This window comes from Bradyrhizobium tunisiense (genome assembly GCF_042263385.1).
GTDB lineage: Bacteria > Pseudomonadota > Alphaproteobacteria > Rhizobiales > Xanthobacteraceae > Bradyrhizobium > Bradyrhizobium tunisiense.
The window spans coordinates 165,570-220,978 of the sequence record NZ_JBHLEV010000004.1 but is presented as its reverse complement, the minus strand read 5'-3'; the positions used below and the strand labels follow the sequence as shown (position 1 = coordinate 220,978).

At 64.0% G+C, this 55,409-nt stretch carries 53 protein-coding genes (2 of these 53 cut by a window edge); 24 read left to right on the top strand and 29 right to left on the bottom strand.

Annotated features, from left to right (window positions below):
- The 3 genes from ACFDR6_RS19870 to ACFDR6_RS19860 form a co-directional block, all read right to left on the bottom strand.
- On the bottom strand, window positions 1-1,419 hold the 5' portion of the coding sequence (locus ACFDR6_RS19870) for a regulator (RefSeq protein ID WP_212081022.1). It extends 249 nt beyond the left edge of the window; the window shows 1,419 of its 1,668 coding nt (coding positions 1-1,419); the start codon lies at window positions 1,417-1,419; its stop codon lies off the left edge, out of view.
- Window positions 1,420-1,429: 10 nt separating this feature from the next.
- Window positions 1,430-2,128 (bottom strand): cysteine hydrolase family protein, encoded by a 699-nt coding sequence (locus ACFDR6_RS19865; protein WP_375859240.1) that lies wholly within the window; start codon window positions 2,126-2,128, stop codon window positions 1,430-1,432.
- A gap of 311 nt (window positions 2,129-2,439) precedes the next feature.
- On the bottom strand, window positions 2,440-3,393 hold the full coding sequence (locus ACFDR6_RS19860) for a hypothetical protein (protein ID WP_212081020.1): 954 nt from the start codon (window positions 3,391-3,393) through the stop codon (window positions 2,440-2,442).
- A 164-nt stretch (window positions 3,394-3,557) separates the two neighbouring features.
- On the opposite strand from ACFDR6_RS19860, the gene ACFDR6_RS19855 reads away from it, so the two are divergent.
- Window positions 3,558-7,034, top strand: a complete 3,477-nt coding sequence (locus ACFDR6_RS19855) for an indolepyruvate ferredoxin oxidoreductase family protein (RefSeq protein WP_375859239.1) — start codon at window positions 3,558-3,560, stop codon at window positions 7,032-7,034.
- A 141-nt stretch (window positions 7,035-7,175) separates the two neighbouring features.
- Here ACFDR6_RS19855 and ACFDR6_RS19850 read toward each other — a convergent pair whose 3' ends face one another.
- The 4 genes from ACFDR6_RS19850 to ACFDR6_RS19835 form a co-directional block, all read right to left on the bottom strand.
- Complete coding sequence (locus ACFDR6_RS19850) at window positions 7,176-8,906, bottom strand: FAD-dependent oxidoreductase (RefSeq protein WP_375859238.1); 1,731 nt, start codon at window positions 8,904-8,906, stop codon at window positions 7,176-7,178.
- A 111-nt stretch (window positions 8,907-9,017) separates the two neighbouring features.
- Window positions 9,018-10,043 carry a S1C family serine protease gene (locus ACFDR6_RS19845; protein ID WP_375859237.1) on the bottom strand — a complete coding sequence of 342 codons (1,026 nt, stop codon included), beginning with the start codon at window positions 10,041-10,043 and terminating at the stop codon, window positions 9,018-9,020.
- A 92-nt stretch (window positions 10,044-10,135) separates the two neighbouring features.
- Window positions 10,136-10,585, bottom strand: a complete 450-nt coding sequence (locus tag ACFDR6_RS19840; protein WP_317240566.1) for a hypothetical protein — start codon at window positions 10,583-10,585, stop codon at window positions 10,136-10,138.
- 7 nt (window positions 10,586-10,592) lie between these two features.
- Window positions 10,593-12,191, bottom strand: coding sequence for a GMC family oxidoreductase (locus ACFDR6_RS19835; protein WP_375859236.1), 1,599 nt, complete (start codon window positions 12,189-12,191; stop codon window positions 10,593-10,595).
- A gap of 199 nt (window positions 12,192-12,390) precedes the next feature.
- Here ACFDR6_RS19835 and ACFDR6_RS19830 point away from each other — a divergent pair, with 199 nt between their 5' ends.
- A complete protein-coding gene (locus ACFDR6_RS19830; protein WP_375859235.1) occupies window positions 12,391-13,179 on the top strand; it encodes a thermonuclease family protein in 789 nt (262 codons plus the stop codon).
- 247 nt (window positions 13,180-13,426) lie between these two features.
- On the opposite strand, the gene cyoD is transcribed toward ACFDR6_RS19830, so the two are convergent.
- From cyoD to ACFDR6_RS19810, 4 genes are read right to left on the bottom strand one after another with little or no spacing between them, the layout of a single operon-like run.
- The gene (gene cyoD / locus ACFDR6_RS19825; protein ID WP_375859234.1) at window positions 13,427-13,813 is read right to left on the bottom strand and encodes a cytochrome o ubiquinol oxidase subunit IV; all 387 of its coding nucleotides are present in this window, start codon (window positions 13,811-13,813) and stop codon (window positions 13,427-13,429) included.
- Complete coding sequence (locus ACFDR6_RS19820) at window positions 13,810-14,451, bottom strand: cytochrome (ubi)quinol oxidase subunit III (RefSeq protein ID WP_375859233.1); 642 nt, start codon at window positions 14,449-14,451, stop codon at window positions 13,810-13,812. Before ACFDR6_RS19820 ends, cyoD begins: the two co-directional genes overlap by 4 nt.
- Window positions 14,451-16,451, bottom strand: coding sequence for a cytochrome o ubiquinol oxidase subunit I (cyoB, locus tag ACFDR6_RS19815; protein WP_375859232.1), 2,001 nt, complete (start codon window positions 16,449-16,451; stop codon window positions 14,451-14,453). Before cyoB ends, ACFDR6_RS19820 begins: the two co-directional genes overlap by 1 nt.
- Complete coding sequence (locus tag ACFDR6_RS19810) at window positions 16,441-17,274, bottom strand: cytochrome ubiquinol oxidase subunit II family protein (protein ID WP_375859231.1); 834 nt, start codon at window positions 17,272-17,274, stop codon at window positions 16,441-16,443. Before ACFDR6_RS19810 ends, cyoB begins: the two co-directional genes overlap by 11 nt.
- 256 nt (window positions 17,275-17,530) lie before the next feature.
- Between ACFDR6_RS19810 and ACFDR6_RS19805 the strand changes: the two genes are divergently transcribed.
- A complete protein-coding gene (locus tag ACFDR6_RS19805) occupies window positions 17,531-18,331 on the top strand; it encodes an SDR family NAD(P)-dependent oxidoreductase (RefSeq protein ID WP_375859229.1) in 801 nt (266 codons plus the stop codon).
- A gap of 175 nt (window positions 18,332-18,506) precedes the next feature.
- Here ACFDR6_RS19805 and ACFDR6_RS19800 read toward each other — a convergent pair whose 3' ends face one another.
- Entirely contained in the window at window positions 18,507-18,866 is a 360-nt protein-coding gene (locus ACFDR6_RS19800; protein WP_375859228.1) for a hypothetical protein, read from the bottom strand.
- A gap of 87 nt (window positions 18,867-18,953) precedes the next feature.
- On the opposite strand from ACFDR6_RS19800, the gene ACFDR6_RS19795 reads away from it, so the two are divergent.
- The 4 genes from ACFDR6_RS19795 to ACFDR6_RS19780 are packed head-to-tail and all read left to right on the top strand — an operon-like array spanning window position 18,954 to window position 21,791.
- A complete protein-coding gene (locus tag ACFDR6_RS19795; protein WP_375859227.1) occupies window positions 18,954-19,952 on the top strand; it encodes an ABC transporter substrate-binding protein in 999 nt (332 codons plus the stop codon).
- A gap of 1 nt (window position 19,953) precedes the next feature.
- A complete protein-coding gene (locus ACFDR6_RS19790) occupies window positions 19,954-20,691 on the top strand; it encodes an ABC transporter permease (protein WP_317240575.1) in 738 nt (245 codons plus the stop codon).
- Window positions 20,681-21,391: an ABC transporter ATP-binding protein gene (locus ACFDR6_RS19785; protein WP_212081005.1), complete on the top strand. Its 711-nt coding sequence runs from the start codon at window positions 20,681-20,683 to the stop codon at window positions 21,389-21,391. Before ACFDR6_RS19790 ends, ACFDR6_RS19785 begins: the two co-directional genes overlap by 11 nt.
- Window positions 21,392-21,437: 46 nt before the next feature.
- Window positions 21,438-21,791, top strand: coding sequence for a hypothetical protein (locus ACFDR6_RS19780; RefSeq protein WP_212081004.1), 354 nt, complete (start codon window positions 21,438-21,440; stop codon window positions 21,789-21,791).
- A gap of 28 nt (window positions 21,792-21,819) precedes the next feature.
- Here the strand turns inward: ACFDR6_RS19780 and ACFDR6_RS19775 are convergent, their stop codons facing one another.
- From ACFDR6_RS19775 to lanM, 5 genes are all read right to left on the bottom strand, one after another.
- Window positions 21,820-22,029 carry a hypothetical protein gene (locus tag ACFDR6_RS19775; RefSeq protein ID WP_212081003.1) on the bottom strand — a complete coding sequence of 70 codons (210 nt, stop codon included), beginning with the start codon at window positions 22,027-22,029 and terminating at the stop codon, window positions 21,820-21,822.
- 186 nt (window positions 22,030-22,215) lie between these two features.
- Window positions 22,216-23,118 carry a DUF6662 family protein gene (locus tag ACFDR6_RS19770; protein WP_375859226.1) on the bottom strand — a complete coding sequence of 301 codons (903 nt, stop codon included), beginning with the start codon at window positions 23,116-23,118 and terminating at the stop codon, window positions 22,216-22,218.
- A 24-nt stretch (window positions 23,119-23,142) separates the two neighbouring features.
- Window positions 23,143-23,223 (bottom strand): pyrroloquinoline quinone precursor peptide PqqA, encoded by an 81-nt coding sequence (gene pqqA / locus ACFDR6_RS19765; protein WP_008562446.1) that lies wholly within the window; start codon window positions 23,221-23,223, stop codon window positions 23,143-23,145.
- A 238-nt stretch (window positions 23,224-23,461) separates the two neighbouring features.
- Window positions 23,462-23,797 (bottom strand): hypothetical protein, encoded by a 336-nt coding sequence (locus tag ACFDR6_RS19760; protein ID WP_375859225.1) that lies wholly within the window; start codon window positions 23,795-23,797, stop codon window positions 23,462-23,464.
- Between the two features lie 135 nt (window positions 23,798-23,932).
- Window positions 23,933-24,325 (bottom strand): lanmodulin LanM, encoded by a 393-nt coding sequence (gene lanM, locus ACFDR6_RS19755; protein WP_375859224.1) that lies wholly within the window; start codon window positions 24,323-24,325, stop codon window positions 23,933-23,935.
- 330 nt (window positions 24,326-24,655) lie between these two features.
- On the opposite strand from lanM, the gene ACFDR6_RS19750 reads away from it, so the two are divergent.
- From ACFDR6_RS19750 to ACFDR6_RS19730, 5 genes are all read left to right on the top strand, one after another.
- Entirely contained in the window at window positions 24,656-26,320 is a 1,665-nt protein-coding gene (locus ACFDR6_RS19750; RefSeq protein ID WP_212080999.1) for a methanol/ethanol family PQQ-dependent dehydrogenase, read from the top strand.
- Between the two features lie 11 nt (window positions 26,321-26,331).
- Window positions 26,332-26,688 (top strand): c-type cytochrome, encoded by a 357-nt coding sequence (locus ACFDR6_RS19745; protein ID WP_375859561.1) that lies wholly within the window; start codon window positions 26,332-26,334, stop codon window positions 26,686-26,688.
- The gene (locus ACFDR6_RS19740; protein ID WP_375859223.1) at window positions 26,685-27,614 is read left to right on the top strand and encodes a substrate-binding periplasmic protein; all 930 of its coding nucleotides are present in this window, start codon (window positions 26,685-26,687) and stop codon (window positions 27,612-27,614) included. The genes ACFDR6_RS19745 and ACFDR6_RS19740 overlap by 4 nt, the downstream gene beginning before the upstream one ends.
- A gap of 162 nt (window positions 27,615-27,776) precedes the next feature.
- Window positions 27,777-28,778: a Bug family tripartite tricarboxylate transporter substrate binding protein gene (locus ACFDR6_RS19735; RefSeq protein ID WP_375859222.1), complete on the top strand. Its 1,002-nt coding sequence runs from the start codon at window positions 27,777-27,779 to the stop codon at window positions 28,776-28,778.
- A 127-nt stretch (window positions 28,779-28,905) separates the two neighbouring features.
- The gene (locus ACFDR6_RS19730; RefSeq protein ID WP_212080996.1) at window positions 28,906-29,331 is read left to right on the top strand and encodes a hypothetical protein; all 426 of its coding nucleotides are present in this window, start codon (window positions 28,906-28,908) and stop codon (window positions 29,329-29,331) included.
- A 61-nt stretch (window positions 29,332-29,392) separates the two neighbouring features.
- Here ACFDR6_RS19730 and ACFDR6_RS19725 read toward each other — a convergent pair whose 3' ends face one another.
- Entirely contained in the window at window positions 29,393-30,361 is a 969-nt protein-coding gene (locus ACFDR6_RS19725; RefSeq protein WP_212080995.1) for a helix-turn-helix domain-containing protein, read from the bottom strand.
- Window positions 30,362-30,875: 514 nt separating this feature from the next.
- Between ACFDR6_RS19725 and xoxF5 the strand changes: the two genes are divergently transcribed.
- The 7 genes from xoxF5 (at window position 30,876) to ACFDR6_RS19690 (ending at window position 38,768) form a co-directional block, all read left to right on the top strand.
- Entirely contained in the window at window positions 30,876-32,684 is a 1,809-nt protein-coding gene (gene xoxF5, locus ACFDR6_RS19720) for a lanthanide-dependent methanol dehydrogenase XoxF5 (protein ID WP_212080994.1), read from the top strand.
- Between the two features lie 71 nt (window positions 32,685-32,755).
- Window positions 32,756-33,286 carry a c-type cytochrome, methanol metabolism-related gene (locus ACFDR6_RS19715; RefSeq protein ID WP_249153027.1) on the top strand — a complete coding sequence of 177 codons (531 nt, stop codon included), beginning with the start codon at window positions 32,756-32,758 and terminating at the stop codon, window positions 33,284-33,286.
- Window positions 33,287-33,346: 60 nt separating this feature from the next.
- The gene (locus ACFDR6_RS19710; protein WP_317240584.1) at window positions 33,347-34,456 is read left to right on the top strand and encodes an S-(hydroxymethyl)glutathione dehydrogenase/class III alcohol dehydrogenase; all 1,110 of its coding nucleotides are present in this window, start codon (window positions 33,347-33,349) and stop codon (window positions 34,454-34,456) included.
- Window positions 34,457-34,489: 33 nt separating this feature from the next.
- Entirely contained in the window at window positions 34,490-35,053 is a 564-nt protein-coding gene (gene gfa / locus ACFDR6_RS19705; RefSeq protein ID WP_212080992.1) for an S-(hydroxymethyl)glutathione synthase, read from the top strand.
- Between the two features lie 633 nt (window positions 35,054-35,686).
- Complete coding sequence (locus ACFDR6_RS19700) at window positions 35,687-36,139, top strand: (2Fe-2S)-binding protein (RefSeq protein ID WP_060737855.1); 453 nt, start codon at window positions 35,687-35,689, stop codon at window positions 36,137-36,139.
- 1 nt (window position 36,140) lies between these two features.
- Window positions 36,141-38,453, top strand: coding sequence for a xanthine dehydrogenase family protein molybdopterin-binding subunit (locus ACFDR6_RS19695; RefSeq protein WP_375859221.1), 2,313 nt, complete (start codon window positions 36,141-36,143; stop codon window positions 38,451-38,453).
- 54 nt (window positions 38,454-38,507) lie between these two features.
- Complete coding sequence (locus tag ACFDR6_RS19690) at window positions 38,508-38,768, top strand: hypothetical protein (protein WP_212080990.1); 261 nt, start codon at window positions 38,508-38,510, stop codon at window positions 38,766-38,768.
- Window positions 38,769-38,875: 107 nt separating this feature from the next.
- On the opposite strand, the gene ACFDR6_RS19685 is transcribed toward ACFDR6_RS19690, so the two are convergent.
- From ACFDR6_RS19685 to ACFDR6_RS19670, 4 genes are all read right to left on the bottom strand, one after another.
- A complete protein-coding gene (locus ACFDR6_RS19685) occupies window positions 38,876-40,600 on the bottom strand; it encodes a methanol/ethanol family PQQ-dependent dehydrogenase (RefSeq protein WP_212080989.1) in 1,725 nt (574 codons plus the stop codon).
- 130 nt (window positions 40,601-40,730) lie between these two features.
- Entirely contained in the window at window positions 40,731-41,384 is a 654-nt protein-coding gene (locus tag ACFDR6_RS19680; RefSeq protein ID WP_375859220.1) for a QcrA and Rieske domain-containing protein, read from the bottom strand.
- 218 nt (window positions 41,385-41,602) lie between these two features.
- On the bottom strand, window positions 41,603-42,004 hold the full coding sequence (locus ACFDR6_RS19675) for a group III truncated hemoglobin (protein ID WP_375859560.1): 402 nt from the start codon (window positions 42,002-42,004) through the stop codon (window positions 41,603-41,605).
- Window positions 42,005-42,237: 233 nt separating this feature from the next.
- Window positions 42,238-43,089 (bottom strand): 3-hydroxybutyryl-CoA dehydrogenase, encoded by an 852-nt coding sequence (locus ACFDR6_RS19670; protein ID WP_375859219.1) that lies wholly within the window; start codon window positions 43,087-43,089, stop codon window positions 42,238-42,240.
- Between the two features lie 315 nt (window positions 43,090-43,404).
- On the opposite strand from ACFDR6_RS19670, the gene ACFDR6_RS19665 reads away from it, so the two are divergent.
- Window positions 43,405-44,103, top strand: coding sequence for an ABC transporter permease (locus tag ACFDR6_RS19665; protein ID WP_212080985.1), 699 nt, complete (start codon window positions 43,405-43,407; stop codon window positions 44,101-44,103).
- On the opposite strand, the gene ACFDR6_RS19660 is transcribed toward ACFDR6_RS19665, so the two are convergent.
- Window positions 44,077-44,886 (bottom strand): ABC transporter substrate-binding protein, encoded by an 810-nt coding sequence (locus ACFDR6_RS19660; protein ID WP_375859218.1) that lies wholly within the window; start codon window positions 44,884-44,886, stop codon window positions 44,077-44,079. The two genes, ACFDR6_RS19665 and ACFDR6_RS19660, sit on opposite strands and share 27 nt — an antisense overlap.
- A gap of 162 nt (window positions 44,887-45,048) precedes the next feature.
- Here ACFDR6_RS19660 and ACFDR6_RS19655 point away from each other — a divergent pair, with 162 nt between their 5' ends.
- The 4 genes from ACFDR6_RS19655 (at window position 45,049) to ACFDR6_RS19640 (ending at window position 48,496) form a co-directional block, all read left to right on the top strand.
- Entirely contained in the window at window positions 45,049-45,339 is a 291-nt protein-coding gene (locus ACFDR6_RS19655; RefSeq protein ID WP_317240590.1) for a hypothetical protein, read from the top strand.
- 352 nt (window positions 45,340-45,691) lie between these two features.
- Window positions 45,692-46,897, top strand: a complete 1,206-nt coding sequence (locus tag ACFDR6_RS19650) for a hypothetical protein (protein ID WP_375859217.1) — start codon at window positions 45,692-45,694, stop codon at window positions 46,895-46,897.
- Between the two features lie 182 nt (window positions 46,898-47,079).
- Entirely contained in the window at window positions 47,080-47,964 is an 885-nt protein-coding gene (gene blaBJP / locus ACFDR6_RS19645) for a BJP family subclass B3 metallo-beta-lactamase (protein ID WP_375859216.1), read from the top strand.
- Between the two features lie 283 nt (window positions 47,965-48,247).
- Window positions 48,248-48,496: a hypothetical protein gene (locus tag ACFDR6_RS19640; RefSeq protein WP_375859575.1), complete on the top strand. Its 249-nt coding sequence runs from the start codon at window positions 48,248-48,250 to the stop codon at window positions 48,494-48,496.
- A gap of 2 nt (window positions 48,497-48,498) precedes the next feature.
- On the opposite strand, the gene ACFDR6_RS19635 is transcribed toward ACFDR6_RS19640, so the two are convergent.
- The 6 genes in view from ACFDR6_RS19635 to ACFDR6_RS19610 are tightly spaced (at most 23 nt apart) and all read right to left on the bottom strand, a layout consistent with a single transcriptional unit that may run on beyond the window.
- On the bottom strand, window positions 48,499-49,218 hold the full coding sequence (locus ACFDR6_RS19635) for an ABC transporter ATP-binding protein (protein ID WP_212080979.1): 720 nt from the start codon (window positions 49,216-49,218) through the stop codon (window positions 48,499-48,501).
- Window positions 49,211-49,966: an ABC transporter ATP-binding protein gene (locus ACFDR6_RS19630; RefSeq protein ID WP_375859215.1), complete on the bottom strand. Its 756-nt coding sequence runs from the start codon at window positions 49,964-49,966 to the stop codon at window positions 49,211-49,213. Before ACFDR6_RS19630 ends, ACFDR6_RS19635 begins: the two co-directional genes overlap by 8 nt.
- A complete protein-coding gene (locus ACFDR6_RS19625; protein ID WP_212080977.1) occupies window positions 49,963-50,961 on the bottom strand; it encodes a branched-chain amino acid ABC transporter permease in 999 nt (332 codons plus the stop codon). The genes ACFDR6_RS19630 and ACFDR6_RS19625 overlap by 4 nt, the downstream gene beginning before the upstream one ends.
- A complete protein-coding gene (locus tag ACFDR6_RS19620; RefSeq protein WP_161966383.1) occupies window positions 50,958-51,833 on the bottom strand; it encodes a branched-chain amino acid ABC transporter permease in 876 nt (291 codons plus the stop codon). Before ACFDR6_RS19620 ends, ACFDR6_RS19625 begins: the two co-directional genes overlap by 4 nt.
- A 10-nt stretch (window positions 51,834-51,843) precedes the next feature.
- Window positions 51,844-53,085, bottom strand: coding sequence for an ABC transporter substrate-binding protein (locus ACFDR6_RS19615; RefSeq protein ID WP_375859214.1), 1,242 nt, complete (start codon window positions 53,083-53,085; stop codon window positions 51,844-51,846).
- Between the two features lie 23 nt (window positions 53,086-53,108).
- Window positions 53,109-55,409: the 3' portion of a xanthine dehydrogenase family protein molybdopterin-binding subunit gene (locus ACFDR6_RS19610; RefSeq protein WP_375859213.1), read on the bottom strand. Its footprint extends 75 nt past the window's final position; only the last 2,301 of its 2,376 coding nucleotides appear in the window; the start codon falls outside the window, past its right edge; its stop codon occupies window positions 53,109-53,111.

Genomic DNA, 55,409 nt, shown 5'->3' with positions numbered 1-55,409 from the left:
TCCCAGGATGAGGCCACCGAGGATGGAGCCGCCGCCCATCACCTCCAACCCGTGGTAGAACACACCCTGCTGCGGCAGCGCCGCGATCGCGGCGGCCTTGACCGCGTCCGCCTTGTCGGCAGCGAGCCCTCCGACAGTTGTCGCCGCCATCATGGTCGAGCCCAGCATGGTGTCGATCTGCAGCTTGGCCCAGGCGGCGAGATGCGGCGTCAGCGCCAGCACAACCGCGGGCGCGTGCTTGACCGGCGTGGTCTGGAACGCCTGCGCGCCGATCAGCATGCCGATATAGAGCAGGATCGGCGAAATCGCGACGACAGGCACCAGCGCCAGCAGCACCGAGATGATGCCGAACCAGGACAGCAGGACGACCATGACCCCGGTCGCGGCCGAATAGCCGATCCGACCGCCCATGGCCTTCCAGCCGGGATGGCCGATATAAACCGCGTTGATGAAGGGATTGCCCATCAGGCAGCCGATCAGGCTAACGACACCGTCGGCCGTGAGCACCCGCGTGGTCGGATATTCGTCGCCGGCGGCTTCCGCGCTCTCGACATTGTCCATGGCCTCGACGAGGTCGTAGATGCCGAACGGAATGGCGGTGACGAGAATGATGCCGAGGAATTCGAAGCCGGAGAAGACGTAGCCCAAGGCGGGAATCGGCACCGAGAAGCCGAAGTTTGCGAAGGCGTCACCAACGCCCTTGATGCTCAGCCCGCCGAGACCGAGGCCGAACAGGTTCGAGCCCCAGGCGATGACCATGCCGACGGCGATCGCAACGAGGCCGGCCGGAATGCCGCGCCAATACTTCACGCCACCGAACCAGCTCACCAGGATAATGGCGAAGCAGACGAGACCGATCTGCGGCGTCATGTACATCTCCAGCGCCGGCCGCATCGAGATGAAGGTGACGGAGACGCCGGCGAGCGTGCCGAGCAGCGCCGCCCGCGGCGTGATCTTGCGGATGAACGGCGCGATGAAGCCGCCGATCATGAGAATGAAGCTCTGGAAGAACACCCAGACCAAGCCGGCCGACCAACCCTTGAGGGGGTCACCGGTCTTGATCGTGATCGGCAGCATGATCACGAAGGTGACGATGAACATGTGCGGCACGCTGACGCCTGACGGCAACGCGCAAACGTCGCTGCGGCCGGTCTTCTGCGCCAGACGATAGGCGAGGTACGCATAGTAGAAGGTGGAGAGACACATCATCAGCCCAAGCGCGGGCAGGATGCGACCGAACACAAGGCTGTCCGGCATCTTCAAGACGAAGCGCAGCAAGCCCGTGAGCACCAGCATGTTGACGAGAATGTTGGTGCCGAAGCCGAAAAACGCATTCCAGTCGCCCGAGGTCCATAGTGCCGGCTTGAACCCGGACCGATCGATTTCAGATTTGCCGGCCATCCCCGTCAATGCGCTCATGATACTGCCCCTATGTTGTCGAAATCCTCATTGCTTCCAACACTGCGGCGGAGTCCGTAACCCAGCCGAAGATGCCGCCCTGGGCCTTGATCATCTTCAGGCCCATCTCGTGAAACTCGGGAAAGTAGGACGCGCAACCGTCCGACATGACGACGCAGCGATAGCCGCGGTCGTTGGCCTCGCGCACCGTGGTGTTGACGCACACTTCGGTGGTGACGCCGCACACCAGCAGGTTCTCGATGCCGTATTTCTCCAGCACGTCAGTTAGCTCGGTGGCGTAGAACGCGCCCTTGCCGGGCTTGTCGATCACGATTTCGCTGTCGAGCGGATAGAGCTCGGGAATGATGTCGTGACCGGCCTCGCCGCGAATGAGAATGCGGCCCATCGGGCCGGGATCGCCGATACGCAAGGACGGCGCGCCGCGCTCGACTTTCGCCGACGGCGCATCGGAGAGATCGGGCAGATGGCCCTCGCGGGTGTGGATCACCAGCATGCCGGTGTCGCGCGCCGCCTGCAGCACGGCACCGATCGGCTTCACCGCGCGCGCAAGCTGGCTGACATCGTTGCCGAGAGTCTCGCCGAACCCCCCGGGCTCCATGAAGTCGCGCTGCATGTCGATGATCAGGAGCGCGGTGGCGGGCCAGTCGAGCGTGATCGGCTCAGGCTCGGCGCTGATGACACCCAATGTCGGCTTGCTCGAACTCAGCATGACGCCCGCCCCTCGCGAGAACTGCGCCGGGAGTTCTGCAAGCGGCGTGCCATTGTGTACAATTGCGGTGGAGCGTGGGCGGCGAGAGAATTCGCTGCATGCTCAGAAACTTACGCCGGCGACCGATACCTGCTTATTCCCTGTGCGACGGCTTTGCGACGTGCATCTGCTCAAAGGATGAGCGGCAATCCGCGGTCATTCCGGGGCGACGCTTGAGCGTCGAACCCGGAAATCCATCCGGCCGCAGAACGTGAGGCGAAATGGATTCCGGCCTCGCGCTACGCGCCCCGAAATGACCGCAGAGTGTGATGCTACCGCCCCGCCCCATACAGCTGCCGATACTCGTTCTCATACGGCGCGTAGGAATCCTTCAGCGTCGCCATGTTCAGCAGCATGGTCGCCACCAACGCGCCCGCCTTGTCGAACACGCGCGTCCTGGCCCAGGCGCTTTCGGTACGGCGGCTGCCGGAGAGCGCGACCACCTCGCGCTCGACCTCGTAGTCCTCGTCGACGAAGAGCGGCCCCTTCACCAGCCTGATTTCCTGATCGGCGAACAGGCCGACGGCCGGTCCCTTGGCCGGCAGCGGATCGTCCTTGGAGCGGTACTGGAACAGCACGCTCAGCATCTCCATCGGAATGATTGGCTTGCGCCACGGATTGTCGGCGCCGGAATAATATGGCGAGCCCTCGGTGATCACGGCGAGCTTCTGCCGGAGGGTGAATGGATAGAGATCGCCCATGTTCTGGTCGAAGGCCATGCGGACCGACTGCCGCCTTCCGGTGTGGGCCACCTTCACGTCGCGCAGGATCACGGGATCGGTGAGCGGCTTGAGCTCGGCAAGACGCGTCTCGAGCGCGGTCGCTGCGTGCGGCTCTCCGACCGAGGCGGTGCCGCGCAGCACCTCGGTGCCGTCGCGCTTGAGCATTTGGACCTGGCACTGGCTTGTGCCGGGTAGCGGCTTCGACAGGATCGCCTGCACCTCCTCGCCTTCGTAGCAGACGCTGCGGTAATGCGCGGAGAGACACCCCGTCTCGAACCAGTCGCGTCCCCAGAGCCGTTCGCCGAGCGGCGCGAACTGGCTGAAATGGGTCGGCCCCTCGATGGTGCCACCCTTGAAGCCAAGCTTCTGCGCGGTGGCGTCGTCATGGATGGAGGCGTGCGCGTCGTAGGTTTGCGCCTGAAGCATCTGGCGCGGCCCACGCCACGGCCCGATCAGGGCCTCGGCCGTCTCCGTGATCTCGGTGTCGAATGCGTTTGCCATCATGGTTCTCTCCACAGGCAGCCATGACTAGCAGGACCGCCACGGATGCGGCCAGCGATATTGACTTCGCTGGCGCATGCTTTTGACTGTCACAATTCGCGTCGCGCAGCCGCAATCCCTCCCGCAGCGCAAACCCCACGCTCGAACGTAAACCGAGGACTTCCGAAATGACGCTGTTGCAGGTCGAGCTGGACGATAAATACCGGCTCGAATCGAAGCGGATATTCCTGTCCGGCACCCAGGCCCTGGTCCGCCTGCCCATGTTGCAGCGCGAACGAGACCGGCTTCAGGGGCTCAACACCGGCGGCTTCATCTCGGGCTATCGCGGTTCCCCGCTTGGCATGTACGACCACGCGCTGTGGCGCGCGAAGTCGCACCTTCAGCAGCACGACATCGCCTTCGTCCCCGGACTGAACGAGGACCTTGCGGCGACCGCCGTCTGGGGCAGCCAGCAGGTCGGCCTGTTTCCCGGAGCCAAGGTCGATGGCGTGTTCGGCATCTGGTACGGCAAGGGGCCCGGCGTCGACCGTTCGGTCGATGCGCTCAAGCATGCCAATGCGGCCGGCACCTCCCTCAATGGCGGCGTGCTGGCGCTGGCCGGCGACGATCATGGCTGCCAGTCCTCGACGCTGGCTCATCAGAGCGAGCAGGTGTTCGCGGCGGCGCTGATTCCCGTGATCAATCCGGCGACGCTGCAGGACTATCTCGATCTCGGCCTCTACGGCTTCGCCCTATCACGTTTCTCCGGCTGCTGGGTCGGCTTCAAGGCGATCAGCGAGACCGTGGAAAGCTCGGCCTCGATCGACAGCGACCCAGAGCGTATCAAGATCGTGCTGCCCGACGATTTCGAGATGCCGCCCGGCGGCCTCAACATCCGCTGGCCGGATCCGCCGCTGGACGCGGAGAGGCGCCTGTTCGGCCCGAAGATGGCCGCAGTGCAGGCCTTCGCCCGCGCCAACCAGCTCGACCGCATCGTACTCGATTCAAAGCCGGCGAGGCTCGGCATCGTCGCAACCGGCAAGGCCTATCTCGACCTCCGCCAGGCGATCGCCGACTTAGGCATCACCGACAAGGACGCGCAGGATCTGGGCCTTCGCATCTACAAGATCGCGATGACCTGGCCGCTGGAGGAGAGCGGTGCGAAACGTTTCGCCGAAGGTCTTCAGGACGTGCTGGTGGTCGAGGAGAAGCGCGGCTTCATCGAAGACCAGTTGATGCGCATCCTCTACAATATCGATGCGTCAAGGCGCCCGACCGTCACCGGCAAGCGTGACGAGCGCGGCGCGCCGCTGCTGCCGAGCGAGGGGGAGCTGACGCCGACGATCGTTGCCTCCGCCCTCGTCGCACGACTGCGCAAGCTCGGTCATCACAGCCCGGTACTTGAGCAGCGGCTGGCGCGGCTCGAGGCTTTCGACAATCCCGTCACCACCAGCGCGCCGATCAAGCTCGCGCGCACGCCGTTCTTCTGCTCGGGCTGTCCGCACAACACGTCGACGCGCGTGCCGGAGGGCAGCCGCGCCATGGCCGGCATCGGCTGCCACGGCATGGCCCTGAGCATGCCCACCCGCCGCACCGATCTGATCTCGCATATGGGCGCCGAGGGCGCGAACTGGATCGGCCAGTCTCCCTTCACGACCGAGACCCACATCTTCCAGAATCTCGGCGACGGGACTTATACTCATTCCGGTCTCCTGGCACTGCGCGCCGCCTCCGCCGCCGGCATCAACATCACCTACAAGATCCTCTACAACGATGCCGTCGCGATGACCGGCGGCCAGCCGGCCGAAGGCGCCTTCAACGTCGCGCAGATCGCACATCAGGTCTGGGCCGAGGGCGTCAAGCGGCTCGCGATCGTCTCGGACGATCCGAGCAAATACCCCAAAGGCAACTACTTCCCGCAAGGCGCGACCATCCATCATCGCCGCGAACTCGATGCCGTGCAGCGCGAGCTGCGCGATATCAAGGGTCTCACGGCCATCATCTACGACCAGACCTGCGCCGCGGAAAAGCGCCGCCGCCGCAAGCGCGGGCTCTATCCCGATCCCGCCAAGCGCGCCTTCATCAACGAACTGGTCTGCGAAGGCTGCGGCGATTGCTCGCAGGCCTCCAATTGCGTCTCGGTGCAGCCGCTGGAGACCGAGTTCGGCCGCAAGCGCCAGATCGACCAGTCGAACTGCAACAAGGACTTTTCCTGCGTCGAGGGCTTCTGCCCGAGCTTCGTCACCGTGCATGGCGGCACGCTCAAACGCATGAAGACCTCAGGGGTCGATTCCGGCCAGCTATTCGCCGACCTGCCGCTGCCGCCGGCACGCGAGCTGGACGGCCCCTACAACATTCTCGTCACCGGCATCGGCGGTACCGGCGTCATCACCATCGGCGCGCTGCTCGGCATGGCCGCCCATGTCGACGGCCGCGGCTGCTCGGCGCTCGACTTCACCGGCCTGTCGCAGAAGAACGGCGCAGTGATGAGCCACGTCCGCATCGCGCCGAAGCCCGAGGACATCTCCGCGGTCCGCATCACCACCGGCGGCGCCGACGTCATCCTCGGCTGCGACATGATCGTCTCGGCCGGCCCCTCCGCACTCAGCCGCGCCGAGCGCGGCGTGACGAAGGCCTACGTCAACGCCGATTTGCAGCCGACCGCGAGCTTCGTGCAGAATCCCGATCTCGACTTCGAGATGGGCACGATGCAGACCGTGCTGCGCGACGCGGTCGGCAACCAGAACCTCGACATCATCGATGCGACGGGCATTGCTTCAGCGCTGATGGGCGATTCCATCGCGACCAATCCCTTCATGCTCGGCTTCGCCTTCCAGAAGGGCGCGATCCCGCTGTCGCTGGACGCCCTGCTCCGCGCCATCGAGATCAACGGCGCCGCGATCGAGATGAACAAGCTCGCCTTCACCTGGGGCCGTCTCGCCGCCCACGACATGTCGCGCGTGCGCAGCGTGCTCCAATTCAAGAGCCGGGCATCGGCACCGACGAAGTCGCTCGACGATATCATCGCGACCCGCGCCGAATTCCTGTCCGGCTATCAGGACAAGGCCTACGCCGACCGCTACCTCGCGGCCGTTGCCAAGGTGCGCAAGGCCGAGACATCGGCCTCGCCCGCGTCCACGGAGCTGACCGAGGCTATCGCGAAAAACCTGTTCAAGCTGATGTCCTACAAGGACGAATACGAGGTCGCCCGGCTTTATACCGAGGGCAGCTTTGCCAAGAAGGTGTCAGAAAAGTTCGACGGGGACTTCACGCTGAAGTACCATCTCGCTCCGCCGATCTTCGCGAAACGCGACAAGGCGACCGGACGTCTCCGGAAGCAGGAGTTCGGCGGCTGGATGATCCACGCCTTCCGCGTGCTGGCCCGGCTAAAATTTCTGCGTGGCGGCGCGTTCGATCCGTTCGGCCGCACAGAGGAGCGCCGGACCGAGCGCAAGCTGGTCGGCGACTATCTTGGGATGATCGACCAGCGGATCGTAGGGCTGCAAGCGGCGCAGATTCCGCTGCTGACGCGGCTGGCCCGCGTGCCCGAGACGATCCGCGGCTTCGGCCACGTCAAGGAAGCCAACATCAACCTGGCGGCGGCTGAGAAGGCGCGGCTGGAGGCCGAACTGGAGAACAGCCGCTTTGCGGCGGCGGCGGAATAGCAATTGAGATGAGAGCTCCCTCCACGCGTCATTGCGAGGAGCCCTTGCGACGAAGCAATCCAGAGTCCCTCCGCGGAGGCAGCCTGGATTGCTTCGCTGCGCTCGCAATGACGGAGATTGTGGATACGGCGGAGAAATCGCCTAAGCAGACGCCTTCGCGGCACTCGACGACGCTGCCACCGCCGCCCCCTCCGCCAGATGCCGGCCTGCGATATACCCGAACGTCAGCGCCGGACCGAGCATGATCCCCGGTCCCGGACAGTTTCCGTTCATGATCGAGCCCATGTCGTTGCCGCAGGCATAGAGGCCGGCAACCGGCGTGCCGTCCTCGCGCAGCACGCGGGCCAGCGCATCGACCTTCATGCCGATCGCGGTGCCGAGGTCCGCCGGATGGATACGCATCGCGAAGAACGGCGCGCGGGTGATCGGCGCGACGCAGGGGTTGGGCTTGTGCCTGATATCGCCGAGGTGGCGCTGGTAGACGGTGCTGCCGCGGCCGAATTCGCCGTCGCGGCCCTCCTTTGCATCGGCGTTGTAGCTCGCGATCGTCGCCGTGAGAGTGGACGGCTTGACGCCGATCCTGGTTGCGAGCTCTACGATATCAGGAGCCTCGATCAACTCGCCGCTCGCCACAAAACGCCGATAGCGGCGCGTGAACGGCTTGATGCGACCGAGGCCGTAAGCCCACAGGAACGCGCGGTCGCAGATCAGGTAGAACGGCAGGGTCGGCTCGCGATTGCCATCACGGAGCATGGCGAGAACGAATTCGTGGTACGACAGCGCCTCGTTGACGAAACGCCGGCCCGCGGCATTGACCGCGATCACGCCGGGCTTGGCGCGGTCGGTCGCCATATGCGGGTACACGCCGCGGCTGCCGTCGGCGCGGAGGAACAGCGAGGCCGGCGCCCAATAGGCCGGGCTGGTCGCGTCCGCGTTGAGGGCGGCGCCGACTGTGGCCGCAAGCCGAAGTCCGTCGCCCCTCGCTGATGAGTTCGTCGCCGAAACAAATCCGGCTGCCGCCGGGAAGAAACGCTTGCGCAACACGGCGTCGTGCGAGAAGCCGCCGGTCGCGAGAACCACCCCGCGACGCGCTGCAATCGGGCGGTCGCGGGAGCCATGACAGATCACCACCCCCGCGACACGATCGCCCTGCATCGACAGGTCTTCCACGTCGGCGCCGAAGAGAATCTCAACCCGCCGCGCCAGCAGCGACGCGTACAGCCGCCCAGCAAGCGCATTGCCGAGATGCAGCGTCGTGCCGCGCTGGCTGCGCAGCCGCTGCAACGCATATTCGGAAACCAGCCGTGCCGCGCGCAGGGTCGGACGCAGCGATCTTCCAGCCTTCCGCAGGTGTGGAATGTCGATCGGGTTGACCATCATCCCGCCCAACAATGTGAACTCCGGCAGCGGTGGCCGCAATCGCGCAAAAGCCTTGCCGAGCCGCGCACCATCGAACGCGATCGGCTCAAGCACGCGGCCGCCCGCGGTCGCTCCCAGCCGTTCCGGATAATAGTCCGGACAGGCCTTCACCGGCTGGAGCCGCAATTCGGTGTTGGCTTCGAGCCAGGCGACCGCCTCCGGCCCGCGCGTGAGGAAGGCGGCGCGCAGGCCGGCATTGGCGGGCTCTGGCACCGTGCTCGACAAATATTGAACGGCATCAGCGACGCTGTCGGAGAGCCCTGCCTCCTTCATCTTGGCATTGGCGGGGATCCAGACCATCCCGCCGGACCAGGCGGTGGTGCCGCCGACGAACGCGGTCTTCTCGATCACCAGCACGCGCAGGCCTTCGGCAGCGGCCACGGCCGCCGCCGTCATGCCACCGGCACCGGCGCCGATGACAATGACGTCGTAGGTCTCATGCGCCGGCATCATGCGGCAAGGCTCGACAGGCGAGGCATGACACCGTCATACCCTGCCGCGACCGTGGAACGCTCTATTTTTTGCACATGATCTTAACGGAAAACCGTTTCGGACTTTTCCGGATCATGTGCTGCGTCGCGGCTTGCGCTCGATCGGGTCGATCTCGATCGCCCGCAGTCGGCCGAGCCGCAGCACGTCCATGGCAAGCCGCCGGCCGATCCGGTCGCGTTCGAGCACACGGATCAGATCGTCGACGCCGTTGATCTCGACGCCGTCGAGCCTGATCACGACGTCGCCGGGCAACAGGCCGGCATTGGCCGCCGGACCGTCCGGCTCGATCTGCGCGAGCAGCGCGCCCATCTTGTTGTCGATGCCGGCCAGCACGGCATGCCGTCGCGGGATCGGTGCGGTCTGCCCGGCGACGCCGATATAGGCGCGGCGAACATAGCCGTGGCGGATGATCTCCGACAGCACGAATTGCGCGGTGTTGCTGGCGACTGCGAAGCAGATGCCTTGGGCGCCGTTGATGATGGCCGTGTTGATGCCGATCACCTCGGCATTCGAGGACAGCAGCGGGCCGCCGGAATTACCAGGGTTGAGCGCGGCATCGGTCTGGATCACGTCCTCGATGGTGCGACCACTGACCGAGCGGATCGAACGTCCGAGCGCCGAGACCACGCCAGCCGTGACGGTCGATTCGAAGCCGAGCGGGTTGCCGATCGCGATCACGAGCTGGCCGCGCCGCAAGGTCTTGGAGTTGCCGAGCGCGGCATAGGGCAAATGGCGCACGCCGTCAGCGCGCAGCAGCGCAAGATCGGTGTCAGGATCAACGCCGAGCACCTGCGCCTCGCCCACGTGGCCCTCGACGTCCCGCAGCCGGATCTCCCTGGAAGAGCCGACCACATGGCTGTTGGTGAGAACGAGTCCGTCCGGCGAGATCACGATGCCGGAGCCGAGCCCGCCGCGCTCGCGTCTATCAGGCACTTTCGGCCCGGTCTCCACCCGCACGACAGCAGGTCCGACGCGGTCGGTCACGTCGATCACGGCATTGGAATAGGCGTCCAGCAAGACCCGATCATCGGCCGGCACAGACGCTGTCGTTCGCGATGACGAAGCGTCATCGACGATATCTGAGGTGAAATCCAGCATGGCAAAAGTCCTTGGAGGCTCACACAGATGGTGGCCTGCTCCCTGCCGCGCAAGGTGCGCATCTTGCGCGCAGGGCTGGACTGCCCAGATGGCTAGGGCGCCCGCCTCAGCGAGCCGCCTCTTGCCTTGACCGGGTCGAGCAGGGACCAGTCTCCATCCGGGAGCACATGGCCCTTGGGGAACGGCGCGCGCAGCTCGATCCCGAGCGAACCCAGCACGCGGTCGTCGCGGTAGTAGCATTGCAGCACGACGCGCACGAGCGTCACCGCGGCGGCACCGCCACTCTTGCGGAACTCCTGGGCCACCGCATCGCGTCTCGTGGCATCGAGCTCGGCCAGCGGCGCGCCGGCGAGCCGCGCCAGATGATCCAGCGCCGCCGCCACCAATTTGGTGTCGCGGCCGAGCGTTGCGAGCATGTCGGCCTGGATCGCGGGATCGTCGGCTCCGGGCACCTTGTACTCGTCGCTGGCCGGAACGATCAACGCGGCTATGGTGCGCAGATCGTCGCGCTGCCTGCCTGTCAGTTGGTTGTCTGCGGACATCACAGCCTCAATCGAACAAATTGGCGAGGCGCTGCTTCATCTGATCGGCGATGTAGAGCGCGAGGGCCTGGATGGTCGAGGTCGGGTTGACCCCGCCCGAGGTGACAAAGATGCTGCCATCGACGATGAACAGATTCTTCACGTCGTGCGTGCGGCCCCATTCGTTGACGACGGAGCGTTCGGGGTCGGCGCCCATCCGCGCGGTGCCGAGCAGATGCCAGCCGCCCCAGGGGATCGGCGAGTTGACGCAGATGTCGGTCGCACCTGCGGTCTCGAGAATCTCTCGGCCGCGCGCGAGCGCATAATCCATCATCCTTTGACTGTTCTCGCTGATCGTGTAGTCGATCTTCGGCGCGGGAATGCCGTGGCTGTCCTTCAGCACCGGATCGAGCGTGACGCGATTGTGCTCCTCCGGCAGGTCCTCGCAGATCGCGGAGAATCCCAAGCGATGACCGTTGAGCTTGCGGAAGACGCGGTGATGATCTTCGCCCCATGGCAGAATGCCCTTCTGCTCGCTGACGACGGCCTCGAACACCGGCCCGGCCCCGCGCACGAACTGGACGCCGAAGCCCCGGACGAAGCCGCGCGAGAGATCCGTGTCATACCATTCCTTGCTCCACAGGCAGGTCGGCGGCGCGCGGTTGCTGTCGGTCGGCTCCTTCACATAGCCGTAGATCTGCGCATAAGGGTGGAACATCAGGTTCTTGCCGACGAGTCCGGACGAATTTGCCAGCCCGTTCGGAAAGCGGCCTGAGGCCGAGTTCAAGAGCAGCCGCGGCGTGCCGACGCCGTTGCAGGCGATGATGACGACATGCGCGGGCTGGAACTGCTCGACGCCGTCCTTGTCGTAATAGACCACGCCCGAAGCCATGCCGTTCTCGTCGGTGGTGATCTCGCGCACCCGGCAATGTGTGCGCAGCTCGACGCCCGCGCGGATCGCATGCGGCCAATAGGTAATGTCAGTGGACGACTTTGCCCCTTGCGCGCAGGCCGGCGTGCAATGGCCGAGATTGATACAGCGCGCGCGGCCCTCATAGTCCATCGTCGCGACCGTGGTGTCGGACGGCCACCAGTGCCAGCCGAGCTTGTTCATGGCCTTGCCGATGATGGCGCCGGACAGTCCGAGCGGCTGCTGCGGCATCGGCGGATGCGTCAGCGGCGAGAGCGGATCGCCTGACAGGCCGGATGTGCCCATCATGCGGTCGTTCTCTTCGAAAAACGGGGTCAGCGCGTCATAGTCGATCGGCCAGTCGTCGGCGACGCCGTCGAGCGTCTTCACCTTGAAGTCGGAGGGATGCAGCCGCGGCCAGTGCGCGGTGCACATCACCGTGGAGCCGCCGACCGCATTGTAGTTGACGACCTTGATCGGCGAATTGTCGTCGTTAACGGGATAGTCCTCGGGCCGGCCACGCACGTTGGGGCTGGACGACCATTCGCCGTAGAATTTCGCCTCCCAGTCGCGGCCCGTGCTGGGATATTCCGCCGGGTTCATCCAGCCGCCCTGCTCCAGGCAGAGGATGTGCATCTTGGTCTCGGCCAGCGACCACGCTACCGCAGCGCCCGAAGCGCCGGCGCCGATGATCAGGACGTCCACGGGGTCTTTCATCGAAACCTTTTCCTCCCGCCCTCGCCGCTTTCCGGGCGATTCGGCCTGCAGGGTTCGCAAGGCCTGCGAACGATAGGATCAGAGCGGGCGGGGAGTAAAGCCGCGAGGCCGGAATGTCGCACTTCGCGGGGTGCAGACCATTGGTATCGCCACGTCCGAATGCTAGGAACAGGCGCCGAGCCATCCATAGCGAGACCGTATGTCCTTCCGAAATGTCTTTGCCGCAGCCCGCGCTTTTGCGCTCGTTGGGTTTTTCGTCTTGTCCGGATTCCTGGCCTCCTCCGAGCCGGCTTCCGCGCTGACTGGGGCCGCGACGGCCCGCGACGGCAACTCCATCCAGCTTGGCGACGCCACCTATCGGCTCGACGGCGTCGACGCGCCCGAGCTGGATCAGGTCTGTATCGACGATCACGCCGATCCCTGGACCTGCGGCATCGAGGCCCGCGACCAGTTGACCAAGCTGATCGGCAAGCGGACGGTGCGCTGTGACGATGTCGGGCCGGAGAAGAGTTTTGGCAAGCGGCACCGGGCGATCTGCACGGCCGAGGGCGACAAATCGACTTTGAACGAACAGCTGATCAAGCTCGGCTTTGCCGTCGCGCGGGAGCCGATCAAGGCGAACGTCAAGCCGGTTGCGGCCGAAGCCAAGACAGCCGCCGTCGGGATCTGGAAGGGTTGCTTTGTTGCGCCGCAAGACTTCCGCGCCGGCAAGAAGGACGGCGCGCTGCTGGGCGCTGCCTGCCGCCAAGACCGAGACAAGGAAATCCGCGCCGTGCTGTTCCCTGAGGAACTGACGATGCCGCCGAGCTGCAGCATCAAGGGCAAGCTTGCGGTGCGCGCGCGCGTCACCGGCAATATCGGCATCTATCACCTGCGGGGCTGCCCGAGCTACCCGGCGACGACCAAGCCGGACCGCTGGTTCTGCTCCGAGGACGACGCCCAGGCAGCCGGCTTTCGCAAGGCCTACAACTGCCGCCGGCCAAAGTGAGAAAATCGTTCACGCATCCGTGAGTGGTAGTCCGGGTCCGTATTGATCCGGAATTGAACTTCATCGGGAGTTGCCGCATTTGTATGCGTACGCAAGCGCTTGCGCATGCGTTCCTTGGCAGCAATCCGGCTCCGGCCCGATTGCCTTGCTTGGGCGTTTCCTCCCTAGACTTGGGCCGCTTGTCATCACAAGCGGCTCTTCTTTTTTGTGCGTCGCTCCAGAACCGAGCCCGTCATGCCCGGGCGCGTCAGTGCAGCCGCATGATGTGGTCCATCGGCGCCATGTTGGCATTCAGATTAGCCATGATCCAGACGCTGCCTCCGATCACGAGGAAAACGACGAAAAGGCCGAAGGCGAGCGCCAGCACGTTGTTGGTGTTGTCGGGGCCGGTGGTGATGTGCAGAAAGAACACCAAATGCACCCCCATCTGCGCGATCGCGAGCACGATCAGCGCGACGGGGATGGAGGGTTGCCAGACGAGATCCGTACCCGCGATGAAGAACGACGTCGCTGTGAGCAGCAACGCCAGGACGAGGCCGACGACATAGCCGAGGATGCGGGTGCCGATGCTGTGCTGCTCTTCCTCGCCTGGCGCGAGGTCATGGTCGGTGCGCACGTGGGTCTGATCGCTCATACGCCACTCCCAAGCAAGTAAACGACGGAGAACACCGCCACCCAGATGATGTCGAGCGCGTGCCAGAACAGCGCAAAGCACAGCATCCGGCGCAGGATGTCGGCTCGAAAGCCCTTTGCGAAGACCTGGGCCATCATGGTGAGCAGCCACAGCACACCGGCGGAAACGTGCAGACCGTGGCAGCCAACCAGCGAGAAGAACGCAGTCAGGAACGCGCTGCGCGACGGGCCGTAGCCGCGCCCGATGAGATCGGCGAACTCGCGGAATTCGAGGACGAGAAAGATCAACCCGAGCACACAGGTCGCGGTCATGCTGAGATAGAACCAGAACCGGTTGCGCACATCGGCGGCGATGCTGGCCATGCCGCAGGTGAAGCTCGACAAGAGCAGGCAGACGGTCTCGATCGCGACGTATCTCGGCTCGAATATCTCCGAACCCTTCGGGCCGCCCGCGGTCTGGTCGACCAGCACCGCGTAGGTTGCGAAGAAACAGGAGAACATCACGATGTCGGAGAGCAGGAAAATCCAGAAGCCGTAAGCGGTCACGATCCGCTTCGGCGCCGGTCCGGGATGCTCGATGACAACGCCGATGTGATGGGGATCGGCATGCGCGTGGCCGGCCGTCGCGGTCATCGCCATCAGACTGCTCCCGCCATGCTGTGGAGGTCACGCCGCTGCTCGATATTGACTCGGTCTATCGCCGCGACCTCCGCTGCCGGAATGACGTACTCGTCATGATCCCGCCAGGCGAACACGACGAAGGTCGCCCACGCTCCCAAGCCGCCGAGGATCACCATCCACCAGATGTGCCAGATCAACGCAAAGCCCATGATGGTGGCGAAGAAAGCACAGACGAAGCCGGTCGGGGAATTCCGGGGCATCTCGATGTCCTGATACTCCGGCCGGTCAGCATCGAGCGATTGCTCTTTGGCAAGGGCCTTCATCTCCCAATAGGCATCCTCGCCTCGCACGTCGGGATTGAACGCGAAATTGAACACCGGCGGCGGCGATGAGGTCGCCCATTCCAGCGAGCGCCCGTCCCAGGGATCGCCGGTACGATCGCGCAAGGCCTCGCGGTTGCGGATGCTGACGACGAGCTGCACGACCTGACAGATCACGCCGATTGTCAGCACGGCCACGCCGACCGCCGCAACGATCATCCAGGGCCGCCACGCCGCGACGTCGTAATGCTGCATCCGCCGCGTCATGCCGAGCAAGCCGACGACGTAGAGCGGCATGAAGGTGATGAAAAAGCCGACGAAGGTGAACCAGAATCCGGCCTTTCCCCAGCGTTCGTCGAGGCGGAAACCGAATGCTTTCGGAAACCAGTATTCGAGGCCCGCGAAGACGCCGAACAGCACGCCGCCGATGATGACGTTGTGGAAATGCGCCACCAGGAACATGCTGTTGTGGAGGATGAAGTCGGCCGGCGGCACCGCGAGCAGCACCCCCGTCAATCCGCCGATGATGAACGTCACCATGAACCCGATCGCCCACAGCATCGGCGTCGCAAAGCGGATGCGGCCGCCATACATCGTGAACAGCCAATTGTAGATCTTCACGCCTGTCGGCACTGCGATGATCATGCTGGCGATGCCGAAGATGGCGTTGACGTTTGGCCCCGCCCCCATCGTGAAGAAGTGATGCAGCCAGACCATGAAGGAGATGACGCAGATCGCCATGGTGGCGAGCACCATCGAGCGATAGCCGAACAGCGCCTTGCCGGAGAAGGTCGAGACCACCTCGGAGAAGATACCGAAGGCGGGCAGCACCAGGATGTAGACCTCCGGATGCCCCCAGGCCCAGATCAGGTTCATGAACATCATGACGTTGCCGCCGGCCTCGTTGGTGAAGAAATGGAAGCCGAGGTAGCGGTCGAGCAAGAGCATCGCCAACGTGGCGGTGAGGATCGGAAAGGCCGCGACGATGAGAAGGTTCGAGGCCAGCGTGGTCCAGCAGAACATCGGCATGCGCAGATAATTCATGCCTCTGGTGCGCAGCTTCAGCACCGTCGTGACCAGATTGATGCCAGCCACCAGCGTCCCGACGCCGGAGATTTGAAGCGACCAGGCGTAATAGTCGACGCCGACGCCGGGCGAGTAGGACAGTCCCGACAGCGGCGGAAAGGCGAGCCAGCCGGTGCGGGCGAACTCGCCGACCACGAGCGAGATATTGACCAGCAGCGCGCCCGTCGCCGTCAGCCAGAAGCCGACCGAATTCAGCGTCGGGAACGCGACGTCGCGCACGCCGAGCTGCAGCGGCACGATCAGGTTCATCAGTCCGATCACGAACGGCATCGCCACGAAGAAGATCATGATGGTGCCGTGCGCCGAGAAGATCTGGTTGTAGTGCTCGGGCGGCAGATAGCCCTGCGACTGGTAGGCGACGGCCTGCTGGATCCGCATCATGATGGCGTCGCTGCCGCCGCGCAGCAGCATCACGGAGGCCAGCAGCACATACATGACGCCGATGCGCTTGTGATCGACGCTGGTGATCCATTCGTTCCAGAGATAGGGCAGATGCCCCTTCACCACGACCCAGGCCAGCACGCCCAGGATTGCGACCAGCACCACCGCGCCTGCGATGAGCGGTATCGGTTGATCGAATGGAATGGCCGACCAGTCGAGCTTACCGAGCATCGTGGCCTCCGCTGTGCGGACGGCCGGCATCGGAGATCAACTCCGGCCCGGGCCCCGGTGGAATGTGCTGCGTCGCGATCAGGTCGAACAGGCGCGGGTCTTCGAGACGATAAGTCGGCCTGCCCTTCTCGATGCCCTGCTGCATCAATTTCTTGTAGCTGTCCTCATTCAGCACGGCGTCAGACTTCGCCGTGGCTGCGACCCAATCGGGGAACGCGAGCGGCGAGATCACGTTGACGTCGAACATCATGTCCGGAAAACCGTCGCCCGAGAAATGCGCCGACAATCCCTGCAGCTTGCCTTCGTTGTCGGCGCGCAGGTTCAGCCTCGTCACCATGCCGTTCATAGTGTAGATCATGCTGCCGAGCTGCGGGATGAAGAACGTGTTCATCACGCTCGATGACGTCAGCTGGAAATTCAGCTCGGCACCGGCCGGCACCGTCAGCGAGTTGACGGTGGCGATGCGCTGATCCGGATAGATGAACAGCCATTTCCAGTCGAGCGAGACAGCCTGGATACGCACCGGGCTGCCGGTGCCCGGCACGGGCGCGGCGGGATCGAGCTGGTGCGAGCCGATCCAGGCGACGCCGCCGAGCAGGATGACGGTGAGCGCCGGAATAGCCCACACCACCATCTCGATACGGCCGGAATAGACGAAGTCGGGCTGGTAGCGCGCCCTTGTATTGGAAGCGCGAAACCAGAACGCAAAGGCCAATATCGCGAAAATGGTCGGCACCACGATCACGAGCATGATGAAGACGGAGTCGACCAGGATGGTGCTGTTGGCCGCAGCTACGGGTCCTTGCGGATCGAGCAGATTCATCGGCAAGCTACTGGCGGTTGGGAAGCCCCGGGACACAGCCTAGCGCGGGAAAGGCTCCGCAACAAACGCGGCGACTTCGGAACGGTTCCTGAACCACTGGGGCCGGAGACGCAGGGCGGACCGGCTGCATTATGCAATTCCACGTGATGTCAATGACATGGACGCAGGAGCGGCGCCCTTCTCGCCGCTGGGGGCCGTTGCTAGTCTGCACGAAATCAACGGGATGAACATGACAAGAGCCGGGGAGTGAAATGAGATGCGCTTGAAGGACAAGGTTGGGATCGTCGTCGGAGCTGGCCAGAGCCCCGGCGAAGGGATGGGCAACGGCCGCGCCACCGCGCTGACCTTCGCGCGCGAAGGCGCGAGGGTCTTGTGCGTCGATCATCATCTGGAGTCGGCAGAGGAAACGGTTGCGATGATCACCGCAAAGCAAGGAACGGCCGCGACCTTCAAAGCCGATGTGACCAAAACGGCCGACATCAAGGCAATGGTGGCGGACGCGCAGTCGCGCTGGGGCCGCATCGACGTGCTGCACAACAATGTCGGCGTCAGCCTGTCCGGCGGCGATGCGGAGCTGCTTCAACTGACCGAAGAGGCGTTCGACCGCGTGGTCGCCATCAATCTCAAGAGCTGCATTCTCGCGGCAAAAGAAGTTGTCCCGATCATGCGGACGCAGCGCAGTGGCGCCATCATCAACATCTCCTCGATGGCCGCGATTACGACCTATCCTTACGTCGCTTACAAGGCGACGAAATCGGCGATGATTGCGTTTACCGAACAGCTCGCCTACCAGAACGCCGAATACGGCATCCGGGCCAACGTCATCCTGCCCGGCCTGATGAACACGCCGATGGCGGTCGATACCCGTGCCCGCGAATGGTCCAAGACCCGCGCCGAGGTCGAAGCCGAACGAGACAGCAAGGTGCCGCTGCGCAAGAAAATGGGTACCGGATGGGATGTCGCCAATGCCGCACTATTCCTGGCGTCGGACGAAGCGGGCTTCATCACCGGCGTGACGCTGCCGGTGGACGGCGGGGCGAGCGTGAGGCGGGGGTAGGCCGAGACGAACTCAGTGCCCCTTCCCGTCTCCCCTTGTGGAAGAAGGTGGCGTGCGCCGAATGAGGGGTCTGGCTCCGCGCGTCCCGGTGCGCATGAAGACGGGAGAGGGACCCTGCCCCCAGTCTGCAAATCAACCGGTGGCGGTGCCCTCTCCCACAAGGGACGGTCGCAGACTAGAAGCACCTCACCTCAGCCTCCGCCTGCGCCCGCCTCAAATCATTCACCGCCGTGTTCGCCTGCTCCGAGGTACGGAACTGAACGCCAAGATTGCCGCGGACCTGGGACATGCTGAGCGCGGTCTCCGCGGTAACATAGCGCTCATAGGGGACGATTGAGGCCACCACGTCGATCGAGCAGGAACATTGCTCGATCGACTGCCGGCTCTCGCCATTGGCCTTCATGCAGCCATAAACGTACTCCGCGCGCGCCGACGTGGGATAATCATTGGCTTGCTCGGCCCGCGCCACGCACACCGTCGCGGCCAGCACCGTCAATGCGGCGACAATCGGTCGTAGCTGTCCGGCCAGTTTCATGCGCATCCTCCCGCTGGTTGCGAGCAAAGCTATGCTATGCGTATTGTCCTGAAAAGAACTCTGTCAGAGGAAACGGCTCACAAGGTGATGAGAGCACTCGGTGTGACAAGGGCACTTGGTCGAACATTGGCGCTCGCAACGGCGCTGGCGCTGACGCTGGCCGCACCCGGGCGCGCCGCGGATACCATTCGCCTTGCGGTGCAGAAAACCGGAACATTCTCCTGGGAGCTGGCTGCGATCCGCGCGAACGGTCTCGACAAGGAGGCGGACCTCTCGCTGGAAGTCTCCGAGCTCGCGAGCACCGAGGCCGGCAAGATCGCCATGCGCGCAGGCAGCGCCGACATCATCCTGTCGGACTGGCTGTGGGTGTCGCGTGAGCGGGCGCTCGGCGCCAAGCTCACCTTCTATCCCTATTCCAGCGCGCTCGGCGCGGTGATGGTCCCGGCCTCGTCGCCGATCAAGTCGCTCGCTGACCTGAAGGGGCGCAAGCTCGCGGTTGCCGGCGGAGCCATCGACAAGAGCTGGCTGCTGCTCCAGGCGCGCATGAAGCAGGACGGCATCGACCTGAAGACGGAGGCAACTATCGCCTATGGCGCTCCGCCCTTGATCGCCGCCAAATCCCTCGACGGCGAGATGGATGCAAGCCTCAATTTCTGGAATTTCTGCGCCCAGCTCGAAGCCAAAGGTTTTAAGCGCCTCGCCGGCATCGAGGACATCTTGCCGAAGCTTGGAGCCAAGGGCGCTGTCTCGGCGGTCGGCTATGTCTTTGACGAGAGCTGGGCCGCGAGCCATCGCGAAGCGGTGGCGCGCTTCATCGCCATGACCCGCAAGGCCAAGCAGCTGCTGGTGAGCTCGGATGCGGCCTGGGACAAGATCGCGCCACTGACCGGCACGAGCGATGCCACCCTGCTCAAGACCTATCGCGACCGCTATCGCGAGGGCATTCCGCGCCGGAGCATCGAGGACGAAGAAAAGGATGCGCGCGTGCTCTACCGCGTGCTGGCCGAGATCGGCGGCCGCGACCTCGTCGGCCCCGCCGCCGAACTCGATCCCGGCACCTTCTATCACGCCGTGCCCGGAGACTGAGGTGCTGCGTCTTCTGTCGTTCGCCCTGTTCCTCGTGACCTGGTGGATTGCCGCACTGTTCGTCGGCGGCGCAAAGCTGCCCTCCCCGCCGGCCGTGCTCGAGGTGATGATCGCGGAAGCCTCATCGGGCGCGCTGTTCCTGCATCTCGGCGCTACGCTGGCGCGGGTCACGCTCGCCTTCGTGCTGGCGATGTCGCTAGGCAGCGCGATCGGCTACCTGATGGGACGGGTCAGGCTCGCGGACCGGCTCGGCGATCCCTGGCTGATCCTGCTGCTCAATCTGCCTGCGCTGGTCGTGATCGTGCTGGCCTATATCTGGGCCGGACTGACCGAGACCGCCGCGATCGCGGCGATCGCCATCAACAAGCTGCCGACGGCGGTCGTCACCTTGCGCGAGGGCACCCGTGCGCTCGACCGCTCGCTCGACGAGATGGCGAGCGTGTTCGCGATGCCGCGTTGGCGCGCATTCCGCCATGTCGTGCTGCCGCAGCTTGCGCCCTATATCGCCGCCGCGGCCCGCTCCGGACTGTCGCTGGTGTGGAAGATCGTACTGGTCGCCGAGCTGCTTGGGCGTCCGAACGGCGTCGGCTTCGAGATCGGCGTCGCCTTTCAGCTGTTCGACACGCCGCGGCTGCTCGCTTATTCGCTGACATTCGCCGCGGTCGTGCTCGTGATCGAAACCTTGCTGGTGCAGCCATTCGAAGCCCGCGCAACACGGTGGCGGCCCCGTGCGGCTTGAGGTCGAAATTACCGGCAAGACGTTCAAAAGTGCCGCCGGCGGGATGCACGAGGTGCTTGCACCGCTCAAATTCGTGCTTAACCCTGGCGAGGTCGGCGTGCTCATTGGCCCCTCTGGCTGCGGCAAGAGCACGATGCTGCGTATCATCCTCGGGCTCGATGGCGATTTCAGGGGCCATGTCGCCCGTCCACCGCAGGCGCGGATCGGAATGGTGTTCCAGGAGCCGCGACTGTTGCCGTGGCGCTCGGTCGAGCAGAATGTGCGGCTGGCGGCGCCCGACGTGACCGAGGCAAAGCTGTCGGAGCTTTTCCGGATTCTCGAGCTGGACGCGCATCGCAGCCACTTTCCCGGCGAGTTGTCGCTTGGTCTTGCCCGGCGCGTCGCGCTCGCCCGCGCCTTTGCAGTCGAGCCCGATCTGCTGGTGCTCGACGAGCCCCTCGCCTCGCTCGACGACGCGCTCGCCGGCCGCTTGCGCGACGAGATCGCAACGCTGGTGGCGAGCCGCCCGGTGATGACGCTGCTCGTCACCCACAGTCTCGACGATGCGATCCGGCTCGGCGACCGCCTGTTCTTCTTGTCGCCGCGCCCCGCGCGCATCGTGCAGGAAGTCCCGATTGCCATTCCGCGCGCGATGCGCAGTGAGGCCGAACTCGGCAGGATCAGGGCGGAGCTCCCAACCTTGCAGCTTGAATCGAAATGAAAACTCGTGGTCAACTGAAGCAAACGTTGTCGAGGGAGGTTCACCAATGCGGCTTAGGCTGATTGCGATCGGCATCCTCTTGGTCGCAGTGCCGGGTGCGGCGCTGGCGCAAGCCAAGGGCAAGGGCATCAGGCTCTGGAACCTGACGACGGAAACGATCTCCGGCTTCCAGCTCTCACCCGCCGGCAAGACGGACTGGGGCCCGAACCTGTGTTTGAACGACAAGGACAAGGAGGTCGACCACGACGAGCGGCTGCGCATTACCGGCGTCGAGCCGGGCCGCTACGACGCCAAGGTCAGCTATCCCAGCGCGCGGCAGTGCGTCGTTCGCAACATCGAAATCAGGGCGGACGCAGTGTTCTCGATCGCCGACAAGGACCTGAAGGACTGTACCAAATAGGTCAAACGCTCGAACAGGCCGTTGCGCCTTACGCCTTGTCGTTCGGGCGGGGGTATTCGCAGCGCCACCGCACCGCCTGCCACTTCGGGTGTTCTTCGACCCATTGCGCGATATAAGGCGGCGCGGCCATGGCGCATTGCTGCGGCGACCCACTATAGTTGAACATCAGATGCTGCTCCTCGCAGGTCGCGGGCGAGAGCACCGCACACACGGTCACCACCAGGTCAATCGGGTTCATGCCGGGATCCTCTCGCAAGGGCGAACAAGTTTAGCACGAAAGGTTACGTTCCACGGAGGGGGAAGTTTCAAGTCTGGTTGAGTGATAACAGGCGGGGAACTGAACGTGGATGCCTGGCCCTCCGCCGCGGCGAAAGCGGTTTCAGCCGTGCAGGCGGGATAGGCCCGGGCATGACGATTTCCCGAGCTAAAAATTCACCCCGAACACCATCCGGGCCTGGTGGCGCTCGAAATTGACGAGGTCGAGATTTGCGGATGACCCGGCCGGACGACCCCAGGCCTGCATGCTCCAGCTCAGGGTAAGCCGTGAGCGCTCCGATAGCTGGAAATAGGCGGTCGGGCCGACGAATAGCGCCTGGCCGGAAAACTCCGCGAGGCCGATGCCTTCATATTGCCGGAAGTAGCGCACCTCCCCGCCGAGCAGCACATTGGGCCGCAGGCGCACCAGGCCGGCAAACGCCGCCCCGATCGTCGAGCTCTTCTCGGACACTCCCGCCATCTCGAAGCGCGCCCATTCCGGCTGATAGATCAGGTTGAGGGCGCCGATGGCGAAGTTCGGGATGAGCTCGCGGTCGATGGCGAGGGTGAATTCGGTGCCGTACATCCGCCCTTTAGCACCGCTGGTCTCGTCGATGCGGTCACCATGGAGCTCGGCGGCGATGGTGAGACCGAACGGCGCGCGCTCGCGGTCGAGCAGGCGATAACGCAGGTCGAGCGAACCGCCCTGGAAGTTGAGCTGGCGGCGGTCGTCGATATCGGGGACGCCGGTGATGTCGTGGAAGCTGGCGGTGCCGCCGACCTCGACGCGAAAGTTCGGCAGCGGCACGACTTCGATCTCGAACTCGTGCTCGAGGGCGCGATATGTGCCGCCCTTGCCGAGGCGGCCGGTCGTCTGGGTCTGGAATTCGCGTTCGCCGGGATTGCCGACATCGGTGCCGATCATGAAGCCGAAGATGTGCTCGGTATCGAAGCCTTCCTGGGCGCTGACGCATACGGGTAAAAGCGCGACCGTACAGGCAGCAATAGTGCAGACGCTGTTGGCTCTCGCGCGCATTCCTGACACTACCACGGCTCCGACGGCGTTTGCCATCGAAGCCGCGGCAGGTCGTCAGTCTTACTTGCGCGAAGCGCAGGCGTACATGTTGATTTCCATGCCGACCGGCACTTCCACGATCTTCGGAGCTTTCCAAGCCATTCGGGGTCTCCCAAGGTATTGAGCGCGACATCGCGCGGCGCAAAACCTAGGGCTGCGTCAATTGCAGTTCAAGCCTCGATTCGGCTGTCGAGCGCGTCTGTGTCGATTCTTCGCGACGGTATTTCTCTCTGGGACAAAGCCAGTTCCCTCTTGGTCAAACAGACCTGCAGGACGCTTGCCGAGTCACTGCCTTGTGCGACGCACCGCGCATCGAATCGACACCGACGACACTGCGCAGTCAGCAGCCTTTGTCGGCCATCGCGGCGTCCGGCTTCGCACCGTCGGCCCGCTGAGCCGCCGTCGGCTGGCTCTGCATCTGCCGCTGCGCATCCTCGGATGATGCCGGCGTTTCACCGCTCGCGCGATTCATCGTGCTGGTCGGCGGATGCTGGCTGCTGTCGCCCGCCGAGCTGGACGAGTGCGACTGCGCCGAGCCTACGGTGACCGGACCAGAACCGGCATCCTTGTCGGTGCTGGCGCTGCCCGTGTTGCACGGGCCCGCGATGGCAGCGCCGGCGCTCAACACCAGGATCGCGCAGGCGGCAAGAACGGAACGTTTCGTGTTCATCTGCATCTCCTCTTCTCCCGCCGCGCCGCCCCGGCGCCTGGCAGGACATTGCGAAGAGAACAGGCCGAGCTGCCCGATGTTCCGAGTTTCGGAGCGGAAATGCTCGCAAGAGCCACCCGCCCCCCCTCTGTTCCGTTGCACTCACTGCAACAATCGCAGCAGCGTTCGGCCCGGGCGCGAGTTCATCTCCTTCCCATCCAGCGTTCCATCCTTGTCCGGATTGGCTGCATTGAAGCGCTGCTCGACCACCGACAGATATTCGTCGAGCGTCAGCGTCCCATCGCGGTCGGGATCGGCGGCGGCGAGTTGTTTCGCCGTCAACCGTCCGCGCAATTCGCGCGCGTCAAGCGTGCCGTCGCGATCGGGATCGAGCTTTGCGAACAATGCGGCACCCGCCTTCTTCACCTCGGCAAGATCGAGCGTGCCGTCATTGTCGGTATCGAACAACTTGACCGCGTTGCCGGAGGCCGACCAAGCCGGACCGGACAACAATGCAATCGTGAGCGCAAGCGCAATCGAGTGGCGCAAAATCATCAAGTCCTCCCAGACAAAGCCCCCGGTGCGAGCCGGAGCAGCAACGAGATAAATCCCCAAGCGGCTCCCGGTTCAAGTCCGAAATGCAACTTGCGCGCGCCGCAACTCGCGGAATCGGAACGCTCGCCCTGACCAGTTCGAACCGGAGGTGCTTCGTGGTGCGGAATTTCCCAGCGTCTCCGCGCAAGCGGAGCCGGTTTCCGTGAGGTGACCGACATTCGCATCCAACGATATCGGCACGACACCTTCGACTTTCGTATTGACGCGTTTTGGTTTCCGACGGAGATTTGCTTCCGCAGCGTCAAAAGGCGCGCATATTGGGAGGAACGGATGAAACGCTTTGCGATGGCCGCGAGCCTCGTCATGCTTGCATCGACTTGTGCAAGCGCACAGACCACCGAGCAACTGGTCAAAGGCGCGACCGATACATCGAACGTTCTCAATTACGGGATGGGTTACCATCTGCAGCGCTTCTCGACGCTGAACCAGATCAACAAGGACAGCGTCAAGAACCTTGTCCCGATCTGGAATTACTCTTTCAACGACGATCGCAGCGAGGAATCCCAGCCCATAGTCTATCAGGGCGTGATCTATGTGACCTCGCACAATGCGACCATGGCGGTGGACGCCAAGACCGGCAAGCAGATCTGGAAGAGCAAGATCGAATATCCCGCCGAGACGCCCCGAATCGTCTGCTGCGGCATCATCAATCGCGGCGTCGCAATCCACGAGGGCAAATTGTTTCGCACGACGCTCGATGCCAACGTGGTTGCGATTGACGCAAAGACAGGCAAGGAGCTGTGGCGTCAGAAGGCCGCCGACATCAAGGAAGGCTATTCGATGACGGTGGCCCCGCTGGTCGCCGACGGCGTCGTCATCACCGGTGTCTCCGGCGCCGAGTTCGGCACCAGGGGCTTCATCGACGGCTGGGATCCGGCGACAGGCAAGCACCTGTGGCGCACCCATTCGATCCCGTCACCGGAAGAGCCCGGCGGCGACACCTGGAAGGGCGACACCTGGAAGCTCGGCGGCGGCTCGACCTGGATCACTGGCTCTTATGACCCCGAGCTGAACACCGTGTATTGGGGCATCGGCAATCCCGGCCCGTTCAATTCAGCGGTGCGCCCGGGCGACAATCTCTACACCTGCTCCGTGCTGGCGATGGACCCCAAGACCGGCAAGATCAAATGGCACTACCAGTTCTCGCCGAACAATCCGTTCGATTACGACGCGGTCGCCGAGATGGTACTCGCGGATGTGAACGTCGAGGGCAAGCCGACCAAGACGCTGATGAATGCCAACCGCAACGGCTTCTTCTACGTGCTCGACCGCACCAACGGCAAGCTGCTGGCGGCCAACCCTTACGTGAAGGTGAATTGGGCGACCGGCGTCGACATGAAGACGGGCCGTCCGATCGAGACCGACGTCGCCAAGGAGGCGCGCGAGGGCAAGAAGGTGACGGTCTATCCCTCGATCCTCGGCGGCAAGAACTGGGAGCCGATGTCGTTCAATCCGCAGACCGGCCTCGCTTACGCCAACACGCTCAACTTCGGCGGCAAATACAAGGCCGAGCCCGTAACCTTCAAGCAGGGTGAATGGTATCTCGGCATGGACCTGACCGATCCGTGGGAGTTCGGGGACGGACCGCGCGGTCACCTCAAGGCCATCGACCCGATGACGGGCAAGTCGAAGTGGGAAGCGCCGAGCGACATTCCACGCTTCTCAGGCGTGCTGTCGACCGCGGGCGGCGTTGTGTTCTCGGGCGCCCTGACCGGGGAGTTCGAGGCCTTCGACGCCGACACCGGCAAGAAGCTCTGGCAGTTCCAGACCGGGTCCGGCATCGAGGGGCAGCCGGTGACCTGGCAGCAGGACGGCGTGCAGTATGTCGCGGTGACCAGCGGTTATGGCGGCGTCTACTCGCTGTTCTCCGGCGACGAGCGGCTTGCCAAGGTGCCGCCCGGCGGGTCGCTTTGGGTCTTTGCGGTCAAGCAGTAATCCCCGGCATGATGCTGAGAGAAATTTTTGACAGGACGGCGGCGACCTTCGCCGCCGCCCTGGTGCTGACGGTCGCGCTTGCGGCGATCGTTCGTGCCGCCGACGAGCCAACCGGCAATCCCATGCAGGCGCAGATCGACCACGGCAAGTCGACCTATGCCGAGAAATGCTCGCACTGCCACGGGCCGAACCTGATGAACTCCGGCACCATCACGCCGGATCTGCGCGCCATCCCCGACGACAGGACGCGCTTCGTCACCACGGTAAAGAACGGCAAGAACAACAAGATGCCGCCCTGGGGCGACATCCTCAGCGACGATCAGATCGGGGATCTCTGGGCCTTCATCTCGAGCCGGAGAAAGCCATGAGGGGCCGGCATATCGCATGGAGCCTCTCGGCTGTTCTGTCGACGATGGCATCGGTCGCTCTTGCGGCCGACGATCCCCTGAAAATCTGCCTCGACGAGGACCGGCCGCCGCTCTCGATGCATCAGCGCGGCAAACCGGCTGCCGGCTTCGACGTGCTGCTGGCTCAGGCGATCGCGGAGCGGCTCGGACGGCCGCTGACGATCCAGTGGTTCGAGAGCAAGCTGGACGAGGATGCGAGCCCACAGCTCGAAGCCAACGCTCTGCTCTCCGATGGGCGCTGCTCGCTCGTCGGCGGCTATGCGCTGACCCAGGATTCGCTCGTCGTCCCAGGAATGAAGACGGCGCGCTTGCCGGGTTTCACCGGGGCCAAACGCGACGATCGCCGGCGCCGCGTCACGCTCGGCGTGCTCGCGCCGAGCCAGCCTTACGTCTATTCGCCCATGACGGTGGTGCTCGGGCCGAAGGCAAGCGGCCGCAAGATCGGCGACATCGGCGATCTCGCCGGGCTCCGTCTGGTCGTCGAAAGCGGCTCGCTCGGCGACGCGATCCTGATGACCTACGAGAAGGGGCGGCTGATCGACAGCATCACCCATCTCGTCCCCGGCCGCGACGATCTCTTGGGCACGCTCCAGCGCGGCGACCATGACGCGACACTGATTGATCTCGCGCGCTTCGACGCTCATCGCGCCGCGCACCCCGACAGTACGCTGAAGGCGTCCGGCTATTACTATCCGATCGGCGCCAATCGCGGCTATGTCGGACTTGCCGGCGATGGCGCGCTGATCGACGCCGTCAACAAGGCGCTGAGCACGCTCGCGGCCGAGGGCAGGATCGCCGAACTCGGCAGGCAGGCCGGCCTCACCTACCTGCCACCGCGCGAGCCCGCGATTCTGGGCGACGTCTGGACGAAGATCATTCAGCGGTGAGGCTGGTTCCGGACGCGCAGCAAACACTATGGATTCGGGTCCGGTGCTGCGCACGCATCCCGTGAATGAGGGATGATGCAGCGAATGCGCCAATCTGTCTCGCCTGAGGCCCGTGGCAGCACCAGCCTGGTGCAGTACCCTGCCCAAAACCGGGAGAGAATCATGTCCACAAAAATCGATCGCCGCCACTTCATCGCCGCCGGAGCCGGCGCATTCGCAATGCCTTTCATCTCGCGCAGCGTCTCTGCGCAAGCTACATCACAAGGCACATGGCCGGCGCGGCAGATTCGCATGATTTGCAGCTATCCCGCCGGCGGGCAGACCGACCTGCTCGCGCGCGCCTACGGCGAATTCATCTCCAAGCAGGTCGGCAAGCCTGTGGTCGTCGAGAACAAGCCGGGCGCCTCCGGCGCGATCGGCACGGCGGAGGTCGCCCGCGCCGAGCCCGACGGCCATACCATCCTGTGCTCAATCTCGACCACCTACATCATGAACCGGGTGGTGATGAAGAATCCCGGCTACGAGATGGACAAGGACTTGACGCTCGTCAGCGTCATTCCGGGCGCCGGCCTGTTGCTGGTGGCGAACCCGAAGACCGGGGTCAAGACGCTGGAGGATTTTGTCGCATTCGCCCGCAAGAGCGGCAGGGTGAACTTCGGCACCTATAGCGCGGGCTCGGCCCCGCACATGACGATCAACGAACTCAACAAGCAGTACGGCCTCAACATCGAGCCGGTCCATTACCGCGGCGAGGCTCCGATGTGGACGGGGATGCTCGAGGGCACGCTCGATGCCGCGATGGGAAGCTACACCGCAGCACAGTCGGTCCTGCAAAGCGACCGCGGCACCGTGTTCGCGGTACATTCGAAGAAGGTCGACGCGATCCCTGCCATCAAGACCCTCCCGGAGCAGGGCGCCACCTCGAAATTCTTCACCGTGAGCGGCTTTTCGGGCTGGGCCTTGCCCAAGGCAACGCCGCAGCCGATCGTCGACCGCCTGGCGGAGCTCTGCGTCGCGGCCAACAACGATCCGAAAGTGAAGGAGGTTCTCACGACCTTCGTGCTCGAGCCCGCGATCGGCTTCAAAGAGACCAACGAACTGTATCAGCGCGAACTGCCGATCTGGATCGAGAGCGCAAAGTCGCTCGGCCTCGAGCCGGCCTGAGGCTCGAGGCGAAGCGTAATGCGCCGCGCCGGCGCGCTTCGGCCGCGACTTCCGACCAAAAGCCTAGTGTCGGAAGCGCAATTTCCCGCTATGATTGCACACCTCTGCGGACAGGAAGGCCGATCGCATGACACCGGATGCAGTCGCCGTCGCCGTTATGATCATCCTGCTGTTTCCGATGAGCTATTTCACGCTGGCCTCGCCCGCTTTCCTGCTGGTGAGGCTCGATATCCAGCCCGTCGCCCAGTTGCTGCGCGGAATGTTCAACGCCCATTTTCTGGTGATGCGCGTCGCCGGCATCATTGGAACCGTGGCCCTCCTCCTCGACGGCCGCCTGCTTGCCGCGCTGGGAGTTGGCATGATCGCTGCCGTGGCGATCTGGGGACGCCGCTGGTTCATGCAAAGAGTGGACGACCAGCTCAGCGCAAGGGAGGCCGGGGATGCCGATGCGCCGCGTCGGTTGCGCCGGCTGCATTGGAGCGGAATGCTGGGGAACGCGGTGGCGCTCGTCGCCCTCGTGGCCGGCATTCCCTATGTCGCCTCGTCCGCGTGAAACATCGCCGTCCGCGCGACCGGTCCGACGGTCTTCGCGTGGAGCGTTCGCTGGAAAGCGGCTAGTGTTCGCCCGAACTCGCCGTGCCCTGCTGCGCCTTGTGGATCGAGGACGGCACCACGCCAAAGTATTTCCTGAACACCCGGCTGAAATGCGATGAGCTGGAGAAGCCCCAGGAGAACGCGACGTCGGTGATGGTCTTGCCGGCGTGAGCCTCGAGTTCCTGGCGGCAGTTCTGCAAGCGCGCTTGCCAGATGTAGTCGCTCACCGTGGTGCCACGCTCCGAGAACAGCATGTGCAGATAGCGCTTGGAGCAGCCGAGCTCGGCGGAGATCTGGTCGATGCACAGATCCGGGTCGCGCAGATGCTCGCGGATGAAGAATTGCGCGCGCACATACATCGCTTCGGGGCCGACCCGGTCGAACATCGTGTCCGCTTCGCGCAACGGCAGCAGTAGCAGGTCGATCAGCGAATCAGCGACGCCGACCGCGCTGTTCGCCGACAGCTTGGCCGCCTCGTCGAACGTGGCATGGACGAACTCGTGTGCGATCCGCCCCGTGCCCGTCTTCGACGTCAGCTTGCAGGCGGGCATCCGCTGCGACGGGAATCCGCGGTCGCGCAGCAGCGCCTTCGGCACAATCACCACGTCGTGACGCGTGAAGGCAGGGCTGATGATCGAATGCGGGCAGGAGACGTCATAGGCGATGATATCGCCGGGATTGATTTCGATGTGGCGGCCTTCCTGCTCGAAATAGGACACGCCATAGGTCTGGAAGTGGATCTTGATGTAGGGGTGTTCATTGGCCTTGGCGCGTGCCAGCGTGTGCGCGATGCGATGCTGGCTCACCTCGATCTGGCAGAGCTTCAGGCGCGAGACGCTCGTGTAGTCGATGCGGCCTTCGAGCGAGGACGCCTCCAGCGGGTCGACGTCGAAATGCCCACACAGGCTCGTCAGCCCGTCGATCCAGCTCTGGATCTGGCGCTTCGGCGTCATACCGGTCGTCGAGAGCGTGTGAATGGTGTCGGACATTAATCCAGCCACTGGTTTGATCCGGAGATTCGACGCGAATCGCGACCAGCGCTGCCGGAGCCCTCAGCCATGATTGCGTGACGTTTACCTCGAATTTGAGCGGTCTATTGGCACGAGCGCCATCGTTCCATTGCCACCCTAGAAACGTAATCCTCCGCCTTAGTTGCAGCGCCGTCAAGGGGAACCTGATCGCTGGAAGCGGCCTGGATGCCGCGCGGAAGCCGCTGAATTCGCTACTGCAAAATCAAAATCTTTCCCTCCGTGCGCTGTCGAGCAAACCGGCTTCTCTCTTGGGCAAGTTTCCCGATGGCGAAGTCGTTAGGGATTGCGGCAGGAACAACAAGAACGGGCCGCTCCTGCACGTGGACCCGTGGCTCTCATCAGGAGGAGGAAACAGCACAGCATCGTTTCTGGTCCCAATCGTGACCGCCCTGCACGAGCAGACGCCGGACGAGAAGCCCGGCGATTGAGCATTGCTTCGGAAACAATAAACGAGACCAACGGAGGAATAACTATGCGCAAGGTGCTACTGGCGACCTTTCTTGGCTCAGCGGCGGCTCTCGCCGTCGGGAGCGCCTCAGCCAATGACGAGCTGATCAAGATGTCGCAGAACCCGAAAGACTGGGTAATGCCGGCGGGCGACTACGCCAACACCCGCTATTCCAAGCTCAACCAGATCACCGCACAGAATGTAGGCAAGCTCCAGGTTGCCTGGACCTTCTCCACCGGCGTGCTGCGCGGCCACGAAGGCGGTCCGCTGATCATCGGCAACATCATGTACGTCCATACGCCGTTCCCGAACAAGGTCTACGCTCTTGACCTTTCGCAGGAGAACAAAATCATCTGGAAGTACGAGCCGAAGCAGGATCCGAACGTCATTCCGGTGATGTGCTGCGACACCGTTAACCGTGGCCTGGCCTACGGCGACGGCAAGATCTTCCTGCATCAGGCCGACACCACCCTCGTCGCGCTCGATGCCAAGACTGGTCAGGTTGCATGGTCCGCCAAGAACGGCGATCCCGGCAAAGGCGAGACCGGCACATCGGCAGCGTTGGTCGTAAAGGACAAGGTGCTGGTCGGCATCTCCGGCGGCGAGTTCGGCGTTCAGGCCCACATGACCGCCTACGACATCAAGACCGGCAAGCAGGTCTGGCGCGGATACTCGGGAGGCCCGGATGACCAGATCCTGGTCGACCCCGAGAAGACCACTGCGCTCGGTAAGCCCATCGGCAAGGACTCGAGCCTCAAGACTTGGCAAGGCGATCAGTGGAAGATCGGCGGCGGCGCCACCTGGGGCTGGATCTCCTACGATCCCGAGCTGAACCTGGTCTATTACGGATCGGGCAATCCCTCGACCTGGAATCCCAAGCAGCGTCCTGGCGACAACAAATGGTCAATGACGATCTTCGCGCGCAATCCGGACACCGGAATGGCCAAGTGGGTCTACCAGATGACGCCTCATGACGAATGGGACTATGACGGCGTCAACGAAATGATCCTCTCGGATCAGTCGATCAACGGCCAGCCGCGCAAGCTGCTGACGCATTTCGACCGAAACGGCCTCGCCTACACCATGGACCGCGCGACGGGCGAACTGCTGGTCGCCGAAAAGTACGATCCGAAGGTGAACTGGACCTCCGGCGTCGACATGGACAAGAACTCCCCGACCTACGGCCGTCCGAAGGTGGTCACCCAGTACTCGACGGAAGCTGGCGGAGAGGACAAGAACACGAAGGGCATCTGCCCGGCCGCGCTCGGCACCAAGGACGAGCAGCCGGCGGCCTACTCGCCGGACACGCAGCTGTTCTACGTTCCGACCAACCACGTCTGCATGGACTACGAGCCGTTCAAGGTGAGCTACACCGCGGGCCAGCCCTATGTGGGTGCGACGCTCTCGATGTATCCGCCGCAGGGTGAAACCCACATGGGCAACTTCATCGCCTGGGACGGCAAGACCGGCAAGATCGTCTGGTCGAACAAGGAGCAGTTCTCGGTCTGGTCGGGTGCGCTCGCTACCGCCGGTGGCGTGGTGTTCTACGGCACGCTCGAAGGCTACCTGAAGGCGGTCGACGCCAAGACCGGCAAGGAGCTCTACAAGTTCAAGACTCCCTCCGGCATCATCGGCAACGTCACGACCTATGAGAACGGCGGCAAGCAGTATGTCGCAGTGCTCTCCGGCGTCGGCGGCTGGGCCGGCATCGGTCTGGCGGCGGGTCTGACCGATCCGACCGCAGGTCTCGGCGCAGTCGGTGGCTATGCGGCTCTCAGCAACTACACGGCACTCGGCGGTACGCTGACCGTGTTCTCGCTGCCGAACAACTAGGCCCCATCAGCATCGCTCCGGCGCGTGGATTAACTCCACGCGCCGGCTCGTCCCCCCGGGCTCCTTCGAGGATGAATCTCTTGCGTAAAATCTGCTCTGTCATTGCTGCGACGATTCTGGTTGCGTCCGGAGGATTTGCGGTCGCGGACGGTCCGGGCGACCCGACCGCCGTGAAGAAGGAAGACGACGGAAAGTGGCTCGATAAGGAAGGAACACCGACCTACAAGATTTCGGCCGACGGCACCGTGGACTGGTTCACCTATTCCGGATATCGCCGCTATCACTCCGACTGCCATGTCTGCCATGGCCCCGACGGCATGGGCTCGACCTACGCGCCGGCGCTCAAGGATTCCGTCAAGTCGATGAGCTACGGCGACTTCATCGGCGTAATCGCCTCCGGTCGCAAGAACATCTCGACCGCGCAGGAGAACGTCATGCCGGCCTTCGGCGACAACCCGAACGTCGCCTGCTACATGGACGATCTCTACGTCTATCTGCGCGCCCGCTCCACCGAAGCTTGGGGCCGGCAGCGTCCCGCCAAGAAGGAAGACAAGACACCGGAGTACACCAAGGCGGAAGACGCCTGCATGGGCAATAAGTGAACGTTGCCGGGATTGCCGAGACGACGTCCTGGCGTCCTATGAGAATTTGAGGAGCTTACGATGAAGACACGTGCCGCCGTTGCTTTCGAAGCCAAGAAGCCGCTCGAGATCGTCGAGGTCGACCTGGAAGGACCGAAGGCCGGCGAAGTCCTGGTCGAGATCAAGGCAACGGGCATCTGCCATACCGACGCCTATACGCTCGACGGGTTCGATAGCGAAGGAATCTTCCCGTCGATCCTGGGACATGAGGGTGCAGGCATTATCCGCGAGATCGGTCCCGGCGTGAGCTCGGTGAAGCCGGGCGACCACGTCATCCCGCTCTACACGCCGGAATGCCGGCAGTGCAAAAGCTGCCTCAGCCAGAAGACCAATCTCTGCACCGCGATCCGCGCGACGCAAGGCAAGGGCGTGATGCCCGACGGCACCAGCCGCTTTTCCTACAAGGGCAAGCCGGTCTACCACTACATGGGCTGCTCGACCTTCTCGAACTTCACCGTGCTGCCGGAGATCGCGGTCGCCAAGATCCGCGAGGACGCCCCCTTCGACAAGAGCTGCTACATCGGCTGTGGCGTCACCACGGGCGTCGGCGCCGTCGTCAACACCGCGAAGGTCACGCCGGGCTCCAACGTGGTCGTGTTCGGCCTCGGCGGCATCGGCCTCAACGTAATCCAGGGCGCCAAGATGGCCGGCGCCGACAAGATCATCGGCGTCGACATCAACGACGCCAAGGAGGATTGGGGCCGCAGGTTCGGCATGACCGAATTCGTCAACCCCAAGAAGGTCACCGGCGACATCGTCCAGCATCTCGTCGGCCTCACCGACGGCGGTGCCGACTACACTTTCGATTGCACGGGCAACACGACGGTGATGCGCCAGGCGCTGGAAGCCTGCCATCGCGGCTGGGGCACCTCGATCATCATCGGCGTTGCCGAGTCTGGCAAGGAGATCGCCACCCGCCCGTTCCAGCTCGTCACCGGGCGCAACTGGCGCGGCACCGCCTTTGGCGGCGCGCGCGGCCGCACCGACGTGCCGAAGATCGTCGACTGGTACATGAACGGAAAGATCCAGATCGATCCGATGATCACCCACGTGCTCAAGCTCGAGGAGATCAACAAGGGCTTTGACCTCATGCACGAGGGCAAATCCATCCGTTCAGTCGTCGTGTTCTAGCTCGAAAGCGTCACCCCCAAGGAGGATCGACCCATGACTGTTGCACTCCATCCCTCGATCGACAATGGCCTCAAACAGGGCAGCGGCAGCTTCGCCGGCGGCACGCTGGTCTGCAAATGCAAGGACCACCAAGTCAAGGTCGGCATCAAGGGCGACGTCGCGCATAACCACGCCTGCGGCTGCACCAAGTGCTGGAAGCCGCAGGGCGCGACGTTCTCCGTCGTCGCCGTGGTGCCGCGCCAGAACGTCACGGTGCTCGAGAACGGCGACAAGCTCCAGGTTGTCGATGCCTCCGCGGTGATCCAGCGCCACGCGTGCAAGGCATGCGGAACGCACATGTATGGCCGCATCGAGAACACGGGCCATCCGTTCTACGGCCTCGACTTCATCCATCCCGAGCTGTTCCAGGAACAGGGCTCGCAGGCGCCACAATTCGCCGCCTTCGTCTCCTCGGTGATCGAAGCCGGCGTGAAGCCGGAGCAGATGACGGGCATCCGGTCGCGGCTGAAGGAAATCGGGCTCGAGCCCTATGATTGCCTGTCACCAGCGCTGATGGATGCGATCGCGACCCACGTCGCCAAAGCCAAAGCCGCCTGAGCAAGGCCGCCTGACGTTCGCCGACCCCGTCCGATCGCCGGCCTCGACCAGCGCCAGCGAACCGGACGGGCCCCGGCCCCCGGGGGCGATTGCAGCGATGCCGCCGCCTCCGCAACTTGCGCGTATACGAGGGTGACGAGCTCCCTCAGTCCTGGTCTTCTGAATGACTGCGCAGCGCCGCCACCTTCCGTCTTGAAGACCCGGCCCTGCGTTTCTCCCTCCCTCGACTGAGGCATCCTGCTTCGTCCGCGCAATCTTCTGGCGGACGAAGCTTTTTTCGTCCCCCTGGCTGCGAACGCGCGCGGTCGAGCGGCGCGATCACGCGCCCTGCTTTTGACAAATCATCGATGCAATCTTTTCCCGCTGAGAACACCCGGCTGTGAACGCCGGGACGGCGCGATCTCTGTTACGATCGGGTCGTCACGATGCCGCGCGAAATACAATCAATTAAGAACAAAAACGGGAGGTATCGAACACACATCTGAACATCGAGATTCGCGTTCCTGCCTCGTGCCGGGATCTGCCCGTGCCGGATCGTGGGCCGGAATGTGACGAGACGACGCAACTGGCATTGCGCCGACTGGCGTCGGCCAGTTCTACATTTGGCATACTTATGAAGAGTGAGGGATGATCATGATCAAGGTGAAGATCAACGGCCAGGAACAGAGCTGGGACGGCGACCCGGATCTCCCGCTACTCTGGTTCCTGCGCGACGAGGCCGGGTTGACCGGCACCAAATACGGCTGCGGCCAGGCCCTGTGCGGCGCCTGCACCGTCATCGTCGACAAGCAGGCGGTGCGCGCCTGCATCACGTCGGTCAACGACGTCGCCGGGCGTGAGGTCACCACGATCGAAGGGCTGCATCCGACCGGCGATCATCCGGTGCAGAAAGCCTGGCGGCAGGTCAACGTGCCGCAATGCGGCTTCTGCCAGGCCGGCCAGATCATGCAGGCGGCAGCCCTCCTGATGGACAACCCGAAACCTTCGCACGACCAGATCCGCGAAGGGATGGCCGGCAACATCTGCCGTTGCGGCTGCTACCAGCGCATCGAGAACGCCGTCCATCTCGCATCGACGGGAGTGTGACATGAACTTCATCGACAATCCCAGCAAGCTTCGCGGCTTCGAAAAGAACATCAGGGTCGAGAAGGTCTCGCGCCGCAGCATCCTGAAGGGTCTCGGCATTACCGGCGGCTTCGTGCTCGCCGCACCGGTGATGTCGCGCCAGGCGCTTGCCTATGAGACCGGTGCGGGAAAGATGCCGCACGGCGTCGTGGTCGATCCGCGCGTATTCGTTTCGGTCGCCCCGGACGGCATCGTGACCATCGTCGGGCATCGTTCGGAAATGGGCACCGGCGTGCGCACCAGCCTGCCGCTGATCGTGGCTGAGGAGATGGAGGCCGACTGGTCCAAGGTCAAGGTTCAGCAGGCCCACGGCGACGAGGTGAAGTTCGGCAATCAGGACACCGACGGCTCGCGCAGCACGCGGCACTATCTGATCCCGATGCGGCAGATCGGCGCCTCTGCCCGCACCATGCTGGAGCAGGCGGCTGCGAAGCGCTGGGGCGTACCGGCGACCGAGGTCAAGGCCGTCAATCACGAGGTCGTCCACAGCGCCAGCGGGCGTAAGCTCGGCTTCGGCGAGCTGGCTGCCGACGCAGCCAAGGAATCGGTGCCCAGCATCGAGGGCCTCAAGCTGAAGGACCCCAAGAACTTCCGCTATCTCGGCAAGGGCCAGATCGGCATCGTCGATCTCCACGACATCACCACCGGCAAGGCGCATTACGGCGCCGACGTGCGGCTGCCCGGCATGAAATATGCCGTGATCGCCCGCCCGCCTGTAACCGGCGGCAAGCTGGTCAAGTTCGAGCCGGAGGCGGCACTGAAAGTGCCCGGCGTCGAGAAGGTGATGCAGGTGCGCGGCTGGCCGTGGCCGTCCAAGTTCCAGCCGCTCGGCGGCGTCGCCGTGATCGCGCGCAACACCGGCGCGGCGATCAAGGGCCGCGATGCGCTGAAGCTGACTTGGGACGACGGTCCCAACGGCAAATACGACTCGGTCGCCTATCGCAAGGAGCTCGAGGAGGCCTCGCGCAAGCCCGGCCTCGTCCTGCGCAAGGAGGGCGATGCGGACGCCGCCTTGAAGAGCGCCGACAAGGTGATCGTCGGCGAATACTATCTTCCCCATCTCGCCCACGTCGCCATGGAGCCGCCGGTCGCAGTCGCCGACGTCAAGGGCGACAAGGCGGAGATCTGGGCGCCGGTGCAGAGTCCGGGCGGCACCCGCGAGGACGTCGCCAAGACGCTCGGCATTCCGGAGGCCAACGTGACGGTCAACGTCACGCTGCTGGGTGGCGGATTCGGGCGCAAGTCGAAATGCGACTTTGCGATCGAGGCCGCGCTGCTCTCGAAAGAGCTCGGAGCACCGGTGAAGGTGCAGTGGACGCGCGAGGACGACCTCCATAACGGCTTCCTGCATACGGTCTCGGTCGAGCGGATCGAGGCAGGTCTGGACAAGAGCGGCAAGGTGATCGCCTGGCGCCATCGCAGCGTGGCCCCCAGCATCGCCTCGACGTTCGCTGCCGGGACCGTACACCAGGCGCCCTTCGAGATCGGCATGGGCCTTGTCGACATGCCGTTCGAGATCGCCAACATCTCCTGCGAGAATCCGGAAGCTGCGGCGTTCACCCGCATCGGCTGGTTCCGCTCGGTCTCGAACATCCCGCGCGCCTTCGCGGTGCAATCGATGGTCAGCGAGATCGCGCAGGCGACCGGCCGCGACCAGAAGGAGACACTCCTCGCCCTGATTGGCAGCCCGCGCATCGTCAAGCCCGAGGTGAAGGATCTCTGGAACTACGGTGAGCCCCAGGACAGCTACCCGATCGATACCGCGCGTCTGCGCAAGGTGGTCGAGTTGGTGGCCGAGAAGGGTGAGTGGGGCCGGAAGGTGCCGAAGGGCCACGGCCTCGGCATCGCCGTGCACCGCAGCTTCGTCAGCTACATCGCGACCATCGTCGAGGTCGCGGTCGACGACAAGGGCAAGTTGACGGTGCCGCGGGTCGACACGGCGATCGATTGCGGTACCTATGTCAACCCCGAGCGGATCGCCTCGCAGATCGAGGGCGCCGCGATCATGGGGCTGAGCCTCGCCAAATACGGCGAGATCACCTTCAAGGACGGCAAGGTCCAACAGAAGAACTTCGACGACTTCCAGGTCGTCAGGATGGACGACTCTCCCGTGGTGACCAACGTCTACATCGTGCCGGCCGCGGCAGACACGCCGCCCAGCGGCGTCGGTGAGCCCGGCGTGCCGCCATTCGCACCGGCGCTGATCAACGCGATCTTCGCCGCGACGGGAAAACGTATCCGCTCGCTTCCGATCGGCAAGCAACTGGAGGCGTGAGACGGAACAGAAGCGGCCTCGCGCCGTTTCCATCGATCTTACAGGAGCAGATCGATGATCAACATCTCCAGGGCGCTCGCAGTCTCGTTGCTGTCGGGCGCCTTTCTTCTGACGGCCTCCGGCGCATTCGCGCAGAGCAATACGACGCCGCCGACCACGGCGACGCGCCCCACCGCGCCGGACCAGAACTCGCTTCCCAATGCCAGCGCCCCGCCCGCCTCGACCACCCAGACCACCGGGCAGCACAATCCGGATCCCAAGATTCGTGAGATGAACCAGAAGGAAAAGGACAAGGTCGAGCGCTCCGGGAAATAGGCTTGGCGCCTGCACGGCAAGGGCACATGCAGAAAAGCGGCGGACGTTACCGTCCGCCGCATTCGCCACCCCCCTGCTGCTCCGCCTCTTTCGATCCGCCCGCGGAGCTATTTCTTCAGCGCGAATACCCAGACGACGCCGCCCTGCGGCACGTTGGCCTCGATACCGATATTGTTGGTCACGAGTGCATCCTGGATGCGCTGTGCGTCCACGCCCCAACCCGACTGGATCGCGATGTACTGCGTGCCGTCGATCTCATAGGACACCGGCATGCCAACGATGCCGGAGTTGGTCTTCTGTTCCCACAGAAGCTCGCCGGTCTTGGCGTGGAAGGCTCGGAAGTAGCGGTCGTTGGTGCCGCCGACGAAGACGAGATCGCCCGCCGTCGCCGTGACCGATCCGAACAGCTGCGACTTGGGGAAGTTGTGCTGCCAGACCTTCTTGCCCGTGACGGGGTCCCAGGCCTGGAGCTCGCCGAAATGATCCGCGCCCGGCCTCGTCGTCAGGCCGATGTCTTCCGGCTTGGTGCCAAGCCAGAGCTCGCCCGGCTTGAGCGGAAGCTTCTCGCCGGTGAACCCGCCGCAAAAGTTCTCATTGGCCGGCACGTAGACGAGGCCGGTCCTCTGGCTGTAGGCGGCCGACGGCCAGTCCTTGCCGCCCCACAGCGACGGACAGAACTCGACGCGCTTGCCTATCACCGGCTTGTGCGCGGGATCGACGATCGGCTTGCCGCTCTCGTCGATGCCCTTCCAGACGTCGGTGTAGACGAACGGCCAGCCGGCGACATAGTTGATCTTGGTCGGCGTCCGCTCGAGCACCCAGAAGATCGCGTCGCGTCCCGGATGGACTAGGCTCTTGATGTTGCGACCGTTGCGTTGCAGATCAATCAGCATCGGCGCATCGACCTCGTCCCAATCCCAGGAATCGTTCTGGTGGTATTGGAAATAGGTCTTGATCTTGCCGCTGTCGGGATCGAGCGCGAGCACCGATGCAGTATAGAGATTGTCGCCGGGATGGGTTTCGCCGGGCCATGGCGCCGCGTTGCCGATGCCCCAATAGATCGTCTTGGTCTCTTTGTCGTAATTGCCGGTCATCCAGGCCGACCCGCCGCCGTTCTTCCAGTCGTCGCCCTGCCAGGTATCGTGACCGGGTTCGCCTTCGCCGGGGATGGTGTAGGTCCGCCAAAGCTCTTTGCCGCTCTTTGCATCATAAGCCACGATATAGCCGCGTACGCCGAACTCACCGCCGGAGCCACCGACGATGACCTTGCCATCGACGATCAACGGCATCAGGGTCAAGTACTGACCCTTCCTGTAGTCCTGCACCTTGGTGTCCCACACCACTTTGCCGGTCTTGGCATCGAGCGCGACCACGTGGTCGTCCGTGGTGGCGAGGTAAAGCTTGTCCTCCCACAGGCCGACGCCCCGATTGGTCGGATGCAGCTGGAACAGATCGTCAGGGAGCTGCCGCTTGTAGCGCCAGTATTCGTCGCCGGTCTTCGCGTTCAGCGCGATCACCTGTCCCATCGGAGTCGTCACGAACATCGCGCCATTGTTGACGATCGGTGGCGCCTGATGGCCTTCGACCACACCGGTGGAAAAAGTCCAGACCGGCGTGAGGTTCTTCACGTTCGAGGTGTTGATCTGGTCGAGCGGGCTGTAGCCCTGCCCGTCATAGGTACGCCGATAGAGCATCCAGTTGTTTGGCTCCGGATTTTCCAGGCGCTGCGCCGTGACCGGAGAATAATTTTCGATCGGGCCGCACACGGCGGCAGTCGAGGCAAGACACGTAAAGGCGACGAAGCCGGACAGTAACCATTGCTTCCTGGTCATGGACGTTCCCCTTTTTCATCCGTTCGAATTCTTGTCGTGAATTCTTGTTTTGAATTCTTGTCGCTCGTCCCGTCGTCCGCCCATCGGCGGATGCGGCCTTTCCTGACGCGGGCATGGCCCGCACCGCCCGTCATCCTGGTTGCGCGCCACCTACCTTTCCGATGAAGTTGCCGGCGACGCTGAGCGAACCGTCAGCGAGCGCCAGCGGCAGCGCTGCGAGCCGTCGCGGCGCCGGTCCGAACACGACCTGCGCGCCGGCGCGAGGGTCGAATTCGGAGTTGTGGCACATGCACTTGAACACCTCCTTGTCGCCGACATCGCTCTTCACCCAAGCGGTGACAGGACAGCCGGCATGAGCGCAGATCGCCGAATAAGCGATGATGCCGTCGACGGCGCGCGCGCGGGTTTTCTCGTCGAGGTCGGCGGGATCGAGCCTGATGATCAGGATCTCGTTGAGCCGGGAGGCACTGCGCACCACCTGTGTCTTGGGATCCTTCGGCCAGGCATGCACCGGCGGTCCGCCAGCAGGCAGGTCGGCCGCGGTGATGAGCTTTCCTTCCTTGTCGCCTTCAGAGAAGACGAGCACATCGCCTTTCTGGGGCCGTTCGTCGGAGCCAGGCGGCTCCTCATTCGCGCGCGCATGCGTGGAACAACCTAGGCAGGCGGTGGTGGCGATTGCACCGAGCAGGACCGTTCGCCGCGTCTGCTCGAGGCAAGCGCCGGCTTCGGGTTCCGTGATGCTCTCGGATGATGAGGAATGAGTCGTGAGTGATGAGCGAGACATGCCACAAGCAGGCGCTGGAACTCTGCCGAAAAAAAGGCGAGGAGTTGGCGCCGCAGCGCATCAATATGGCTTTGCTCGCTTTGATTGAACAACGATGAACGCATTCAAACGTGTTTTCACAGTTTCAACGTTACGCCGCGCGACCGGCATGATAATTTTGCAGATCAGACCGATAACGCCGGAATTGGTGCAGCGCGCTCTTCGCCGCGCTGCGCAAATTATATCCGCATAGCTTGCGGGGCCGTCCGTCGCGTCAGGACCTGAGCACGTGACGCGGCGGCGATAGAACCGGCTACGGTTGCCGATGCCATTTCAAAACTGTCGGCGATGCGACGTGCCTTGTCGATGAACAGCGCAGCCGCCGGCGGTGGGCAGACCTCGCGCGCGGTCTGCTCGAACAGATCGAGCCAGCGGTCGAAATGATCGCTCACCAGGCTCAGCGGCAGATGTGCCCGCATCGGCGAGCCGTGATAACGGCCGCTCATCAGCACGACCGAGGACCAGAAATCCCTGAGCTTGGCCAGATGCTCGTCCCAGTCCTGTACGACCCCAAACACCGGCCCCAGCCGCGCATCTTCGCGCACGCGCCCGTAGAAGCGAGTGACGAGTTCCCCGATCATTTCCTCGGTGATCCCGGTTCGCTCGATCGCATCCTGGGTCAGCACGTTCCGCCGTGCGGCCGCCGCCTCGCGCTCGGCCTTCAATCGATCCGACATGTCCTTCGTTATCCGTTCCGTTGTTTCCGCGGGCCGCCCATTCGACATTGTCGGGCCAATCGCGCGCGGCATCTTTGTCGCAGCGCAAAGTGCGGAATCCGGCGGCGGACGCCAAAGGCCCGCCGCCGACGCCCTGGTCAGGCGCTATAGGTGTAGAAGCCCTGCCCGGTCTTGCGACCGAGATGGCCGGCATCGACCATCTCCTTCAGCAGTGGCGCTGGCCGATATTTTGGGTCGTTGAAGCCCTTGTAGAAGACCTCCATCACCGAAAGCATGGTGTCGAGCCCGACCAGGTCGGCCAGAGCCAGCGGCCCGATCGGATGGTTGCAGCCGAGCTTCATGCCGGCGTCGATTTCTTCCGCCGTCGCGATCCCCTCCTGAAGCGCGAAGATCGCCTCGTTGATCATCGGGCACAGGATGCGGTTGACGGCAAAGCCCGGGCTATTCTTCGCGGTGATCGCCACCTTGCCGATCCGCTGGGCGAAATCGAGCGCCTTGGCGTGAGTGTCGTCCGAGGTCTGCAAGCCGCGGATGAGCTCCAGGAGAGCCATGACCGGCACCGGGTTGAAGAAGTGCATGCCGATGAAGCGGTCGGGACGGTCGGTCGCAGCGGCAAGCTTGGTGATCGAGATCGACGAGGTGTTGGTCGCCACCAGCGTGCGCGGCGACAAGGTGGCGCAGAGATCCTTCAGGATCTTGACCTTAAGCTCCTCGTTTTCGGTCGCGGCCTCGATCACCAGGTCGCAACCCGACAGCTTCGCCCGGTCGGTGGTGCCGGTGATGCGCTTGAGCGTCGCTTCGCGATCGGCCGCCGACATCTTCTCCTTCTTGACCAGGCGCTCGAGGCTGCCGCCGACGGTCGAAATCCCGCGATTCACGGCCGCATCGGAAATGTCGACCATCACGACCGAGAGCCCGGCTGCCGCGCAGATTTGCGCGATGCCGTTCCCCATGGTCCCTGCCCCGATGATGCCAACGGTCTGGATCATTGCCTCTTATCCTTCATCCTTGCGGCCCGCGCCGGCACGACACGGCCTGTTGTTCCTGCACCAGGGTCTAGCACCGCCAGCGGGCTGCTGCGACCTGATCCAGCCCCTTCCTTAAAGCATCCATAGCTGGAATAAAGCCGCCAGACGGGCTCCAAACGACGCCCTCAGACGCTCCAGAGGCCGGTTTTGAGACCTCGGCGCCCTCCGCCGTCCAGTCCTGATTTCCGCCCGCCACCCCGGGTCTTGATTTTGGCAGCCGCAACGTCGAGAACGTACATCGCGCGAGGCTCGCGGAAGGAAGTTGCCTGAGGCCGGATGAACGACTTTGCACGCTCCATCGGCTCCGCCCTCTCTCTGATCGCCGAGGCCGACGCCGAGCTGCTCGGCATCGTCGCATTGTCGGTGCGGGTCAGCCTGACCGCCAGCATCGCCGCGCTCCTGATCGGCGCACCGTTCGGAGCCCTGCTTGCGATCACCCGTTTCCGGGGACGTCAGGTTGTCATCATCCTCACCAATGCGCTGCTCGGCCTTCCGCCGGTCGTAGTGGGGCTCGCGCTCTATCTCCTGCTGTCGCGGTCCGGCCCGTTCGGGATGGCCGGACTGTTGTTCACGCCGGCCGCGATGGTGATCGCGCAGACCCTGCTGGCGACGCCGATCGTGGTGGCGCTGGTGCACCGGCCCGCGAGCCTGCTGTGGGCCGAGTATGGCGATCTGGCCCGGATCGACGGCCTCTCGGCCTTTCGCAGCATGGCGCTTCTTTTCGCGCTCGGCCGGACCTCGCTGCTGACGGCGTTTCTCGCGGCGTTCGGGCGCGCTATCGCCGAAGTCGGCGCCATCATCATCGTCGGCGGCAACGTCCGCGGCTTCACGCGCACGATGACGACGGCGATCGCGCTGGAGACCAGCAAGGGCGATCTGCCGCTGGCGCTGGGGCTCGGGCTGATCCTGCTCGCGCTCAGCGTGGCGGTGTCGACCATCGCCTTCCTGCTAGTGGGACGCGTTGGGGAAAAATAGCTGCTCGCCGCCGACCTTGTACCCGGCGATCGCCTCCTGCCCTTTCGACGAGACGAGCCAGTCGATGAAGGCCTGTCCGTCCTTCACCTTCACGGTCGGATGCGTGGCGGGGTTCACCAGCATGACGCCGTACTGGTTGAACAGCCGCTTGTCCCCTTCGGTCAGGACGGCGAGTTCGCCGCGGTTCTTGAACGACAGCCAGGTGCCGCGGTCCGACAGAAGATAGGCGTTCGACGACGAGGCCATGTTCAGCGCCGGACCCATGCCCTGGCCGATCTCCCGATACCAATCGTTCTTTACCGCGCCGAGGTCGACGCCCGCTTCCTTCCAAAGCCGGAGCTCGGCGGCATGCGTGCCGGACTTGTCGCCGCGCGAGATGAACAGCGCCCCCGCCGCCGCGATCTTGCGCAGCGCGTCCGCAACGTCCTTGCCGCCGGCGATCTTTGCGGGATCACTCTTCGGGCCGACGATGACGAAGTCGTTGTACATGACGTCGAAGCGCTTCACGCCCTGCCCTTCCGACATGAACTTGTCTTCGGCGGACCTGTCATGGACAAACACCACGTCGGCATCGCCGCGCCGCCCGATATCCAGCGCCTGGCCGGTGCCAACGGCGACGACCTTAACACCAATGCCCTCGGCCTTCGTGAACAGCGGCAGCAGATGGCCGAACAGGCCTGATTGCTCCGTCGACGTGGTCGAGGCGACCGTGATGGTGCGATCCTGCGCGAAGGCGATGGTGGACCAGAGCAGAACCGCTCCCAGGGTGACAATCTTCCTCATGCGTCGTTCCTCAACCAACAATGACGATCCTGAATAGCCCCTGTCGATGAAATCGGGAACCCCCGACGTCAGTCCGCATAGAGTTGAACGGGTGACTACAAAGCGGCAGGAACGTCGTTGGCGCAGGCGGATTGTCTGGGAATGTAAGTCAAGGAGAATCCAATGAAGAAGATCATCTTGGCATCCACATGCATCATGGCGCTTGCAACCGGTGGCGCCGTCGCTCAGACACAACCCGCGCCGAGCGCCTCAGGCCAAAGCGATGTCGGTCCCTCATCGCGAGGTCCCGCCACCAAGGGCATGACGACCGGACGTTCGTCGAACATGCAGAACGAGGCCAGCGACGGCAAGGGGGCGCAGCAACCATCGGCCGGCGGCACCAACACCAACAACATGGGCAGCCCGGCCGGCGGCGGCAGCGCCGGCTCCGGCTCGGGCTCGGGCGGGCGATAAGTCTGCAGCTCGGCCAGGGGCTCGCTGCACACGTTCTCCGAGGCTCGCGAATCAGGCGCCGCATGCGGTGCTGCGAGTCTCGGATCGCGTTAGTAGAGTGGAGCACGCGCACGAGCGCGCTTGCAGTTGCAAGGTATCTTCCAAGATCCTGAACCCGAGCCAGCGTATCCATCACGGCACGGCCGCACTGCGTCGCGGTCACACGCACATGTGCGGATGTTCTGCAATTGATCTCACCTACATTGACAGAGATGTGACGACCGGGGCAGTTTTTCATATTGCTGGCGAATCAGCGATTGCCTCACGCCGAGTACCTCTTGGACAACTCCTAGTGCTTTCGAGACTGATATCGTTGCTGCGCCGCATCCCCGCGGTGAAATGGGCATTCACCCGGCTTCGGCCCGTGCCGCATGGCGGCAGCATTGACGTCAACCCGCTCACCGCAGACATCTCGTCCGTCATCGCCGAAGGCATCGCGGCCGAGAACATCACGAAAGCCGCTCCGGCTCAAATCACCGATATCAGCGCAGTTTCGGCGCGCGACGACGTCGAGATCGCGTGCGCGACTCGGTCCGCCGAAGATGACGTCGCCATCTCTGTCATGGCGGAGAGCCCGCCGGCAGCGCCAGCCGATGCCGGCGGCAGCGACGATTCTTCGCGGGAGACGCCATCGGAGATCGAACCGGTCATCGTGGAGCGGGCTTCGGTCTCGACCATCCAGATCGAAATCGCGACAGCCGAAGAATCCGTCGCCAGCGATGACCCGGCTGTTGAAATCTCGACGAACGTCGAGGCCGTCGATGCGGACCCGGCCGCCGTCGGCGTCGTCAGCGAACCGACCGACGCTGGGTTCGTTGTCGCGGAGGAGGCATCGCCGTCGTCCGTCGGTGTCGAGAGCGCTCCGGATGCCGCCCGCGCTCTCGCCGTCAACGATGATCGTTCCCCTGCCGTCATGGTGGATATTGAGGCGACCGTAGAGGAGCCGTGTGTCACGCTTGTCGGCAGCGAGGGGCTGGCAGAGCCATTCCCTGAGGCTCGTTTCCACAGCGATCCTTTCCCCGGCGCCATGGCGGCAACCGAGCCGGGTGCTGCGGACGTTGCTGCGCCCGTCACAGCGGTGGCCGCGGCGCAGAGTTCCCCCGACACGGCCGGCGTCGCCACCGACATCGAGCCGGCTCTCGTGTCTCCCCCTGCCGAGAGCCGCAGCACGCCGAAAGGTCGCGCAAGGACCGCGGAACCCGCCGATCGCACCGCGCTGATCCGGCAGCGCTGGGTGGAAACCGGGATCAGGATGTGGAATCCGCGGCTGCACGGCACCGGCGAAGCCACGCTGAACATTCAGGGAAGCGTCGGACTGCTTCCACCCGCTCCCGGCGAGACGATGCCGCGCTACGACAAGCTGGAATTCAAGATGCTCGGCGGACAGATCGTCTGCGAGGGCGTTATCCTCGAGGCGCCCGGGCAGGCGAGCCGGCACAGTTTCACGCGGCTCGCAGAGCCCTCGAAAATCGAGCGCGGCCGCGAACCAGCGCAGGAACGCCAGGCCGCTCTCGCCTGATCCCTTTCTCCCGCGATCAACCTAAAGCGGCTTTCTGTCGACACGCTCTTGTTCCCGCGCGGCACGTAAATTTTCCTCATACGAAGCCGTTGCCCGTGACGCCGGCTGCAACGTAACCTGCGCGCGGTCGAGCCGCGACATCCGCCCGATCAGAACGACAAGAACACTATGGGAGGAAAACCATGAGAACATTCACGGCCGCGCTGTGCGCACTGGCATTGTTCGCGACGGGCGCGCAAGCACAGACCCTCAAGGCTTTCCTGGCGTCGGTCATGCAGAAGTGGACAGCACCTTTCGAGCCGTTCCAGCTCATCGGCAACATCTACTATGTCGGCACCGAAGGCATTGCCGTCTATGTCATCAAGACATCGCAGGGCCTGATCCTGATAGATACGGCAATGCCCCAGTCAACCGGCATGATCAAGGACAACATCGCCAAGCTCGGCTTCAAGGTTGCCGACATCAAGATGGTCCTCAACTCGCACGCGCATCTCGATCACACCGGCGGTTTTGCAGAGATCAAGAAGGAGACCGGTGCGCAGCTCGTGGCCGGCGAGCGCGACAAGCCTCTGCTCGAAGGCGGCTACTATCCCGGCGAAGAGAAGAACGAGGATCTCACCTTTCCCCCGGTGAAGGTCGACCGCACGGTGAAGGAAGGCGACAAGGTCACGCTCGGCGACGCTACCCTCACCGCACATGCGACGCCCGGCCATTCGCCCGGCTGCACGAGCTGGGAGATGACCGTTGGGGACGGCGACCAGAACCACCAGGTGCTGTTCTTCTGCAGCGGCACGGTGGCCCTGAACAGGCTGGTCGGCCAGCCGACCTATCCGGGCATCGTCGACGACTACCGGGCGACCTACGTCAAGGCCAAGGCGATGAAGATCGACGTGCTGCTCGGGCCACACCCGGAGGTCTATGGCATGCAGGCCAAGCGGGCGCAGATGAAGGACGGCGCGCCGAATCCATTCGTCAAACCGGGCGAGCTTGCGACCTATGTGACCGGCCTGTCGGAAGAATTCGACAAGCAACTCGCCAAGCAGACCGCTGCGCTGGAAAAGAAGTAGCGGCGATCGGATTCGGCCTGGCACCTTTCCCGGACCAGGGGAGGTGCGGCAGGTCGTCAGCCCGACGCGCGTGGTTAGCAAAGCGTCGCGCGGCTTTGCAGAACTTTGCAGCCGAAGCGCTGCATTTGCGGCCCCTATCCTTAACGCCGCCTCACCAACGCACGGGGCCCAAAAGGTCCGCAGTAGCGTGCAACCTGCGCTGGCCCTTGGCGTACGATCGATCTAACGCGCCCTTTGCCGCCACCATGCAAGATCGGCCGCGTTTTCAGGGGCTCGTATTTCAATGCCTTGCCGATTTGAAGTCTCACCTCGCCGCCGCAATGCGGTTGTTTCGCGTTCCGGCCGACAATCCGGATCTGATGCGGGCGCAGTTCGACGCTTTCGCGCCCAGCTCGACACCCTGCGCCGCCTGGGGTGCGACTTCATCCAGGGCTATTATTTCGCAAAACCCATGCCGGGCGATGCGATTGGCGACTATCTGGCGAAGGAGCAATTCCGCCTCGACGGCGCCGGGGCCAAGGTCGTGGCCTGAGGTCACACCGCGCAATAGCGCTCCTGGATGTCCTTGTCCGCGAGCAGCGCCGCGGCGCTGCTCTGATGCACCACCTCGCCCTGGTCGATGATCACGGCGCGATCGGCCAAGCGGAGCGCCCATTCGACGTTCTGCTCCACCAGCAACAGCGTCTTGCCCTCGTCACGCAGGCGGCGGAACAGCGCGCCCATCTCCTCGACCAGAACGGGCATGATGCCCTCCGAGGGCTCGTCGAGCAGGATCATTTTGGGCCTCGCAATCAACGCGCGCGCGATCGCCAGCATCTGTTGCTCGCCGCCGGAGAGCGTCACGCCCTCCTGGTCGAGGCGCTCCTTCAGGCGCGGAAAGGTCTCGGCGATCTCGTCGATCGCCGCCCGTTCCTCGATGCCGCTGCCGGCAGCGACGAGGCCGAGCCGGAGGTTCTCGCGCACGGACAGGCCCGGGACGATGCGACGCTCTTCGGGCACGTAGGCGAGGCCGAGGTGGAAGCGCTGATGCGCACGCAATGGCAGGAGCTCCCTGCCCGCGAAGCGCACGCGGCCGGTCGCCTTCGGCATCAGACCCATCATCGCCCGCAAGGTTGTGGTCTTGCCGGCGCCGTTGCGGCCGACGAGAGCGACCACCTCGCCCTCCTTCACGTGCAGGGAAATGCCGTGGAGGATGTGGCTGGCACCATACCAGGCGTGCAGGTCCTCGATTTCGAGCAGTGCTGTCTCAGCCATAGCCTTCACTCTGTCCGAGATAGACCCGGCGGACGTCCGGATTACTCCTGATCTCGTCGGGCGCGCCGTCCGCGAGCAGGCGGCCGTGGTGCAGCACGACGACGCGCTTGGACAGGCCCAGCACCATCTTCATCTTGTGCTCGACCAGGAGCACGGTGCGTTTGTCGGCGAGGCGCTCCAGCAGCGCAACCATCTCCTTGGTCTCTTCGGGCCCCATGCCGGCGGTCGGCTCGTCGAGCAGCAGCAGTTCCGGCTCCGAGACCAGCGCGATCGCGATCTCCAGCGCCCGCTGTTGGCCATGCGCGAGGAACTTTGCCAGATCGCTGCGCTTGCCGAGCAATCCGACAGCCTCGAGCGCACCGTCAGCACGCGCATTCAGCTCGGACAGCCGGGTGCGGTTGCGCCAGATGTCGTAGCTCACGGACAGTGCCTGGGCCGCCACGCGGACGTTCTCGTGGACGGACAGGTCCGGAAAGATGTTCGTAATCTGATACGAGCGCGAAATGCCCCGATGGACGAAGCGGTGCTGTGGCAGGCCGTTGAGCTCGCGCCCCTTGAAATGGAGATTGCCCGACGTCGGAGTCAACGCACCGGAGAGGATGTTGAAGAATGTGCTCTTGCCGGCACCGTTCGGCCCGATGATCGAGGTGAGCTGGCCGGCCGCGAACGACACCGTGATGCCTTCGAGCGCGACGAAGCCGCCAAAGCGTTTGCCGATGCCTTCGGCGCGAAGCAACTTCTCGCTCACGGCCGCGCCTTTCCGACGCCGAGAGCGTCCAGCAGCGTTCCCCAGATGCCCTTGGGCAGGAATAGCACGAACAGGACGAAGATCGCGCCGACGAAGATCTGCCAATGCGGCGTCCAGAGCGAGATGACGTCCTCCAGGATCAGGAAGCTGGCCGCGCCGACGAAGGGCCCGAAGAAGCTGCGAGCGCCCCCGAGCAACACCATCATCACGATCATGCCCGAGGTCTGGTAGTGCAAGATGTCGAGCGGCACGATCGATAGATGCAGCGCCAGCATGCAGCCGCCGAGTGACGAGATCGCGCCCGACAGCATGAACACGAGCAGCTTGCTGCGTTCGACGTCGTAGCCGCAGGCCCGCGCCCGCTGTTCGTTCTCGCGGATCGCCTCGATGACGGCCCCGAAAGGCGAGTTGAGGATGCGCGACTGGAACCACATCGCCAGCGCCGCAAAGGCCATCAGTACGTAGTACTTGTTCACGGGGTCGAGGAAATTGACCTGAAGGCCGAACAGGCTGATGCGGTCGACGGTGAAGCCGCGCAGGCCGTTCTCGCCGCCGGTGAAGGAGGCGGCCTGGAGCGCGACGTAATAGACGAGCTGCGCCAGCGCGAGCGTCACCATGGAGAAATAGATGCCGCGGGTACGCGTCGAGATGATTCCAATCACAGCCGCGAGGCAGGTGCTGAGCAGTACGGCAAGCGCGACCGCGGCAAACCACGGCACGCCGTAGCGGCCGATCGCAATGCCGGTGAAGTACGCTCCCGCACCGAAGAACGCCGCCTGACCGAACGACAACAGCCCCGTGTAGCCGAACAGCAGGTTGTAGCCCATCACCACGATGCCGTAGATCAGGACGTTGACGGCCAGCGCCTTGGACGGCAGCAGCCAGGGCAATATGGCCAGAACGATGATCGAGAGCAGCACGCGGTGGTCGAGAATCCGGTCGAGCCCGCCCGACGCAGATTTGGCGAGAGCCTCGCCGCCAGAAGGGTGCGTCACGCTGTCCTCCCTCTCACGCCGAACAGGCCCTGCGGGCGGATCAGCAGCACTACCGCCATCAACGCGAACATGACGATGGTCGCCATCTCCGGCGCGAACAGCGCGACAAGGCTGATGGAAATGCCGACCATGAGGCCGGCCACAACCGCACCGACGATCGAGCCGAGGCCGCCAATCACGGTGACGACAAAGGCTTCGGCCAGCACCAGAGAGCCCATTTCCGGGTTGACGCTGCGCATCGGCCCCGCGAGCACGCCGCCCAGCGCGGCAAGCCCGACACCGAGACCGAAGATCGCAAGCCAGACCCGGCCGATATCGACGCCGAGCACCTGCATGATTGTGGGATCGCGGGCGCCGGCGCGAACGATCAGGCCGACGCGAGTCTTCTCCAGTGCCAGCCAGAGCGCCAGCAACACCACCGCCACGAGCGCAATGACGAACAGGCGGTAACGCGGGAAGAATCCGATGCCGAGATCGAGCACGCCGATCAGCTGCGGCGGGGTCGGAAACGGAATTCCGTCGCTCCCGAACACGATACGCACGCCCTCGACCAGGACATAGCTGAGGCCGAAAGTGAGCAGCAGCGGATCGTCGATCGAGCGCCCGTAGAGCCTGCGGATCAGGACGAACTCAATCAGCATGCCGAAGGCGCCGATCAGGATCGGCGCGAGCAACAGCCCCCACCAGAAGCTGCCGGTGAGCGATGCCAGATACAGTCCCGCATAGGCACCGATCATGAACAGCGCGCCATGGGCGAAATTGACCACCCCGAGCATGCCGAACACGATCGTCAGCCCAAGCGCAGTGATCACCAGGACCGCCCCAAGGGCGATCCCGGAGAGAAGCTGCATGATGATCAGCGACAGGTCCATCGGTCAGGCTTCAGGTGGCGTGGCCGAGCTCGCTGCAACTGCGCAGCATGTCGTCCGAGCCTGCGGCGTTGGCGAGGATCGCGAACAGATCGTTGTCGCCCGCCATGGCCGACTTCTTCTTGGACTCCAGCACCAGCACCGACTGTACCGATTGATGGTCGCATTTGCGGTAGTGCTGCGGGCCCTTGGTCAGATCGTATTGCAGCTTTTCGAGCGCATCGACGACCTTGTCGGTGTCGGTGCCGCCCGCGGTCTGCATCGCGGCCAGCAACGATCCGACACCCGAATAGCCGTAGGCGCCGTAATCGGTCGGGATGGCGCCGCCATTGGCGGCCTTGAACGCGGCGTTGAACGCGGCTGCCGACTTACTCTGCGCCTCCAGGCCCCAGTAGTAATTGGCGCCGCCGACCACGCCCTCGAACACATCGGGGCCGACCGCGAGCCGCTGGTTGTGCAGGATGACGGGCACGACGATTTTCATCTGCTGCTTGACGCCGAAATCCACCGCCTGCTTGATCGCATTGGCCTGGTCGCGACCGAAATTGGAGATGCAGAGCACGTCGGGCCGCATCGACATCAGGCGCGGCATGAAGGTGGAATAGTCGGCGGCGCCGAACGGATGCAGGATCTCGCCGACATTGTCCGCGCCGATCGCCGCCTGCGCGCGCTTGAAGCCGCGCAGCATTTCATGCCCGTAGGCATAGTCGGCGACGAGATGCGCGACTTTCATGCCTTTCTTCAGGGTCTGCCGCGCCACTGCCGCCGTCGTCATGTGCGGGTTGAGCGCCTCGTGGAAGGTGTACTTGCTGAAATCCTTGGCCTCGTTGATGGTGTCCGACTGGCTGATCGAGACGTAGATCACGCCGCGGGCGCGCGTGACCTCGTTGACCGCGAGTTGCACCGCGCTGGAGAGCGCGCCGACCACGGCATGAACCTTGTCCTTCTCGATCAGCTCGAGCGTGCGGGTCGCGGCCTCACCGGCGTTGAGCTTGTCGTCGCGCACCAAGAGGTCGACCTTGCGGCCGCCGATGCCGCCCTTGTCGTTGACGAGCTTCACCGCGAGCTCGGCACATTTGACCTGATCGCGCGCTTCCGCCGCGAAGGGGCCGGTGAGCGGGGTCGGAAAGCCGATGCGGATCGTCTCGTCGGCCGCGCGGCCGATCCGGGGCATGGCGAGCAAAGCTGCGCCGGCCGAAAGGCCGGCGAGCGCGGTGCGGCGGGTTATTCTCGGGGTCGAGCCGGATTTGGGCATGGTTTCCTCCAATGGTCTTTTTTCTAGAATCGCTTCAGGGCTTTCAGGACTTTGGCAGGCGTGATCGGGATGGAATTGATCGTCGCATCGAACGGCGCGAGCGCGTCGTTGACGGCGTTGAGCACGGCAGCCGAGGCCGCGGCGGTGCCCGCTTCGCCGACACCCTTGGCGCCGAGCTCGGTGTCGGCGGTCGGCGTCTCGACATGGGCGATGACGATGTCCGGCATCTCCATTGCCATCGGAACAAGGTAATCGGCGAGCGAGCCGTTCATGAGCTGGCCGGTCTCGCTGTAGCGGCATTCCTCGAACAGTGCCGCGCCCAGCCCCTGCACGATACCGCCGCGAAGCTGCTCGTCGACCAGCATCGGATTGATGACGCGGCCACAATCCTCGACGATGAAATGCTTCAAGAGCTTGATGAAGCCGGTCTCGACGTCGACCTCCAGCGAGCAGCCCTGGATGCCGTTGGTGAAGGCAAACGGATAGCCCTGCGGCGCGAAATGATGGCTTACGGTGAGCTGCGCCTGTGTGCCCGGCGGAAGCGTGTCGGAGCGGAAATAGGCGATGCGCGCGATCTCGGAAATCGGCAGGCGCGTGTTGCGCGTCGCGGCGTCGACCACCTTGCCATCGACGATATCGAGTGCCGACGGCTGCTCCTGCAAGATGAGCGCGGCGATCTCCAGGATGTTGCGCTTGAGAGTGCGCGTGGCCTGCAGCGCGGTCTCCCCTCCGATGCCGGCGCCGCGGCAGGCCCAGGTGGCACCGCCATGCGGCGTCACCTCGGTATCGCCGGTGACGACCTTGACGTGCTCCTGCGCGAGGCCAAGCTGATCGGCAACGATCTGGCTGATGATCGCCTCGGTGCCCTGCCCCTGCTCAGTGACCGAGATCAGGCAACGCACCTCGCCCGACGGGGTCAGACTGACGATCGCGCCATCCTGTGACGAGATTCGCGCGCCACCGACGCCGTAGAAGGCGGGGCTGGGATTGGTGATCTCGACAAAGGTCGCAATACCAATGCCGCGATGAACACCGCGCTTTCGCAAATCCGCCTGCTCGGCACGCAAGCTGTCATAGTCCATGATTTCACGCAGCCGCTTCAGGCAAGCCTGATGCGACAACGCCTCGAAGCGGTATCCGGTTGGCGACGTCTGCGGATAGGCATGATCCGCAATCACGTTCTGCACGCGGATGGCGAAGGGATCGAGGCCAATCTTCGCGGCAGCCATGTCGACCAGCCGCTCGGTGACGGCGCAGGCGATGGGATGGCCGACGGCGCGATATTGGCTGGTCTGCACCTTGTTCTGGAAGATCACTTCAAGGGCAGCACGATAGTTCTTGAAACGATAGGGCGCGCCGATCAGGCGGATCACCTGGTTGCCCTCGACGACGCTGGTGCGCGGGTAGGTCGAGAACGCGCCGATCGCGGTCAAATCGAGCACGTCCATCGCCAGGATCTCGCCCTTGGCATCCAGCGCCATGCGGGCGCGCACGCGGTGGTCGCGGGCGTGGATATCGGAGACGAAGGATTCCATGCGATCAGCGACGTACTTCACGGGCCGGCCCAGCAGGATCGAGAGGCCCACCACCGCCATGTCCTCGTGATAGACATGCAGCTTCATCCCGAAGGAGCCGCCGATGTCAGTTGCGATCACGCGAACGCGGGCCTCGGCGATGCCATAATGCCGCGAATAGAGGTCCTGGAATTGGTACGGCGTTTGGGTGCCGTGATGCACGGTGAGCATGCCGGCAGAAGGATCGTAGTCGGCGACGATGGCGCGCGGCTCCAGCGTCACCGCGGTGTGGCGACCGAAGGTGAACTCCTCTTCCACCACGTGGGCGGCATGCGCAAAGGCGTCATCGACAGTGCCGCTCTCGAGCTGGCTGCGGAAGCAGGTGTTATTCGCACTGCCGGGATTGACCAGCGCACTGCCGGCCTCTCGTGCGCCGTCAATGTCGACGACCACAGGAAGATCCTCGTAGTCGACCTCGATCAGTTCCAGCGCGTCCTCGGCGATCGCCCGGGTTTCAGCGACGACAGCGACCACGGCCTGCCCGGCCCAGACCACGCGATCCAGCGGCAGCGGCAGTTGCGGCGCGGAGGTCATGCCCTTGAAATGATCGAGCGTGCCGGTCCAAGGCGTGCAGATCTTGGCGAGCTCGGCGCCCGCGGCAACGAGATGCACGCCTTCGAGCGCGCGCGCCTCGTCGATATTGATCGAGACGATCCTCGCATGCGCATGCGGGCTGCGCAGGAACGCAGCATGGAGCATGCGTGGCAGCCTGAGATCGCTGACATAGCGCCCGCGCCCGGCGAGCAGGCG

What these genes read in the sequence shown, in the direction of transcription:
- ACFDR6_RS19865 (WP_375859240.1), bottom strand. Translation starts at nt 2,128, where the DNA reads ATGCTGAGTTCGAGCAAGCCGACATTGGGTGTCATCAGCGCCGAGCCT.
- ACFDR6_RS19860 (WP_212081020.1), bottom strand. Translation starts at nt 3,393, where the DNA reads ATGATGGCAAACGCATTCGACACCGAGATCACGGAGACGGCCGAGGCC.
- ACFDR6_RS19855 (WP_375859239.1), top strand. Translation starts at nt 3,558, where the DNA reads ATGACGCTGTTGCAGGTCGAGCTGGACGATAAATACCGGCTCGAATCG.
- ACFDR6_RS19850 (WP_375859238.1), bottom strand. Translation starts at nt 8,906, where the DNA reads ATGATGCCGGCGCATGAGACCTACGACGTCATTGTCATCGGCGCCGGT.
- ACFDR6_RS19845 (WP_375859237.1), bottom strand. Translation starts at nt 10,043, where the DNA reads ATGCTGGATTTCACCTCAGATATCGTCGATGACGCTTCGTCATCGCGA.
- ACFDR6_RS19840 (WP_317240566.1), bottom strand. Translation starts at nt 10,585, where the DNA reads ATGTCCGCAGACAACCAACTGACAGGCAGGCAGCGCGACGATCTGCGC.
- ACFDR6_RS19835 (WP_375859236.1), bottom strand. Translation starts at nt 12,191, where the DNA reads ATGAAAGACCCCGTGGACGTCCTGATCATCGGCGCCGGCGCTTCGGGC.
- ACFDR6_RS19830 (WP_375859235.1), top strand. Translation starts at nt 12,391, where the DNA reads ATGTCCTTCCGAAATGTCTTTGCCGCAGCCCGCGCTTTTGCGCTCGTT.
- cyoD (WP_375859234.1), bottom strand. Translation starts at nt 13,813, where the DNA reads ATGAGCGATCAGACCCACGTGCGCACCGACCATGACCTCGCGCCAGGC.
- ACFDR6_RS19820 (WP_375859233.1), bottom strand. Translation starts at nt 14,451, where the DNA reads ATGGCGATGACCGCGACGGCCGGCCACGCGCATGCCGATCCCCATCAC.
- cyoB (WP_375859232.1), bottom strand. Translation starts at nt 16,451, where the DNA reads ATGCTCGGTAAGCTCGACTGGTCGGCCATTCCATTCGATCAACCGATA.
- ACFDR6_RS19810 (WP_375859231.1), bottom strand. Translation starts at nt 17,274, where the DNA reads ATGAATCTGCTCGATCCGCAAGGACCCGTAGCTGCGGCCAACAGCACC.
- ACFDR6_RS19805 (WP_375859229.1), top strand. Translation starts at nt 17,531, where the DNA reads ATGCGCTTGAAGGACAAGGTTGGGATCGTCGTCGGAGCTGGCCAGAGC.
- ACFDR6_RS19800 (WP_375859228.1), bottom strand. Translation starts at nt 18,866, where the DNA reads ATGAAACTGGCCGGACAGCTACGACCGATTGTCGCCGCATTGACGGTG.
- ACFDR6_RS19795 (WP_375859227.1), top strand. Translation starts at nt 18,954, where the DNA reads ATGAGAGCACTCGGTGTGACAAGGGCACTTGGTCGAACATTGGCGCTC.
- ACFDR6_RS19780 (WP_212081004.1), top strand. Translation starts at nt 21,438, where the DNA reads ATGCGGCTTAGGCTGATTGCGATCGGCATCCTCTTGGTCGCAGTGCCG.
- ACFDR6_RS19775 (WP_212081003.1), bottom strand. Translation starts at nt 22,029, where the DNA reads ATGAACCCGATTGACCTGGTGGTGACCGTGTGTGCGGTGCTCTCGCCC.
- ACFDR6_RS19770 (WP_375859226.1), bottom strand. Translation starts at nt 23,118, where the DNA reads ATGGCAAACGCCGTCGGAGCCGTGGTAGTGTCAGGAATGCGCGCGAGA.
- pqqA (WP_008562446.1), bottom strand. Translation starts at nt 23,223, where the DNA reads ATGGCTTGGAAAGCTCCGAAGATCGTGGAAGTGCCGGTCGGCATGGAA.
- ACFDR6_RS19760 (WP_375859225.1), bottom strand. Translation starts at nt 23,797, where the DNA reads ATGCAGATGAACACGAAACGTTCCGTTCTTGCCGCCTGCGCGATCCTG.
- lanM (WP_375859224.1), bottom strand. Translation starts at nt 24,325, where the DNA reads ATGATTTTGCGCCACTCGATTGCGCTTGCGCTCACGATTGCATTGTTG.
- ACFDR6_RS19750 (WP_212080999.1), top strand. Translation starts at nt 24,656, where the DNA reads ATGAAACGCTTTGCGATGGCCGCGAGCCTCGTCATGCTTGCATCGACT.
- ACFDR6_RS19745 (WP_375859561.1), top strand. Translation starts at nt 26,332, where the DNA reads ATGCTGAGAGAAATTTTTGACAGGACGGCGGCGACCTTCGCCGCCGCC.
- ACFDR6_RS19740 (WP_375859223.1), top strand. Translation starts at nt 26,685, where the DNA reads ATGAGGGGCCGGCATATCGCATGGAGCCTCTCGGCTGTTCTGTCGACG.
- ACFDR6_RS19735 (WP_375859222.1), top strand. Translation starts at nt 27,777, where the DNA reads ATGTCCACAAAAATCGATCGCCGCCACTTCATCGCCGCCGGAGCCGGC.
- ACFDR6_RS19730 (WP_212080996.1), top strand. Translation starts at nt 28,906, where the DNA reads ATGACACCGGATGCAGTCGCCGTCGCCGTTATGATCATCCTGCTGTTT.
- ACFDR6_RS19725 (WP_212080995.1), bottom strand. Translation starts at nt 30,361, where the DNA reads ATGTCCGACACCATTCACACGCTCTCGACGACCGGTATGACGCCGAAG.
- xoxF5 (WP_212080994.1), top strand. Translation starts at nt 30,876, where the DNA reads ATGCGCAAGGTGCTACTGGCGACCTTTCTTGGCTCAGCGGCGGCTCTC.
- ACFDR6_RS19715 (WP_249153027.1), top strand. Translation starts at nt 32,756, where the DNA reads ATGAATCTCTTGCGTAAAATCTGCTCTGTCATTGCTGCGACGATTCTG.
- ACFDR6_RS19710 (WP_317240584.1), top strand. Translation starts at nt 33,347, where the DNA reads ATGAAGACACGTGCCGCCGTTGCTTTCGAAGCCAAGAAGCCGCTCGAG.
- gfa (WP_212080992.1), top strand. Translation starts at nt 34,490, where the DNA reads ATGACTGTTGCACTCCATCCCTCGATCGACAATGGCCTCAAACAGGGC.
- ACFDR6_RS19700 (WP_060737855.1), top strand. Translation starts at nt 35,687, where the DNA reads ATGATCAAGGTGAAGATCAACGGCCAGGAACAGAGCTGGGACGGCGAC.
- ACFDR6_RS19695 (WP_375859221.1), top strand. Translation starts at nt 36,141, where the DNA reads ATGAACTTCATCGACAATCCCAGCAAGCTTCGCGGCTTCGAAAAGAAC.
- ACFDR6_RS19690 (WP_212080990.1), top strand. Translation starts at nt 38,508, where the DNA reads ATGATCAACATCTCCAGGGCGCTCGCAGTCTCGTTGCTGTCGGGCGCC.
- ACFDR6_RS19685 (WP_212080989.1), bottom strand. Translation starts at nt 40,600, where the DNA reads ATGACCAGGAAGCAATGGTTACTGTCCGGCTTCGTCGCCTTTACGTGT.
- ACFDR6_RS19680 (WP_375859220.1), bottom strand. Translation starts at nt 41,384, where the DNA reads ATGTCTCGCTCATCACTCACGACTCATTCCTCATCATCCGAGAGCATC.
- ACFDR6_RS19675 (WP_375859560.1), bottom strand. Translation starts at nt 42,004, where the DNA reads ATGATCGGGGAACTCGTCACTCGCTTCTACGGGCGCGTGCGCGAAGAT.
- ACFDR6_RS19670 (WP_375859219.1), bottom strand. Translation starts at nt 43,089, where the DNA reads ATGATCCAGACCGTTGGCATCATCGGGGCAGGGACCATGGGGAACGGC.
- ACFDR6_RS19665 (WP_212080985.1), top strand. Translation starts at nt 43,405, where the DNA reads ATGAACGACTTTGCACGCTCCATCGGCTCCGCCCTCTCTCTGATCGCC.
- ACFDR6_RS19660 (WP_375859218.1), bottom strand. Translation starts at nt 44,886, where the DNA reads ATGAGGAAGATTGTCACCCTGGGAGCGGTTCTGCTCTGGTCCACCATC.
- ACFDR6_RS19655 (WP_317240590.1), top strand. Translation starts at nt 45,049, where the DNA reads ATGAAGAAGATCATCTTGGCATCCACATGCATCATGGCGCTTGCAACC.
- blaBJP (WP_375859216.1), top strand. Translation starts at nt 47,080, where the DNA reads ATGAGAACATTCACGGCCGCGCTGTGCGCACTGGCATTGTTCGCGACG.
- ACFDR6_RS19640 (WP_375859575.1), top strand. Translation starts at nt 48,248, where the DNA reads ATGCCTTGCCGATTTGAAGTCTCACCTCGCCGCCGCAATGCGGTTGTT.
- ACFDR6_RS19635 (WP_212080979.1), bottom strand. Translation starts at nt 49,218, where the DNA reads ATGGCTGAGACAGCACTGCTCGAAATCGAGGACCTGCACGCCTGGTAT.
- ACFDR6_RS19620 (WP_161966383.1), bottom strand. Translation starts at nt 51,833, where the DNA reads ATGGACCTGTCGCTGATCATCATGCAGCTTCTCTCCGGGATCGCCCTT.
- ACFDR6_RS19615 (WP_375859214.1), bottom strand. Translation starts at nt 53,085, where the DNA reads ATGCCCAAATCCGGCTCGACCCCGAGAATAACCCGCCGCACCGCGCTC.